Genomic DNA, 56,042 nt, shown 5'->3' with positions numbered 1-56,042 from the left:
TTTTTTTGACCGAGACGGTGAATACGTCCGATTCTTTGCTCAAGACGCATTGGATTCCATGGCAAATCATAATTGATCATATGGCTACAAAACTGTAAGTTAATCCCTTCACCACCAGCTTCAGTTGCAATTAATACTTGTGCGTGGTTTTGGAAAAGCTCCTTCATCCAATCTTTCTTCCCGCGTTTAAACCCGCCGCGGAATGGAACGGAAGAAATACCGTGTTGTTGTAAAAACCATTGTAAGTACATTTGTGACGCTCGATATTCTGTGAAGATAACGACTTTATCGTCAATTTCTTTTATAAGCTCAAGAGCTTTATTTGCTTTTGAGTTGAAAGGAATATGATTAATTTTGTCCATTAGCACATCGATATGTGGATCTTTTATATAATGTTCGTTTTCTTTCTGTCTTTTTTCTACATGCTTTTTCAATGAATAGTAAACAGCCTCACGACTACTACACGCTTCCCGTTTTAAAGTTAACGATGAGAAAGCAGATGTGAAGGCGTCTTGTCCTCGCCAATTCTCGATATCATTATATAGAGCTTGTTCTTGTTCATTAAACTCAACAAAAATTGTACGTACATGTCTCTTCGGCCAATCGATACCGGTATTATGTCGTCTATTTCGCACCATTACTTTATTAATGAGAGCTTTTAAGTCTTCATCTGATTCGGCTGAGCGATTTTTGGAAGCGTAATATTCTTCAAAGTTGGATTGATTGCCTAAATGTCCTGGTTTTAATAAAGAAACAAGGTTAAAAATTTCATCAATCTTATTTTGAACAGGAGTAGCGGTTAGTAATAAGCAAAACTTCTTTTTTAATCGTTGTGCAAATTCATAGTTTTTTGTTTTATTATTTTTCAGTTTATGTGCTTCATCGATAATAATAAGGTCATATTCCAAGTTCAACACGATATCGCGATGTGGTGAACGTTTCGCAGTATCAATTGATGATACGATTACGTCAGCTTGTTCCCATGAGTAGCTTTTCTTTTGTGCTACAGCGGGAATGAAAAACTTTGTATTCAGTTCGTATGCCCATTGTGATACGAGAGAAGCTGGGACAAGTATAAGTACCTTTTTCACAAGCCCGCGGACCATGTATTCTTTCAAAATAAGTCCAGCTTCGATTGTTTTTCCAAGGCCTACTTCATCTGCTAGAATCGCTTTACCGTTCATTTGTTCAATCACATTTTGAGCGACTTCTAATTGATGCGGAAGCGGTGTGAAATGGGATAAATGTTTCGGTGCTTGTAGTCCATCAAAAGTAGGAACAAGTAACGATTTTTCTGTTTCATAAGCTAAGTGATATAAATCCCAGTTTGTCCAAGGACCATCTTCGTCAATTCTATTTAAAAAATTGTTTTGCCATGTCCGATCTACGGAAATATCGACATTCATTACAACTCTCCCACCTTTTATAAACTAAAGTAATTATTTTTAATGTATGATGATTTTCCTTAAAAGAAGGCATAATTATCGTTATTAAAGGCTATATGATAGACAATAATAAAGTATTAAATCTCAAAAGCTGTATTTATTGTGTTTTAGCATAAAAAATTCTAAATTATTTTTTATGCTAGAATATTGATGAAATATAGCGAATGATGTTAGGATAATGGTGTGAAATGTGTGGAATCTTTCGTATTTTATCCAAGAAAGTGATTTTTTATTTACGCTTTCATAAAAAAATATAATGAGATTCCGTATATCCTATCTTTTCAGAATGAAAATGTTTAGAAAAGGGAAGCAACTTTTATTGATTTGTCAAAGCATAAGGGGGAGAGAGCATGATTACATTACAACGTACACCGTTATTTGATGTATACGCGAAGTATGGTGGAAAAACAATCGACTTCGGTGGTTGGGAATTACCAGTTCAATTTTCAAGCATTAAAGAAGAACACGAAGCTGTACGTACAGCTGCAGGTTTGTTCGATGTGTCTCATATGGGAGAAGTTGAAGTAAAAGGTGTAGATAGTTTAGCATTTTTACAACGTGTTGTTACAAATGACGTATCTACCTTAAAGGTAGGGGGCGCACAATATACAGCTATGTGCTACGAAAATGGTGGTACAGTAGATGATTTATTAATCTACAAACGTGGTGAAGAAGACTATTTATTAGTAATCAATGCATCAAATATCGAGAAAGATTACGAATGGTTAGCAAGTCATGTAATTGGCGATGCGACAGTAGTCAATGTTTCTAGTGAAGTTGCACAGCTTGCAATTCAAGGACCAAAAGCAGAAGGCATTTTACAAAAAGTTGTGTCAGAAGATTTGAAAGAAATTAAGTTCTTTAAATTTAAAAACGATATTCTTGTAGATGGAATTCCAGCACTTGTATCTCGTACAGGTTACACAGGTGAAGATGGATTCGAAATTTACTGTAAGAGTGAAGATGCTGCAAAACTTTGGGAGAAACTTCTTGAAGTTGGAGCAGAACAGGGCTTAAAAGCATGTGGTTTAGGTGCTCGTGATACACTTCGATTCGAAGCAACATTACCACTTTATGGACAAGAATTATCAAAAGATATTACACCGATTGAGGCTGGAATTGGCTTTGCGGTAAAAACAAATAAAGAAGCAGACTTCTTTGGAAAAGCAACGTTAAAAGAGCAAAAAGAAAACGGTGCGCCTCGTAAATTAGTCGGCATCGAAGTAATCGAACGTGGAATTCCTCGTACGCATTACCCTGTATTTATTGGTGAAGAAAAAATTGGGGAAGTAACGAGTGGTACACAATCTCCAACGTTAAAGAAAAGCATTGGTTTAGCACTAATTGATGTAAAATACGCAGCAGTTGATACAGAAGTAGAAATTGAAATTCGTAATAAACGCGTCAAAGCAGTAGTTGTTCCAACACCATTTTACAAACGTTCAAAGTAACGGGGAGAGGGGTAGATTTCATGTTGCATCGTTATCTTCCAATGACAGAAGAAGACAAAAAAGAAATGTTACAAACGATCGGCGTTCAAACGATCGATGAATTATTCTCTGATATTCCAGAGAGTGTTCGTTTTAAAGGGGATTTAAAAATTAAAGAAGCAAAATCAGAGCCAGAGCTTTTAAAAGAGCTATCTCAAATGGCTAGTAAAAATGCTAACTTAAAAGAATACGCTTCTTTCTTAGGAGCAGGCGTATACGATCATTATGCTCCAGTAATTGTAGATCATGTTATTTCTCGCTCAGAATTTTATACAGCTTACACACCATACCAACCGGAAATTTCACAAGGGGAATTACAAGCAATCTTTGAATTCCAAACAATGATTTGTGAATTAACAGGAATGGATGTAGCAAACTCTTCTATGTATGACGGGGGGACAGCTTTAGCTGAAGCGGCAATGTTAGCAGCTGGCCATACTCGCAAAAAGAAAATTCTTGTATCTAGCGCGGTTCATCCAGAATCAAGAGCAGTGCTTGAAACGTATGCAAAAGGTCAAAATCTTGAAGTTGTTGAAATTAATCATAAAGATGGTGTAACAGATTTAGACGTATTACAAAGTGAAGTAGATGATACAGTTGCTTGTGTAATCGTTCAATATCCAAACTTCTTCGGACAAGTTGAAAAATTAGCTGATATTGAAAAAATCGTTCATCAACAAAAATCATTATTTATCGTTTCTTCAAATCCATTATCATTAGGCGCATTAACACCACCAGGGAAATTTGGTGCTGATATTGTAATCGGTGATGCACAACCATTCGGTATTCCAACGCAGTTTGGTGGACCGCACTGTGGTTACTTTGCAACAACGAAAGCATTTATGCGTAAAATTCCAGGACGTCTTGTTGGACAAACTGTAGACTCAGATGGTAAACGTGGATTTGTATTAACGTTACAAGCACGTGAACAGCATATTCGTCGTGATAAAGCGACATCTAACATTTGTTCAAACCAAGCGTTAAATGCATTAGCAGCTTCTGTTGCAATGACGGCACTTGGCAAACAAGGTGTGAAAGAAATGGCACGTCAAAACATTTCTAAAGCACAATATGCAAAACGTCAATTTGAAGCGAAAGGCTTCACAGTAACATTTGCTGGACCATTCTTCAATGAGTTTGTTGTAGATTGCAAACGTCCAGTGAAAGAAGTAAACGATGCATTATTACAAAAGAATATTATCGGCGGTTACGATCTAGGCCGTGATTATAAAGAGCATGAAAACCATATGCTTGTAGCAGTAACTGAGCTTCGTACAAAAGAGGAAATTGACACACTTGTAAACGAAATGGGGGCTATCCAATGAAGAACCAAGACCAAGCACTTATCTTTGAAGTGAGTAAAGAAGGACGCATAGGATATAGCTTACCCAAATTAGATGTAGAAGAAGTGAAACTAGAAGATGTGTTTGAGAGCGATTATATTCGAGTAGAAGATGCAGAGCTACCAGAAGTATCTGAACTTGATATTATGCGCCACTATACAGCACTTTCAAACCGTAACCACGGTGTGGATTCTGGATTCTATCCACTTGGATCTTGTACGATGAAATATAATCCGAAAATTAATGAGAGTGTAGCTCGTTTCGCAGGATTTGCAAATATTCATCCGTTGCAAGATGAAAAGACAGTACAAGGTGCAATGGAATTAATGTACGATTTACAAGAGCATTTAATTGAAATTACAGGTATGGATACTGTTACTTTACAACCAGCAGCTGGTGCACACGGAGAATGGACAGGTTTAATGTTAATTCGTGCATACCATGAAGCGAATGGTGACTTTAACCGTACGAAAGTAATTGTGCCTGACTCTGCTCACGGAACGAATCCAGCATCTGCAACTGTAGCTGGTTTTGAAACAATTACAGTAAAATCAAATGAAAATGGTCTTGTTGACCTAGAAGATTTAAAACGTGTTGTAAACGAAGAAACAGCAGCACTTATGTTAACAAATCCTAATACATTAGGTCTATTCGAAGAAAATATTTTAGAAATGGCAGAAATCGTCCATAATGCAGGCGGTAAATTATACTATGATGGTGCAAACTTAAATGCGGTATTAAGCCAAGCACGCCCAGGAGATATGGGATTTGACGTTGTGCATTTAAACCTTCATAAAACATTTACAGGTCCTCACGGCGGTGGTGGCCCAGGTTCTGGTCCAGTAGGTGTGAAAGCTGATTTAATTCCGTACTTACCAAAACCGATTTTAGAGAAAACGGCAAATGGTTATCACTTCAACTACGACCGTCCAGAAGCAATTGGTCGTGTGAAACCATTCTATGGTAACTTCGGAATTAACGTTCGTGCATACACGTATATTCGCTCTATGGGTCCAGATGGCTTGCGTGCAGTAACTGAGTATGCTGTATTAAATGCGAACTATATGATGAGAAGATTAGCGCCATTCTACGATCTTCCATTCGATAGACATTGTAAGCATGAATTTGTATTATCAGGTCGTCGTCAAAAGAAACTTGGTGTACGTACATTAGATATTGCAAAACGTCTGCTTGATTTCGGTTACCATCCACCAACAATTTACTTCCCATTAAATGTGGAAGAATGTATTATGATTGAGCCGACAGAAACAGAATCAAAAGAAACATTAGATGGTTTCATTGATAAGATGATTCAAATCGCTAAAGAAGTAGAAGAAAATCCAGAAGTTGTACAAGAAGCACCACATACGACAGTCATTAAACGTTTAGATGAAACGATGGCTGCACGTAAACCAGTTTTACGTTATGCGAAGCCAGCTCCTGTACAAGTTTGATTAAAATAACAAAGGAAGAACTCGCTGAGGCGGGTTCTTTTTTTGTATGGAGAATTTGTCCCGCATTAACGGACAGTAAACTCTCAACTCAAAACTTAGCTGGTGCAAAGAAGCCAGGTGGGAGATAAACTGTCCGTAAATGCCCGATTGGTTCAACTAATAATCAGTGGGGATGAACAAAAATCCCCACTGATTAAAGTTTCACTTTATGCAGAAATAGTGAAGAAAATGTTAAAAAAATATGTTTTTTGTTTCCTAATGGTGTAAGGTGTAGTTTTATAGGTAGTTTTGTTGAAAAAGTCGGTTTGATAAAAGTATTTATTTTTGTTAGAATTTTATTGAAATTAAGAAGATGTGATGAGGCAAAGATTACTCATTTTTATGTATATGTGAAAAAACGAACAAGACGGGGGTGAAAGTGTGGGATATCGATGTTATAGAATGGTATACCATTTAGAAAATGGAGAAACAATTAAAGATGTAAAAGAATTTTGCTATCGAGACCAAGGAAAAGTGTTAGAAAGAGTAGCAAATCGTGTAATGGATAATAGAGAAGTGACGGTGATTGATAAACAAGGAACAATCATTTCAATAGCATGTGAGGACATTGTAAAGGTGGAACTTGATTACATAACAGAAAGTTAACCTTGAGTCATATCGAATTATTCGATAAAATAAACTGTTGAATGGTGAAGTGAGAAGAGAGGAGTTTATCATGGGTAGTACAAGACACTTTTATATGTTTATCTTAGCGTTTGTTCTTGTTGTGGCATTAACGATTTACTTAATCGTTGACAGCAGCTGGTACAACACAGTTCATCCGGTATTCCTTCTGTTTATGTATATAGGAATTGCAGTAGTAAGTTTCGGAATGAGAGACGAGATGTTAGATCGCTTTGAAAAGTGATACATATACGAAAGACCAACAGGAAAATGTTGGTCTTTTTTTCTTGCCAAAAATAGGATGGTGTGTATATACTGTATATATAAGGTATATACAGTATATACACAAACTGGAGGAAAACATGAATATTATTATTTCGAATTCTTCCCAAGACCCTATTTATGTGCAAATAAGAAAACAATTAAGCCAGCTTATTTTAAATGGCGGTTTAAAGGGTGGAGATCAATTACCGTCTATTCGTAGCTTAGCGAAGGAATTACAAATTAGTGTCATTACAACGAAGCGTGCATACGAGGAGCTTGAAAAAGAAGGATATATAGAAACTGTTGCTGGGAAGGGGACCTATGTTTCACGTAAAAATAATGAACTATTAAAAGAACAAAGGCTTCGCCTATTGGAAAGTAAAGCGGAAGAGATTGTGAATGAAAGTAAAGCGTTGCAGCTTTCACTTGAAGAATTACAGCAGATGATTGCGTTTTTATATAAGGGGGAATGAGAGAGATGTTAGAGTTAAAAAACGTTTGTAAAAGTTATGAAGGTTTCGCAGTGAAAAATATAAGTTTTACGTTACCACGCGGATATATTATGGGGTTTGTCGGACCGAATGGGGCCGGGAAAAGTACGACGATCAAAATGATTATGAATTTAATTAAAAAAGATAACGGAGATATAAAAATTTTTGGCAAGGACAATAAGAAAGCTGAAAAGGAAATAAAACAAAATATCGGCTTTGTATATGATGAAAATCATTATTACGAAGATTTAACGTGTGAACAAATGAAGCGTATTATTGCACCGTTATATAAAAAGTGGGACGAAGAGCAGTATCAATCGTATATGCATAGATTACAAGTTCCAAAGTATAAAAAAATTAAAGAATTATCAAAAGGAATGAAAATGAAATTTGCGATTGCAATCGCACTTTCGCACCACGCAGAGTTTATTATTATGGACGAACCGACAGCAGGGTTAGATCCAGTTGTTCGAAGTGAATTACTTGATATGTTGCAAGAAATTGTAATGGAAGATGAAGTATCCGTATTATTCTCAACGCACATTACAACAGATTTAGAGCGCATTGCAGATTATGTTACGTTCATCAATGATGGAGAAATTATATTTACTGGTGAAAAAGAAGACTTAATGGAGAACTACGTAATCGTAAAAGGCAGTAATGATTTATTAGACCGAGAAGGAAAAGAACTATTTGTTGGATTACGAAAAAGTAAGTTTGGTTTTGAAGGTTTAGCGAAGGATAAACAAGGAATCATCGATTGGTTTGGAAATGAGGTTGTACTAGAAAAGCCTACATTAGATGACATTATCGTTTACACTGCGAAAGGGAGAGGTGCCTATGCGTCAGCTCGTATATAAAGATTTGTTCTTTTTTCGGGTAATGTGGTTAGTGAATTTTGTTATGCCTCTTTTGTTTTTTATGTTAGAGCCAAGTGGTGAATTTTTATTTCCGATGAGTTGTCTATTTATAACCCTCTCCTCCGTTATGACGTTAACCTTTATGGATGAAAGAAATAAAAGTGACATTATTATAAATAGTTTACCAGTAAGTCGGAAGGATATCATTATTGCTAGATATATTTCCTGTGCAATATTTATTGTCGGTGCCATGGTTTCAACTATGATAATTGTATTCCTTTTAAGAGGTATTGCTGTTATTGATGATATTGGTGTATACCATCCTAATTTTTATATTGAAATTCCATGGTATGTAGTGGTAAGTGGAGTGATTTATTCTTTAGTATTTGTGGCGACATTTTTTCCTAGTTATTATGGTACAAAATCAAAGGGCATGAGAAGTATAGTATCAGCGGCAGCAATGGGGATTGGTGTACTTCTTTGGATGTTTATTAGTGATGATCTGAACAAAGCTACACCACCATTTATAAATTGGATTATGAATCCATTACATTTTGGCATATTTATAGTTGGATTAATCACACTAGCTAGTGTCTATATCGTTTCTATGCTTCTTACAATTAAAATTTATGAAACGCGTGATTTATAGAGAGGAGAATTCATATGCAACAGTTGATTTTGAAGGAGTTTTTTTTACAGAAGAAGATGTTTCCTTTCTATTTTTTAATCCCTATTTTATCTATTTTTAAGAATTCCGTCGAACCAATGGGGATTGCAATAGGAGTATTTATAACATGTAGTACGATTATATATATTTCTTTTTATTATGACGAGAAAAGTAAAGCAGAAAAAGTATTAGTGAGTTTGCCTATAACGAGAAAAGAGATAATTATAGCTAAATATATTTCAAGCACATTATTTATTATGGCTGGTTTGAGTGTAACTTTTATAGTCGTAATATTAGGGAATATTTTATTGAACAGAGATATAGTTATGCCTGGATATGCAATATTTTCAGCAATAGTAGCAACTTTGATTTATTGTGCAGTAACGATACCGACTAATTACATTGGGGGATATAAAGTTATTACTGTCTTGAATTTGATTATGCTTTTTCCTTTAATGGGTATGATTGGTCTTATGTGCAATATTTTTGGTGATAAAACAATTATGTTAAAAGTACTTCACTCTCAAGAGGCTACACAAGCAATGGGTGTTCTTAGTATCGGAGTATTAGTGAGTATATTCGTATCCATGTTCCTCTCAATGAAAATGTTTCAGGAGGCAGAGTTATAGAAGGGACATTTTCATATTAGGAGGTGTAATACATGATCAAGCAACTAATTTTAAAAGATTTCATCATTCAATGGAAATTTTTAATTTGGTACATACTGTATCCTGTTTTCTTTTATATGGCCTTAACAGATACGTAAAATTTATTCATCATTATGTCAGTAATTATTACAATTGGGGCAACAGTAAAAACATTTGAAGCAGATAGTAAAAATGAGAGTGAAGTTATAGTAAATAGTTTACCAATATTGAGAAAACAAATTGTGTATGCGAAATATATAGTAGCAATAATTATTCTTTTTATAAGTGTAACGGTCGGTTGTTTCACGATAGGAATGAAGAGCGAGGTTAACTTATTTGAATTTATTGAAACGACAATGGTTGCTAGTATTAGCTTTATTTTAGTGTATTTAAGCTTTGTTCTACCAATATCTTTTTGGTTAGGATATAAAAAAACTATTCTTATTACAATAGTAATATTCATGGCGCCGATTGTTATTTTAGAAACTTTGTTTCAAATCAACTTGGAACAAATTCAATTATATAACAGCATGTTATTCGTTAGTTCAATATGCATGTTCATAATATCTATCTTTGTTTCAGTAAAAATATATAAAAAAAGAGAATTTTAAAAGGTGCCTTAAAAAAAGGCACCTTCTTCAATAACGACAATACGAGAGCAGTAGTTTATAAAAAGAAACGCTATTTGGCACATCTTTCGGAGTATGTAATATAAAGCTGAAAACGATGATGAGAATAAGAAATAGGAAAAATAAAAATAGGATTTGCTTATGTATAGAATTTTGCATATTATCCACTCCTTTTTTTGGGTAGTATGTCCAAAAGAAAGGAATGTATGAAAAAAATTGGAGGGGGAACAATGGGGAAACGAAAATTGTTATTTGAAATAGGAGTATTATTTTTGTCAATAGGTCTTTTGTTATCAAATTTTTATTCAGACATACCATCACCGTTTCCTAATTTGCATAAAGGAATTGGTATAAGTATTGTTATAATTGGTCTGTTTTGTCTTATCACATCTAACTTCTACAGAAAGTCTGAATGAATATAAAAAAGGACAGTTACTCTTTTTCAGAAGTACTGTCCTTTTTAAATAACTTATTCCATAGTTTGGCGATACTCCATATAATGACGATTGCAATGGAGGCGATAATGGACCAAACAATCGATATAATTTCAAGTGTCATGTTAGGAAGGAATGTGAGAATGGATAATACTTTATGAAACAATGATTCTATTATATGAAAACTTATTTGTAATAGAATGACGATACAAAGTGTGATCCATGCTAATATTTTCTTTCCTTGTTCTTTCCACATGACATTCACCTCACGTTAGCTTAATAGTTTTAAGCCAACAGCGCCGCATAAAATGCAGCTTAAGAAAGCAAGACGACGCCAATCCGCTGATTCTCGGAAAATAAGGATGCCTAGAAGTGCGCTTCCGGCAGTTCCAATTCCAGTCCAAATCGCGTAAGCAGTTCCCATCGGTAATGTGTTCATCGCAAGAGATAAGAAGAAGAAGCTTACGCCGAAGTTAGCGATCAAGATAACTTTTGGTGCCCAGCCTTTCTTTTCAGTGGCTACTTTCATAAAGAGTACACCAATAATTTCACAAATACCAGCTAGAATTAAAAATACCCAAGCCATTTTATGCAGCCTCCTTCGCTTCTTTTTCTTCTGTTACTCGTTTTAAACCAATTACTCCGAAGAAGATTAAACCGATTAATAAAACTTTTACGATAGAGAAAGGTTCTCCGAAAACGAAAATCTCAGTAAGAACGATTCCACCAGCTCCAATACCTGTAAAGACTGCGTATACAGTACCGACAGGTAAATCTTTATAAGCTCTAAATAATAAGACGAAACTAATTGTAATTAATAGAGCAACACCAGCCCATTCAAGTGGTGCTTCCGCGTGTTTTAATCCAATCACCCAAAAGATTTCAATAATACCAGCTAAGATTACATAAATCCATGCCATTTGTCATTTCTCCTTCCTACCAGTCGTTAGGTAAAGGGCTTAAAAACGACGCATTGCAAAGGAGCAATCCGTCAGTTTGAAAGGCCTCGCCAAAATACTTGCCAAGAGGCGTTTAAACGAGTCTCAAAGCGATTTAAACCTGCGAATAGTAGTTCAACCATAAGTCCGTCCAGTAAGCATAGGAAAGCTTCTAGAGCGTCTTTCACTTCAATATTATGCAGTTCACTTTGCTCGTTTGCCTGTTTAAATATAGGGAATAAAAGTTTTCCGACGTTTTCAATGTGCGCATTCGCTTTTTCGATAATTTGTTCGCGAAATGCATCAGGCGGAAAATAAGAAGTTCGTAACCAAAACATTGATTCTTCACTTTCACCAAATCGTTTTGCGTAGCCCTTTAGTAATTGTAAGAGCAATTCTTCAGTAGACGAATTTGAAAATTTTTCGATATCGTCAGTGAAGCTTTGTAAATCTTTTTGAAGAGCGGATTCTAAGCATATAAAATATAGCTCTTCTTTTCCTTTAAAGTGTGCGTAAATCGATGGCTTTTTAATCCCAACTTCTTGAGCAATATTTGCTAATGAAGTTCCTTCGTAGCCGTAGCGTGCGAAATGAGAAAGTGCTACAGCTTTAATGCGGTTTGCTGTCATTTTTATCCCCTACCTACCGTTCGTTAGGTTCATTATATGAGATGGAAAATATAAAGTCAATAGGTGAAGAGCTGAAAAAGAGCGTTATAGGTAACGCTCTTTTTAGACAGTCTCTCGCTCAATTAAATGGAATGAAAGCTCTTTTGTACTGCCGACAATTTGCTCGCTTTGAATCTGCTTATGAAATAAAGAAAAAGCATGTGAGCCCATTGCGAGACCGGGATGTTCAATTGTGGAAATTTCTAATGCCTTTGAAATTTCATGATTATCAAATCCAAGGATAGCAAGGTCTTCAGGTACTCGAATACCATGTTTTCGAGCCTCTGTTAATAAACCAGCTGCAACTTGATCGTTCGCTGTGAAAATAGCAGTTGGACGATTTGTCATATTTAAAATACGATGGAGTATTTGTGCTCCGTCCTGCATTGTATAGCATTGGTGGAAAATCCATTCAGGATGCAACGTTTTCCCTTCGTTACGAAGTGTATCGGCGAACGCTTTTTCTCGCTCCATGGAATTTACACTTGTTTTTCTTGCTAAACAAATTCCGATTTTTTCATGGCCTCTACTTAGTAAATAGGCAGTACCGAGACGGAAACCTTCATAATGATCTACGTAGATGGATGAAATGAGGGGATGCTTCATTTTTTCACATGAAATAATAGGGGCAAATTTTGCAAAAGGTTCGATTTGTTCCCAAGAGCTCGTTCGGGAGCAAATAATCATCCCATCAAATTGTTTCATTTTCATCATTTCAAGAACACGAATTTCTTCAATGCTATCGTAATTCGTTTGACATAAATTAATGTGATATCCGGCAGCTAACGCTTCGTTTCCGATTCCTTCAATAATCGTACTGAAGTAGGGGAGGTTAATGAAAGGAAGCATAACGCCAATTGTATATGTTTTCCCTCTTATTAAATGGACAGCATTTATATTTTTTGCGTAGTTTAATTCTTCAACAGCATCTAGAACACGCTTACGCTTTTCTTCTTTTACGTAAGGGTGATTATTCAGGACACGAGAAACAGTTGATATCGATACACCAGCAGTTTTAGCAATTTGTTTTATATTGGCCATATGTATCACCTCTTTCCCTTATTATAAAGGGAAAATAATAAGAAAGAAAAAATCTTGACCTGAAAAGCTTTTCACAAACTATGGTATTAATAAGACTTCTTTTTATTCGCGTAACCTTTTCACTTGGGCGTAAGAATGATAGGGGTCTTTTTTGTTTGCAAAAAGTGTTGTCAAAATGTGTGAGAATAACGTGGAAAGTTTTCAAAGGTGGAGTTTGGTGACAAAGCGAATATGAAGAGAATATCAACGCTTCGTTCGTTAAGAGAGCGGTATGAAAGGGCGGAAACAAATTGAAAAAAAGAATCATTTGTTTCGTGTTTTCTAGTTTCATGCTTAGTTCGTGTTCATTTCAACAAACGATGCAAGAAGAAAAACACTTTGTGGGAACAACAGGAGGAGCTATGGATCGTGTTACGGATCCTATTCCGCTAAAGGAACTTCCAAAATATTTTCCGGTGAAGTTTAAAGTTCCAACGTTTTTACCGTACGACATTACAAGTGATGTGAAGGGGGAAGTAAGAACGCTTGGGAAAAAGAACACTGTCTTAACGATTAAATATAAACAGAAGGAGTCAGGTAGAAATGAGTATATTGAGTTAAATGTCGCGAACTTTCCTTATAGTTTTCCGGATCTTGTGGAAGAGAAGCGATTTCAAGAACAAATGAAACTGAATAATGGAACGTCTGCTTATTTTAAAAATAAAGATGATTATGAACGTGGTGACGAATTTGCTACGCTTATATGGAAAGAGAAAGGAATTGAATATCAACTGCTGTATCGGAATGTAGAAGAGAACGATGAAAAGGTAATCAAGCAGAATTTATTATACATTGCGAATAAGATGAAATGAAAAAACTAGCTGATTTATTCAGCTAGTTTTTTGTATGTTATTATTTCTTTTTAATTTTGCCTGTCCAAGATTTAAATCCACCTTGTAATTGGTAGAAATCTTTGTAGCCTTGTTTTTTTAAGTATTGCGCTGCACGACCTGTACGGAATCCGCTTTGGCAATATAAGTAAACAGGTTGATCTTTACGAAGTTCTTTATGGCGAAGGCGAATTTGTGATAACGGAATGTTACGTGCACCTAAAATATGCCCTGCGTTATATTCGTCTGCTTCACGAATATCGATAAGCTGTGCTTTACGGTAGCCAGCGCGAAATTCTTCTTCTGTAAGAGTTTTAATTAATTTTTTCTGATAGAAGTACATCCATACAGTGTAGCCGATAAATGCTACGATTACGGCTAATAAAATAATCCAAGTTGTTGACACGATTCTATCGCTCCCTTTTTTCTTATCCTACTTTCAATATTATAATGCCCATATGTATTTATGCAACAGATTCATTTGCATATAAGAAGAAATTTCGTATTCTTTCACAAATTTTGTCGAATTTGGTAGACTAGAGAATGTGAAAAATAATTGGTTATATGAGGTGCAGGATGGGAAAAGAAAAATGGTGTTATATTAACTCTGGTCAATGTTCACCGGCATTTAATATGGCGTTAGATGAATGTTTATTAAATTGGCAAAGTGACAAGAAAATGCCACCAACAATTCGTTTTTATGAATGGGAAGTACCAACATTAACAGTTGGATATTTTCAACGTGTTGAAAAAGATATTAATATGGATGTAGTTAACGAAAAGAAATATGGATTCGTTCGTCGTCAAACAGGCGGCAGGGGTGTACTACATGACAAAGAGTTAACGTATAGTGTTATTGTGTCTGAAGATCATCCGAATATGCCGAAAACAGTTACAGAAGCGTATCGTGTTATTTCGCAAGGTTTATTAGATGGTTTTAAGGCATTAGGGTTAGAAGCCTATTATGCAGTTCCAAAAACAGAAGCAGATCGTGAAAATTTAAAAAATCCACGTTCAGGCGTATGTTTTGATGCACCATCTTGGTATGAAATTGTAGTGGAAGGACGAAAAATTGCTGGTAGTGCTCAAACACGTCAAAAAGGTGTTATTTTACAGCATGGATCGATTCCATTAGAAATTGATTTAGATGAACTATATGATCTATTTTTATTCCCAAATGAACGTGTGAAGGAACGTATGAAGAGTATGTTCTCTTCTAAAGCAGTAGCAATTAATGAATTAACAGACCGTACATTTACGATAGAGCAGTTAATTAAAGCGTTTGAAGTTGGCTTTGAAAAAGGATTAGATGTAGAACTTGTTCCATATGAATTAACAGAAGAACAGTTACATGAAGTTCAAACGTTAGCGAAAGAAAAGTATGAAAGTAATGAGTGGAATTATAAAAAATAAGAGATGGCGATAGCCACCTCTTATTTTTTTATAGTAAATTAAGTACTTTTTCTACTTTGATTCCTTTATCTTGTAAAGAACGAAGGCGACTTACAACGTCCATAATTTCTTTGTCAAATGTAACGCTAATACCTTGGCTTTGTAGTTCTTCTTTTAAGCTTTCAATAGAATCATCTATGTCGATGCCAAGCTCGTAATCTTGACAAACTTCAATTGTCTTTTTCACGAGTTTAACATAATTTTCTTGTAGTTTTGAATTTGTTTCAGTCAAAGCAGGCTGCTTCGGTTTTGCAGGAGCAACCGGTGCTGTCTCTTGCTTTGTAACTGGAGTAGGGACTGCTTTTTTCACAGGCGTTGGAGTAACTAGTTCTACAGCTGCTTCTACGCTTACTGGCTTCGGTGTCGGTACTGGCGTAGGCTTAGCCATAGCAGGTGTTTCCACACGCGTAACAGGCTTAGGAGCAGGTGTAATTGCTTTTGGAGCTTCTACAACTACTTCTTTTTTCGGTGCTGCTTCTACCTGTGTTTCTTCTTGCTCGGCAGCTTCTTTATTTTCTTTACTCCACATAACGCGTTCAATTTCTAGAGAAACATTGTTTTTGTTCATCGCTGTTAATGTAACTTTACCAACTTCAGCGTTTCCAGTGAAATCAACAATTTTATAAATAACACTCTTGTTCCAATCCACGTTTCCGCTCAAAAATAATTCTTCGTTACATTTCGGCGTTAAGCCCTCGATTTTAATTTCTGCGTTTACACCGTTTTCACTATATACCATAATTAGCGAAGCATTTACATCTTCGTCTGCTAACATTAGTTCACGTACCATTTTGCCGGTGCGTACTTGCGTTTTCTTCTTAACTGACATCTAATTTCTCCTCTCAAAAATTCAGTAATAATAAAAAAATCGTATAACGAAAAATAATTGCTCACGAAGATTTATGATACCGATAATAAAAGCATCACGTCAACAATTAACTTTAATTATTTTGCATTTTTCTTATTTTCTTTATGAAATTTTTCAATTTGTAAAATTAGACAGAAGAAAAAACAGCCTTTTGAAGGGCTGTTAAAAATTTGATTTTTTGTATAGTAGTTTATATAAAATAAAAAATAAGATTGCGATTAAGGCGTTTTGCCAAAAGGTTAGATGATAAATGAGATAAGGTTGCTTTTGAAAATAAATATTTAAGAATACAGCGGAACAAAATGGAGTAGCAAATGCGAATCCAAATAGAATTTTTCTTTTCCAATTCATTTTCTGATCAAAGGAGTAACGCTTTAATAAATATAAAATAAATAATATACCTAGTATAATTATTGAAACAGACAAAGTAGTTCCAAGGATGCTAAAAGGCGGACTTGATAATGTATTATTTTTTTCAAAGAGAAACATAAAAAATGAAATAATTGCATTTATGCCAAACTGTATAGCAAGGAGTAAACTAATAACAAAACCAATTAAAGAAGTTTTTTCTAATTTTGTTTGGGCGGGTAAAGCAGCTATAAGTTCATCGCAGTAAGATTGTAAATCATTTCCGAAAATGTCATAAGCATTTTTATTTTCAGCTTGTGCTTCGATAAGGTGGTCTAATATTTCTAACAAAAGTTCTTCCACTTGATGTTCGGGTACATTAGATAACCGAAGATATACTAGCATATCACCATAAGCAATTTCGTTTTCGGAAGTTAGAAGCTCACGTTTTTTATTATTCAATTCAATCACGTCTTGTGCATTCATCCCTATCACTCCCCTTGTAATAATAAGTTGTTTACGGTCGTTGAAACCATCCCCCAGCTTTGTTTAAATTCTTCAAGCTGTTCTAATCCTTTATCGGTTACGTGATAATATTTTCGCTTTGGACCGAGTGAGGAAGCTTTTAATGTTCCTTCAATCAACTTTTCTTTTTGCATACGTAACAATAATGGATATATGCTTCCTTCGCTTACAAATGTAAATCCGTGTTTATTTAATTTTGTACTCAGTTCATATCCGTACACTTCTTCTTGTGAAATGATGTATAGGATGCACCCTTCGAGCACGCCTTTTAACATTTGGCTGTGCATGATTTCACCACCTTTTATTCAGGTAACTTGCATTGCAAGGTAGCTGGCATCCAAATTATAACATTCAGTAACTTGCAAAGCAAGTTACTGGGGTGGAAAACTTTAATGTCCCCCATACTAACGAGAGGGCGAAAAGCATATGAGACCATTTATGCCAAAGCTCGTTTACTTTGAACGAAAGGCACTTGAATATCCACTTGGTTTTATAGTTGCGCCAATTTAAATGCATGAAGAATGGGAAGAAGGAACCGTAAACTATTTGAGCGACAAAGATATGACGATACCAAATTTAACGTTTGAATTGATTCAGCATCGTTTTCCAAAACCATCGGAAAATATGTATATAAAAAGGATGATGCAGCAGTATTAAAAGAAACGATAAGAGGTTATATAAATGAGTTTTTTCCTAATGCAGAAATACAATATTTTACTTAAGGGGGGTCTGTATGCAAATACAGATTCTTTTTTGTTTTATATATTTAGGCTCGTTTTCAACTTGTCACGTTATTCTTTCTGGTGTATCATTTTATTGATTGCTTCGTACGGAATAAGCAAAATGAACTTGGATGGAGGAAACCGATGCCTACCCCTAGTATGGAAGATTATATTGAACAAATTTATTTGTTGATTGATGAAAAGGGTTACGCCCGCGTATCTGATATTGCTGAAGCGCTTAGTGTACATCCATCCTCTGTAACAAAAATGGTGCAAAAATTAGACAAAGATGAATATCTAATTTATGAAAAATATAGAGGGCTTGTATTAACAACAAAAGGTAAAAAAATCGGAGAACGTCTCGTATATCGTCATGACTTGCTAGAGCAATTTATGCGTATTATCGGTGTGGATGAAAGTAAAATTTACAATGATGTAGAAGGAATTGAACATCATTTAAGTTGGGAAGCAATTGATCGCATTGGTGATTTAGTGGAATACTTTGAACAAGATGCAGTCCGAGTGGAAACACTTCGTGGTGTTCAAAGAGCAAATGAAGAGAAAAGTAATTAAGGGGAACGTATGGCGTTTCCTTTTTTATTTCAATTCGAAAAGGATGGGAGAATTATGAAAGCAATTATTTTTGATTTTGATGGATTAATTGTGGACACAGAAACGATATGGTTTCACTCTTTCAGAGATGCTGTTCGTGAATACGGCGGGGAACTACCTTTAGAGGAATTTGCGAAATGTATTGGAACAACAGATGAGGTACTTTATACATATTTAAATGATCAATTAAAAGAGAAGTTTAACAAAAGTGCATTAAAAGAAAAAGTGGCAACTTTACATAAAGAGAAAATGAGAATACCAGAAGCTCGTGACGGGGTAAAAGAATATTTAGAAGAAGCGAAAGAAATGGGATTGAAAATCGCACTGGCTTCTAGTTCGTCTAGAGAATGGGTTATTCATTTTTTAGAAGAGCTACAGATTCGAGAATATTTTGAAGTGATTAAAACGAGAGAAGATGTTGAGAAGGTAAAACCAGATCCAGCTCTTTATCGAGTTGCAATAGAAGAATTAGGAATTAAGCCGTCTGAAGCTGTTGTATTTGAAGATTCATTAAATGGATTGAGAGCAGCGGTTGCAGCGGGATTAACGTGCGTTGTTGTACCTAATGATGTGACAAGGAATTTACCATTTGAAAATCATCATCTTCGAATTGAAAGTATGAGAGAGAAAAGTTTAAAAGAAGTACTTCAAAGTATAAAAAAAGACCGTATTTCCTAAAAGGAAGCACGGTCTTTCTTTTTGCTTTTTTTGCCTTCAATGACAGTTAAATGAGACTGTTTTCTTTTTCGTTTCAAAGTGGGAGAATTCCCTTTTTTGCTTTTGTCATTAGAAGTATTTGACTTAAAGAAAGAATTGCCTAGGGGTGCTACATTTTGTTTCCCATGTTTGCGGTTCGATTGTTTTGCCGCACGCTTATATGAGCTTTGTGAATTTGCAGAACCATTGGAATTTGTAAACATCTTGTATAGCAAGTAAAAGATACCGACAACAAGTAACATGTACCCGATATTTCTTAATACACCCATGGGATTTGTAATAACAGATGAAACAAGGCCGAATATTGCCAATCCGATAATAAGCACAAATATAGCGAAAGTAAACGAACGACCGTTCATAAGGGACACCTCCTAAAAACGTATATTAAAATTAGTATATTAACGATGAGGAAAGGAGTTGAACACCATTTTTAAATAATTATTGTTTGTTCTCTAAACGTAATAATTCTTCAAACGATGCAATTGCTACTTCCACTTGATCATCTGTTGGTTCTTTCGTTGTTAATAGTTGTAGCCATAATCCAGGATATCCAAGTACGCGTAATACAGGAATATCTCGTAATCGATTTGTAAATTGCAATACTTCAAAAGAAATACCAAGTACAACTGGAATTAATAAAATTCGGTTTATAACTCGTGCCCAAAGAGGATCTGTAGGGACTAGGAAATAAACGAACATTCCAATAATGACTGTAAATATAATAAAGCTACTGCCGCATCTATAATGGAGACGAGTTTGCTTTTGAACGTTTTCTACAGTCAGAGGAAGGTTATTCTCGTAAGCATTGATTACCTTATGCTCTGCACCGTGATACTGAAATACCCGCTTAATAAGTGGGGTTAAAGAAATAAAGTATATATAGCTCAATAATAGCATGAGCTTAATGACACTTTCGACAATAATTTGCCCAGTATGAGATGGGAAAATCGGTCTCGTTAATTCAGCTAATAGTGCAGGAACTGCTGTGAAAATGACTTTACCGAATATAAAAGATAAAACGCCAACAGCTGCAACTCCTAATACCATCGTTAATTTTGATTGTTCTTCTTTTTTATTTGCAATTTGTTCATCATCTTCTGGGTGGACGTCAAATCGTTCTGAAGCGAAGTTTAAATGTTTTGCTCCATTCGCACTTGCATCCACAATAGCGGCAATCCCTCGTAAAAATGGAATTTTTTTTAGGGTAGATAGTACTTTATTACGAACGCGTGGTAATCGATAAAATTCAATCGATTTATCTTTACGACGAACCGCTGTAACAGTATATTCTCTACCGCCAAACATAACTCCTTCTATGACCGCTTGCCCACCATATATTTGTTTTGACTCTTCTGTCATGTTAACACCAACCTGTATTTGTTTCTCTCTTATGTAGAAAAAGAGGCAATTGTCATACTGGGTTCTGTCGTTTTGAAATAAGACAATCACCGAGTTTCCTTTATTTTATCGGCAAATACAAGTAGATGACAAGGGAAAATGTTATGAGAGTCGGACATTTCTTATTCTTTTTATAGACAAATTTCGCAGGATTTAAACATGCTTCAAAATAGTTTCGGGCATACTATTGAGCGGAGGTGTCGATGTGAGTCAAGAACAATTAGGAACAAGGAATTTTGTGCAGATTGGTTTGTTTGGTGGAATCTTTTGGGGCGGGATATGGTATTTCCTTCATATATTTTCATTCACGGAGGCGGGCCCGAATTATTTCCTTTTACCATTTGCGTTTGGAAGTTGGAAAGAGGGTGTATGGGGCAATGTGTTCGGAATAGTGTGTATGGGACTTCTTTCAATTTTAATTGCCTTTTTGTATAAAGCATTTTTTGCAAAGTTTGAAGGGATTATAGCGGGAATTATTTATGGGCTATTTTGGTGGGCACTACTGTTTTTGGGGATGGGTTTAATGGCTCCTGTTATTAAAAGTGCGCTCCATTTACCAAAAGAGACAATTGTGACGACAATATGTATTTTTATATTGTATGGTGTGTTTATAGCATATTCTGTTTCTTACGCAGTAAATAGCAATAAAGCAGAACAAGAAGGGTAAGAGAAGACGAACTATTCAAATAAGTAACTCCTATGTTAAAATATTGTATAGATATTTAATATTAAGGAGTTTTAAGAATATGAAAAAGTTACTCCTCGTAAACGGTCCTAACCTAAATCGCCTCGGTGTTCGTGAGGTAAATGTATATGGAAAGGGCACGCTAACGACACTTGAAGCAGATATGAAGCAAGAAGCAGAAACAATGGGAGTGGAGTTAGAATGTTTCCAATCGAATCATGAAGGTGCCATTATCGACATTATTCATGAAGCGGAAGATATATATGAAGGGATCATTTTAAATCCGGGAGCATTTACGCATTATAGCTATGCGATTCGTGATGCCATTGCGAGCATTTCGATTCCTGTTATTGAAGTACATATTTCTAACATTCATCAGCGTGAATCGTTCCGTCATGAATCTGTGACAGCAGCTGTTTGTGCAGGTCAAATTGTAGGATTTGGTTTTTATGGCTATAAGTTAGCGTTATTTGCATTAATGGAGAAATTGAGGGAGGCATAAAGTAATGGAGAAAATTGAAAGATTACGAAGTGCATTTGATGAGGCTGGTATTGACGGTATTTTGTTAACAAATGAACATAGTCGTAGATATATGGCTAACTTCACAGGAACAGCAGGCGTTGTTCTTATTTCAAAAGATCGTGCTCAATTTATTACAGATTTCCGTTACGTCGAGCAGGCAAGTAAACAAGCGGTTGGATATGAGGTTGTACAGCACGCAGGATTGATCATTGATGAAGTGGCAAAGCAAGTGAAAGAGCTTGGAATTCAAAAGCTTGGTTTTGAGCAAGATACTCTTACATATAGTTCTTATTCAGTGCATAAGGAAGCGATTGATGCTGAATTTATCCCGACTTCTGGACTTGTAGAAAAGTTACGCTTGATAAAGACTGATTCAGAGATTAAGATATTAAAGGAAGCTGCACAGATTGCAGATGCTGCCTTTGAGCATATTCTATCATTCATTCGCCCGGGAGTATCTGAAATTGAAGTGTCAAATGAACTTGAATTTTTCATGAGAAAACAAGGAGCAACATCTTCTTCGTTTGATATTATCGTTGCTTCAGGTCTTCGTTCGGCATTACCGCACGGCGTGGCATCTGAAAAAGTGATAGAAACAGGAGATTTCGTTACATTAGACTTCGGCGCTTATTACAAAGGATATTGCTCTGATATTACTCGTACGATTGCAGTCGGTGAACCATCTGATAAATTAAAAGAAATTTATAATATCGTTTTAGAAGCACAACTACGTGGTGTGAACGGTATTAAAGCTGGTTTAACAGGTCGCGAGGCTGATGCGCTAACGCGTGACTACATAACGGAAAAAGGATATGGTGAATACTTTGGACACTCTACTGGTCATGGAATAGGTCTTGAAATCCATGAAGCACCAGGTTTAGCATTCCGTTCTCATACAGTACTTGAACCAGGTATGGCTGTAACAGTAGAACCAGGTATTTATATTCCAGGTATTGGCGGCGTACGTATTGAAGATGATATCATTGTGACAAGTGAAGGTAATGAAGTAATTACGAAATCACCAAAAGAACTTATTATTTTGTAATACACAGGAGGATTTTTTTACATGATTTCAGTAAACGATTTTCGTACAGGTTTAACAATTTCAGTGGACAATGCCCTTTGGCAAGTACTTGATTTCCAACACGTAAAGCCAGGTAAAGGTGCTGCATTCGTTCGTTCTAAACTACGTAATCTTCGCACAGGTTCTGTTCAAGAGAAAACATTCCGTGCAGGTGAGAAAGTAGAAAAAGCACACATCGAAAACCGTCGTATGCAATACTTATACGCAAGCGGTGAGGCTCACGTATTTATGGATAACGGAACTTATGAGCAAATCGAACTTGGTGAAAAACAAATCGAGCGCGAGCTTAAATTCCTAAAAGAAAACATGGAAGTAGCAATCATGACTTACCAAGGCGAAGTACTTGGTGTTGAACTTCCAAACACAGTTGAATTACAAGTTACAGAAACAGAGCCTGGTATTAAAGGTGATACTGCTTCTAACGTAACAAAACCAGCTACATTGGAAACTGGTCTTGTTGTACAAGTACCAATCTTCATTAACGAAGGCGAAATGCTTATCATCAACACTGGTGAAGGTAAATACGTTTCTCGTGCATAGTAAAAAAGCACTCGTGATAATTCACGAGTGCTTTTTTATAGGAAATAGGGTAGATAGTAAATAGCTGTTATTATAAAACTGACTAAAACAAGTGAAAGAGTACCCATAATAGATGGAGTCAAAACAATTTGAAATGGTTTTATTTCGCCAGTCTCAACGCCAGTTAATGTTTTACTTATTGCGTGATCTGTAATGTTATTTCTATGGTTACTCATAATAATTAACCACATAATTGCAAATATTGCTAAACTACCAAGGAAAAAGGTCTCTATAAATGACCAACCGACCAATAATGAAAAAAGATAAATAAGAGCTAATTCTACTACAACGGTTAAACTAACTTTCAATGCCTTCATATTTTTCCCCCTCATTCTTTAATTTCAACCAGTTTAAAAAATTTTCACGTGACACGACATGCAGAGAGCAAGGTGACTTTACTTCTTTCTCTAGTGCAGCGTGTTCGTCTGGAAACTTGTTTTCCACATGCAATGAAATATAAGGTAGTTTTTCTTGTGCTTTTAAAGAGCGGATATTATTCGTTTTAGCACCAGCAAATACGTAGGAAAGTTGTAAGTCTAAAAAGGCGATTTTAAAGATTTCTTTTTTAGCAGCCTCGTTATAGCCTTTTCCCCAGTACGGATAGCCGAGCCAACTACCAATGTGAGATTGCTTTTTCTCATTATTAATATGTTTAAGTGTGGTGAGGCCAATTATTTCATTTTCTTCATTCACAATCATTCTCGATAAGGATTTCTTTTGACGCTCTTCTTCTATTGCGAAAAGAAGAAATGTTTTCGTGTCTTCGATATTTTCTACCGTTATCCCCAATGCATTTTTTATATGTGGATCACTTGATAGCTCGAAAATCACATTTGTATAGCATAAATCTAGTGGTAATAAAGTGACGTGCTGCATGGTTTAAACCTCTTTTAAACTAAATATACCATAATATACCGTTAAATAATATGAATATTCAGATTTTAATTCAGACTTTAGAGAAAAATTATGTTTTTACTTCTGAAATAGACAACCTCTGCATATGGTTGTACAAATATATTCTTTTTTAGAATACGAAGTTAGTAACTGTTACGGGAGAAGGTGGAAGAATGAAACAGTGGCTAGCGGCAATGGAAACATCCGTGCTTGTTATGGGGGCACTTCGATTATTTTCAGGTAGTGCGGAGATATTTGCTGCTTTGCTTATGCTTTATGTGAATGATGCGAAGAAAGCGTTGTTTATAAATGGTATGTTGGCGTTTGTTGGACCTACCGTATTAATTTTAACAATGACAATTGGGATAGCGAGTGTAGCAAGTGAAATTTCTTTCTTGAAGCTCTTTTTTCTAGCGCTTGGAATTTGCTGTATTTTTATCGCATTACTGAAATAGTAAGTCGAGTATAGTGGGGAGAAGCCGATGAAAGAGGTATTAGAAGTTTTACCAAAAACGATGAAGTACTTAATTGAAGAATGTAAGCAATACGATGCTTTAGAGGAAATTCGTGTTCGAATTGGAAGGCCGCTAGAGTGTATTGCACACGGAAAGGTGTTTTTTTATGACTATATCACTACTGCAGAGGATGCTATTTACTTATTGAATAAGTTAAGTCAATTCTCAATTTATACGATGGAAGAGGAATTAAAACGTGGGTATGTGACGCTTCGCGGAGGGCATAGAATCGGGTTAGCAGGAAAAGTCATTACAGAAAAAAGCGCAGTGAAAATGATTCGTGATGTCTCTTCCTTTAATATTCGTATTGCTCGTCAAAAAATAGGGATTGCTGAACCGCTTTTGCCATATTTGTATGAAAAAAGGTGGTTAAACACGATGGTAATTGGCCCTCCCCAAACGGGAAAAACGACACTCTTAAGAGATGTAGCACGTTGCATGAGTCAAGGGGTAAGTGCTTCGGAAATTCCTTCCTGTAAAGTGGGGATCGTTGATGAACGGTCAGAAATTGCTGGTTGTGTGAAAGGGATCCCGCAATATGATTTTGGTACCCGAGTCGATGTGTTAGACGCATGTCCAAAGGCAGAAGGAATGATGATGATGATTCGTTCTATGAGTCCTGATATTTTGATCGTAGATGAAATTGGCCGTAAAGAAGATAGTGAAGCAATTATGGAGGCAGTGCATGCAGGTGTCCAGCTTTTTATAAGCGCACACGGATTTTCCTATGAGGATGTTGTGAGACGTCCATCGCTCAAGGCAGTGCTAGAGCTTGGTATATTTGATAGGTTTGTGGAGTTGTCAAAAGCGAGGGGTCCAGGAACGGTTATGCAGGTGAAAGATAAATATGGAAAACCAGTGTTATCAAATAGAAAGGCTGAGGGCGTATGGTGAAAATATTTGGTGCAGTGTTAATCGTTGCGGTCAGCACCTTTTTCGGGTTTTCGTACGCTAAAAGATACAGTGAGAGACCGAGGCAACTTAGGTTATTAAAATCAGCACTTCAATCATTAGAGGCAGAAATTATGTATGGACACACACCTTTATCTGAGGCTGCCGAGCGATTAGTTAAACAAATGCCAAAGCCATTAAATTGGATATTTCAAAGTTTCGCTAAAAAACTAGAAAGTGGAGAACAAACAGTAAGGGAAGCTTGGATAGATAGTTTGAAAGAGAATTGGAAGTTGACGGCTTTTCAACAAACCGAGTATGAAATACTGCAGCAATTTGGTGAAACGCTCGGGCAACATGATCGTGAATCACAACAAAAACATATTCGCTTATGTATTACACATTTGGAGAGAGAAGAAGAGGAAGCGAAAGCTTTACAACTGCAATACGAAAAAATGATTAAGAGCTTAGGGGTACTAGCAGGGCTACTTATTGTAATTTTACTGCTATAGGGGGGAGAAAGGCGATGTCCATTGATGTTGGATTAATATTTCAAATCGCCGGAATCGGCATTGTTTTAGCTTTCATTCATACTGTACTAAAAGAATTGAAGCGTGAGGATATTGCAAATTGGGTTATCCTTGTCGGTTTTGTCGTCATTTTATTTCATGTTGCATTTTTAATTAATACGCTATTCGACAAGATTAAAAGTGTCTTTCTCTTCCAGTAAAGGAGGCGGTTCGAATCGAAATTATACAAATTGTCGGATTAGGCCTCGTTGCTACGTTTTTAGCTGCTGTTTTGAACCAGCATAAATCTAGTATTACATCTTTATTTATTGTGTTCGTAGGTAGCGTGATGTTTCTTATTTTAATCGATCAAATTCATTCTATTTTACAAATGATTGAGAGAGTAGCGAGTGAAGCGAAAGTTAGCAACGTCTACGTGGAAACGTTACTAAAAATTATTGGAATTGCTTATATTGCCGAGTTTGGAGCTCAAATTACAAAAGATGCTGGTCAAGGTGCCATCGCTTCGAAAATTGAACTTGCTGGGAAAATCTTAATTCTCGTTATGGCAATTCCTATTTTGACGGTTGTAATTGAAACTATTCTCGGATTTTTACCGACGGGATAAGGGGGAGTGAATGTTGAGGAGGTTTGGAGCTAAGCTGCTATTTGCTTGCTTCCTTTTCTTTTCTTTACCGGTTGTTGTACAAGCTTCTCCTGTAGAAACAAACGTCGTTGATCAACAATTGGATAAGCTCGGAATTGAAGATGTGAAGCAATTTTGGGACGGGCTTGTTACAAAATATGGTGGCTATTTGCCAGAGAGTCAAAAAGGGAGTTTTATGGAGTTTGTAAAGGGAGAAAAAGAATTCTCTCTAAAAGAGTGGATGATAGGGTTATTAAAATATTTATTTCATGAGCTTGCAGCTAATGGAAAACTGCTTGGCACACTCATTATGCTCACAATCTTTAGTGCATTGTTGCAATCACTGCAATCCGCTTTTTCAAAAAGTAGTGTAAGTAAAATTGCTGATGCTGTTGTATATATGGTACTTATTATTTTTGCTTTAAATAGTTTTTATGTCGTTATGACATATGCAAGAGAAACGATACAAACAATGGTAGATTTCATATTAGCGCTATTGCCAATTTTATTGGCGCTTATAGCGACTGGTGGCGGGGTTGTATCTGTATCTTTCTTTCATCCGATTATCATTTTCTTAATGAATACAAGCGGGCTTCTTATGAATTATATCGTTCTACCGCTTTTATTACTGGCAACGATATTAAGTATTGTAAGTACAATGAGTGATCAATATAAAGTTACAAAATTGTCCAAGCTTCTGCAAAACGTTAGCGTTGGGATTATCGGTATCTTCTTAACGATTTTTTTAGGGGTATTATCTGTACAAGGAACAGCGACAGCCGTTGCTGATGGCATAGCTGTGAAAACTGCTAAATTTGTAACAGGAAACTTCATTCCAGTAGTTGGAAGAATGTTTACGGAAGCGGCAGATACTGTTATTAGCGCATCAGGATTATTGAAAAACACAGTCGGAATTATTGGGCTCGTCATTTTATGCTTAATTGTTGCTTTTCCTGCGATTCAAATTTTCTGTATTGCATTTATTTATAAATTCGCAGCAGCAGTATTACAACCGGTTGGCGGCGGAGCAATTATTCAATGTTTAGACATTATTGGAAGAAGCATCATTTACGTATTTGCTTGCTTAGCTATCGTATCATTTATGTTCTTTTTAAGTATTACAATTATTATTGCTGCGGGGAATATTACACTTATGATGCGGTAGGAGGTGAAGAGTATGCAATTTGTTACAGAGTGGATCAGAAATATTATCGTTTTTTTGCTCTTAGCGACAATGCTTCATCTTATTCTTCCGAATTCGAATTTGCAAAAATACGTTAAATTCGTTGTAAGTCTTTTGTTAGTCGTATTAATTTTAACACCCCTTTTTAAACTATTGCAGACAGATGTAAATGAAGTAATTGCAAATTTTAATGAAGAAAAGTACGTAGCAGAAGGATCTGTAAAAAATTCAATAGATTCGAAGAAAAAAGAAATACAAGCTCTAACACGTGCATATAGTTTAGAAGAGATGGCTACCAAAATGAAAAAAGAAGTAGGAAAAGAGTTTGAGAAAAAGTATGGTATGACTGTCTCTGAAATACAAATAGTCGCAGCAGAAAATATAGAAGAAGTAAAGTCAGCGAAAGATATTCAATCTGTTGTTGTGACGTTGAAAGAAAAAGAACGTAGTAAAAATGATGCAATCGAAACAGTAAAGCCAATTGAAATTAACACGAAAGAGCCTCCAAAAAAAGTGGAAGAAACGAATGGAGAAATGAAAGATTTCTTTTCAAGCAGGTGGCAACTAGAGGGTAAACAAATCCAAGTTCAAATGGAAGGGAGGACAGGTAGAGTAAATGGACAATAAAGATAAAAATTCGAAGTTCTCATTTTTTCGAAACTTATTGAATGGGGATCAAAAAGAAAGCAACGAGAAGGGTAAAAAGGTAACACCTAAGTTTTTACTTGTCCTACTCATACTTGGAATTTTGCTTATGTTTTCTAGTAGTCTCTTTTCAAGTAAAAAAGAAGAAGTACCTGTATTTAAAGAACAAAAAACTCAAAACCAAGAAAAAGACGTACCAACTTTCGGACAAAAAAGTAATGATAGTATGTCAAATGTAGAAAAATATGAAAAAGCGTATGAACAAGAATTAAAAACTGCTTTAGAAGAAATAGCAGGAGTAAAAGACGTAACGATTAAAGTGAATTTAGATTCATCTGAAGAAAAAATTTTAGAAAAAAATACAGTGAAACGCTCACAAACAACAGGTGAAACAGATAAAACAGGCGGTAAGAGAGAAGTAGAGGACGAGTCTCTTGATGAAAAGACTGTCATTATACGTGAAGGGGATAAAGAAACTCCTGTTGTTTTACGAACAGAGAAGCCGAAAGTACGTGGTGTTCTTGTAGTAGCAAAGGGAGTGGATAATATACAAGTTAAAGCAATGGTAAAAGAAGCTGTGATAAGGCTGCTAGATGTACCGGCCCATCGCGTTTCAGTTTCACCGAAAAATTGATAGGGAGGAAATAAAGTGTTAAAAAAACAAACAGTTTGGTTATTAACGATGTTAAGTTTAGTTGTTGTACTATCTGTGTATTACGTGACAACTCCTGACAAAATGAATACAGCATCGCCAGCAACAGGTGAAAAGATTGGACAAGAAAAACAAGGTACTGATAAAGCAGTAACAAACGAAGCGCCTAAAGAAACTCCGAAAAAAGAAAATACAAGCAAAGAAACAACAAATAAAGAAACAGACAAAAAAGAAAATGCAAAAAAAGAAACAAGTAAAAAAGAGGGCAATGTATCAGTTCAATCAAGTGATGAGAATTTCACAGCTTTACGTATGCAAATGGAAGATCAGCGTAGTGAACAAAAAGCAAAATTACAAGAAGTGATGAGTTCAACAAAAGCTTCAGCAACAGAAAAGAATAAAGCGAAAGAAAATTTTGATGCCATTACGACAATGGAAACGAAGCAAGAATTACTTGAGACAGTAATTAAATCTCAAGGAGGATATCCAGATGCTCTTGTAAGAGCTGATGGTACTGATATTAGAGTAACGGTTAAAGCGGCAAAACATTCACAGAAAGAAGCAAATAAAATTATTCAACTTGTAAGAAGTGAAGGCGGATCAAAAGATGTAGGTGTGAAATTTGATCCACCAGCGAAATAAGTGAAACCTTAATCCGTAGGGATTTCCCTACGGATTATTATCTTTTACTAAGCAAAGGGTATGCAAATAGTAAAATAGAGTATGTAAGTAAACGTGTGTATAGAAAAAAGCTATCATTTTCGATAGCTTTTTTCTATTTCGTCTTTGTAATTATTTTTACTATGTTCAACTCGGAATGGAGAAACACGTTGTGAGTAAAAGATTAATGGTTCATGGTACTGATGATTACTTTTTCCGGATTTGACGTGGATGCAAAGAACGCATGCCCAAACGATTACGGCAGGTAAAAAGAGAATGAGCCATATCATATTTCCACACCTCGACACAATATATTTTCTACACTTTGAACATACTATTCTTATATGAAGGAATGATGAATGGCGTGTAAACAAAAAAATAATATTTGGTAAAAATATGTTGTTGACTATAGATGTGTGAAGAGTGTAGAGGGGATGGCATGTTTGCTGTGTAACGTTTTGAAAAAGTAGTGAATGTTTTTTAAGAAGTGGTCTTGCCAATTTCGTGTGAAACTTGGTATTATTACTAGGTATTAAATTTTTGTTGGAATAATATTTTTACAGGAGTTTCGATTTATTATAAAGAAATATAAATTGGAATGTTTAAAAAATTTATCGTAAGATGGAAATAGTAAATATTTCTATTAGTTAATGAAATATATTTTCTAATAGAATACATCGTATTTTTACAGTCAATCTAGTTTTCGTGACGAGAATCTGTAAAAACGGGACAAACAAGAGTATGGGAGTGGATTTTACATGTTTAAAATTCAAGAAGTTCGCGAATTAATTAAATTAATTGATAGCTCTAATATTGATGAATTTGAATACAAAAAAGACGGTACAACAATCAAAATGAAAAAGCGTGGTAATGAAGTTGTTGCTGTGCAAGCACCTGCAGCAAAACAAGCTATGCAACCAGTAGCGCCTGTTGAAGTTGAAACGAAAGTAGCAGCAGCACAAGCAGAAGCGCCAAAACAAGAAGAGAAGAAGGTTGTTCAAAATGAAAACCTACATAAAATCACATCACCGATGGTAGGTACATTCTATTCTTCTTCTTCGCCTGATACACCTCCATATGTAAGTGTTGGGGATAGAGTATCGAAAGATTCTATCGTATGTATTGTCGAGGCTATGAAGTTATTTAACGAAATTGATGCTGATGTAGAGGGCGAAATTGTTGAAATTCTTGTTAATAACGGACAGCTTGTTGAGTATGGACAACCGCTATTTCTTGTAAAAGCGTAATAAGGGAGTCTTTGTGATGATAAAAAAAGTATTAATAGCCAATCGTGGGGAAATTGCTGTACGAATTATTCGTGCTTGTAAAGAAATGGATATTGAAACAGTTGCAATTTATTCAGAAGCAGATAAAGAGTCACTTCACGTACAGATTGCAGACGAGGCGTATTGTGTAGGACCAACGATTTCGAAAGAAAGCTATTTAAATTTGACAAACATTATTAGCGTTGCGAAGTTAACAGGCTGCGATGCTATTCATCCGGGATACGGATTTTTAGCAGAGAATGCAGATTTCGCAGAGTTATGCCGTGAATGTAACTTGATTTTTATCGGTCCAAGTCCAGAAGCTATTTCAAAGATGGGCACAAAAGACGTTGCTCGTGATACAATGAAAGAAGCAGGGGTTCCGATTGTACCAGGTTCACAAGGGATTATTAAAAATACCGAAGAAGCGATCGAGCTTGCTAATCAAATTGGATATCCAGTTATTATTAAAGCGACTGCAGGTGGCGGTGGAAAAGGTATTCGTGTTGCACGCCATGAAGAAGAGCTTATAAAAGGAATTCAAATTACACAGCAAGAAGCTAGTACCGCTTTTGGGAACCCTGGTGTATACTTAGAAAAGTACGTTGAAGATTTCCGCCATGTTGAGATTCAAATAATGGCAGATACACACGGAAATGCCATTCATTTAGGAGAGCGTGATTGTACAATTCAGCGCCGTTTGCAAAAACTATTAGAAGAAAGTCCATCACCTGCACTTGATGAAGATATTCGCAAGCAGATGGGTGAAGCGGCAGTTAAAGCGGCGGTAGCGGTTGATTATACAGGTGCTGGTACGGTTGAGTTTATTTATGAATATAAAACGAAAACCTTTTATTTCATGGAGATGAATACGAGAATTCAGGTTGAGCATCCGGTTACTGAAATGGTAACGGGAATGGACTTAATTAAAGAGCAAATTCTTGTTGCTTCAGGAGAAAAGTTATCGTTACAGCAAGAAGAAGTACAATTTAATGGTTGGGCAATTGAATGTCGAATTAATGCGGAAAACCCTGCCAAAAAATTTATGCCATCTCCAGGTAAAGTAGAAATGTACTTACCACCAGGAGGATTTGGTATTCGCGTCGATTCAGCTGTATATCCGGGATATTCAATCCCACCTTTCTATGATTCGATGGTTGCTAAATTAATTGTTCACGGAAAAACACGTGAAGAGGCAATTGCAAAAATGAAGCGCGCACTTAGTGAATTTGTCATTGAAGGCGTACATACAACAATCCCGTTCCATTTGCAATTGCTAGATCATCCTGATTTTGTAAAAGGTGAGTTTAATACGAAATTTTTGGAAGAGCATGAACTTGTGACGCAGTGATACATTAAAGGAGGTTTTTTTCATGGCTGAACATATGTTAGATATGGGTCAAGATACAACTCTTGGTAAAGTAGAAATTGCACCAGAAGTAATTGAAGTAATTGCAGGTATTGCAGCTGCTGAAGTAGAAGGTGTAGCGGCAATGCGCGGTAATTTTGCTACAGATGTTGTTGAGAAGTTAGGTAAGAAAAATCATGGTAAAGGTGTAAAGGTTGAATTAGCAAACGAAGATATTATCGTTGACCTCTATGTTGTAATGTATTTTGGTGTAGCAATTCCAGTTGTTGCACAAAAGATTCAAGACAATATTCGCCAAGCACTCTTTACAATGACAGGACTTGAGCCAAAAGAAGTGAATGTTCACATCGTTGGCGTAACATTCGAAACACAAAAAACAGAAATCGAACCAGTGTAAGAATGAAAAGGTGCCTAGTAACATAGGCATCTTTTTTATCGTTTCATTTCTTCACAAATTACAACCCTCTAATTATTATACTATTTCAAAAAATAAGAAATAAACAAGAAAATGTGTCGTTTTTCCAAAAAACGTACATTGTGATAAGATATGGAACTTGAAGTTAATCTTTTTATTATTTTTCAGCCTTGTAACCCGTGTGTGAAACGATAAATTGTGTTATTATCATTGTATTATAAGGTTGGAAAATCAATGAAAACTGTAAGAGTAAGTGAATTGACGGCTTATAAATTATAATAATATAACAAAGTATAAGGAAAGACTTGAAGCATAAAGGAGAGTTACAATGAAACGTAGGACGGCTAGAGAAAGAGCAATGCAAGCATTATACCAAATGGATATTACAGGTGAATTAGAACCGAAAGTAGCAGTGGAAAACACGCTGGATGAAGGCGAAGAAACAAATGAGTTTCTAGAGTCACTTGTAGTAGGTTTTGTAGAAAATAAAGAAGCAATCGATGAAGCGATTCGTCAAAACTTAAAAAAGTGGAAGCTTGAGCGTATTAGTATTGTTGATCGCAGTATTTTACGTGTAGCTGTGTATGAAATGAAGTACATGGAAGAAATTCCACACAACGTAACAATTAACGAAGCAATTGAAATTGCAAAAACATTTGGGGATGAGGAATCTCGTCGTTTTATTAACGGCGTTTTATCTAATATAAAAGATACACTGTAAATTCTTTAAGGGGGAATCTTAAAATGGTAGCAGTAATCATCAAAGGAAATGAAGTTGCGGAGAAAAAACGAGCACAATTAACAGAAGAAGTTGTGAAGTTGAAAGAGCAAGGTATTGTACCAGGATTAGCAGTTATTTTAGTTGGAGAAGATCCAGCATCTCGTTCTTATGTGAAAGGAAAAGAAAAAGGCTGTGAACAAGTAGGGATTTACTCAGAGCTAATTGAACTTCCTGAAACAATTACTGAGGAACGTTTGCTTGCTGAAATCGATCGCTTAAATGGAGATGACCGTATTAATGGCATATTAGTGCAATTACCTTTACCAAAACATATTGAAGAAAAAGCTATCATTGAAAGAATTTCACCAGAAAAGGATGTAGACGGATTTCACCCAATCAGCGTGGGACGTATGATGACGGGACAAGATACATTCCTTCCATGTACACCGCATGGTATTGTAGAATTAGTAAAAGAAACAAATCTTGATATTTCTGGAAAACATGTAGTAGTAATTGGAAGAAGTAATATTGTCGGTAAACCAGTGGGACAATTGTTTTTAAATGAAAATGCCACTGTAACATATTGTCATTCTAAGACGCAAAATATGAAAGAGTTATCGAAGTTAGCTGATATTTTAATCGTAGCTGTTGGACGACCTAAAATGATAACAGCGGATTATATTAAAGAAGGAGCGGTTGTAATTGACGTTGGTGTTAACCGTTTAGAAACAGGAAAACTTTGTGGTGATGTTGACTTTGACAACGTGTTAGATGTTGCGGGTTACATTACACCTGTGCCAAAGGGTGTTGGTCCAATGACAATCACAATGCTTCTTCATAATACTGTTGAATCTGCCAAACGTGCAGGTGTCGTTTGTAAATAATTTGAGTCGGCTATGAGGAGAGAGAAATGGAGAAGCAATATTTAACCGTTACAGCGTTAACACGCTATATAAAAACAAAAATAGAATATGATCCGCATTTGCAGTCTGTTTGGTTAAAAGGTGAAATTTCCAACTTTAAAAATCATAGCCGTGGCCACATGTATTTTACATTGAAAGATGAAAATGCAAGAATCGCAGCGGTTATGTTTGCGGGCCATAATCGTAATATTAAATTCAAACCTGAAAATGGGATGAAGGTACTCGTGAAAGGGAAAATCTCTGTTTACGAGGCGAGTGGTTCTTATCAAATTTATATTCAAGACATGCAGCCTGACGGAGTCGGGAATTTACATTTAGCGTACGAACAGTTAAAAGTTCGTTTAGAAGAAGAAGGACTTTTTTCTCAAGTTTATAAAAAAGCGATTCCTCCTTACGCTAAAACAATAGGTGTGATTACGTCGCCAACAGGAGCAGCGATTCGTGATATTATAACAACGATTAAACGTCGTTATCCAATTGGGAATGTTATTGTATTTCCGGTACTTGTACAAGGGGAGTCAGCGGCTCCCTCGATTGTACAAGCGATTCGTACAGCGAATGAAATGGGAGAGATAGATGTACTAATCGTTGGTCGTGGTGGAGGTTCTATTGAGGAATTATGGGCTTTCAATGAGGAAATGGTTGCAAGAGCAATCTTTAAGAGTGAAATTCCTATTATTTCGGCAGTAGGCCATGAAACGGATTTTACAATCGCAGATTTTGTTGCAGATTTACGCGCGCCAACACCGACTGCAGCAGCTGAGCTGGCAGCACCTAACATTATAGAGTTACAAGAAAAGGTATTACAAAGAACTCTGAGATTGCAAAGAGCAATGAGAGAGTTAGTACATAAAAAAGAAGAAAAACTACAAGTGTTGCAAAAATCGTATGCGTTCCGTTATCCAAGACAAGTATATGAGCAAAAGGAAGAGCAATTAGATAGAGCGTTAGAACAGCTTGTTTTAGCGAAAGAGCGCTATATTGATAAAAAGGTGAATCAGTTAAAGCAACTTTCATTTTATTTAGAGAAGCACCACCCATCTCAAAAAATTATGCAAACGAAGGTAGCTGTTGAAACGTTGCAAAAGCAATTACAACGTGAAATGCAAACGTTACTTCAAACGAAAGAATTTGCCTTTGTAAGAGCTGCTCAAAAACTTGAAGCGTTAAGTCCGCTTAAAGTAATGATGAGAGGGTACGGGCTTGTATATGATGAAGAGAAGCAAGTGTTAAAAAGTGTGAAAGATGTAAGCCTTGGAGATGCTGTTTCAGTTCAATTACAAGATGGAATACTAGATTGTAGCGTATCAGGCATAGAGGAGCGTGAATTGAATAATGGAAAATAAATTAAGCTTTGAAGAGGCAATTTCGCAACTTGAGCATCTTGTTTCTAAGCTAGAACAAGGTGACGTACCTTTAGAAGAAGCGATTTCTTATTTTAAAGAAGGTATGGAATTATCTAAGCTTTGTGATGAGAAGCTGAAGAATGTACAAGAACAAATGGCAGTTATTCTTGGGGAAGATGGAGAGCTTGAACCGTTTACTGCTTTAGGAGATGAAGCATAGTGACGATTGCTTTTGATACTTTTTTGAAAGAAAGTAAAACTTTCGTAGAAGAAAAACTTGTAAGCTATGCAAATGAATTACAATGTCCAAATGTACTTCGTGAAGCGATGGCATATTCTTTGGAAGCGGGTGGAAAACGTCTCCGCCCGTTACTTTTGTTTGCAACATTACAAGCGTTTGGGAAAGAAAGAAATCTTGGAGTAGGTGCAGCTTGTGCTCTTGAAATGATTCATACATATTCATTAGTTCATGATGATTTACCTTGTATGGATGATGATGATTTAAGAAGAGGAAAGCCCACAAATCACAAAGTATTTGGTGAAGCGATGGCAGTTTTAGCAGGAGATGGCTTATTGACGTATGCTTTTCAAGTTATTATGGCATATGAGCAAAAAGAAATTTCTGCCGAAAAAAAAGTAAGACTTGTACTTGAACTTGCAAAAGCAGCAGGACCAGAAGGAATGGTTGGCGGACAAGTGGCAGATATGGAAGCTGAAGGGAAACGCCTTACGATTGATGAATTGGAGTACATCCATAAACATAAGACCGGAAAACTGCTTGAATTTGCTGTACTTGCGGGTGCGATACTTTCTGATGCGACAGAAGAGCAAGAAGAAAAGTTGCTTACGTTTGCCAAATATATCGGTCTAGCTTTCCAAATTCGAGATGATATTTTAGATGTCGAAGGAACTGAAGAAGAGATTGGAAAACCGATTGGTAGCGATCTTTCTAATGAAAAGAGCACATATACAACGTTGTTTACTGTAGATAGAGCAAAAGATATTTTAGAAGAAACAATTGCAGAAGCAAAAGGTGCGATTAGTTCCTTGCAATTACAAGATGAATATTTACTATCTATTTGTGATTTGATTGCAAAACGTAATAACTAATATAACAGCGTTTTCATTTGTTGAGTCATTCATCATTTTATGATATAAATGTAGGAAAAGGTTTTTCTTTTCTTGTTATTGGCAAAAATATATGTAGATTACATTGCCGTTATCACTTCGTGTTAGCGGCTATTTTTTTCATCGCCTAAAGAAATATGGTTTATAATAGGATTAGGGCGCAATAGACTGGTTAATAGCGGGACAAGACGAAAAATAGAAAAGAGAATTTCTTGTTTTGTGTAAATGTTTTTTATAATATTTGACATGTTGACAGATTATGAAATGAAAGTGAGTGATCCATGTGGATCTAACGCAAATTCAAAACCCTAGTTTTTTGAAAGATATGTCTATCAGTGAACTAGAGGGATTGAGTGAGGATATTCGTAAGTTTTTAATTGAAGAGCTCTCTCAAACAGGTGGACATATTGCACCTAATTTAGGTGTAGTAGAACTCACAATTGCTCTGCACAAATTATTTGATAGCCCGCAAGATAAATTTTTATGGGATGTAGGACATCAATCCTATGTACATAAAATTTTAACTGGACGTGCGAAAGAGTTTGGTACATTAAGGCAATATCAAGGTCTATGTGGTTTCCCGAAACGTTGCGAGAGTGAGCACGATGTATGGGAAACTGGTCATAGCTCGACTTCGTTATCGGCTGCAATGGGAATGGCTCTGGCACGTGATTTAAAGAAAACGAAAGAATATGTTATACCAATTATTGGAGATGGTGCTTTAACAGGCGGAATGGCTTTAGAGGCATTGAACCATATTGGACATGAAAAAACAGACATGATTGTTATTTTGAATGATAATGAAATGTCAATTGCACCAAACGTTGGTGCGCTTCATAATGTGCTCGGTCGTTTACGTACCGCAGGAAAATATCACTGGGTAAAAGATGAATTAGAGTATATATTAAAGAAAATCCCAGCAGTTGGCGGGAAAGTGGCTGCGACAGCAGAGAAAATAAAAGATAGTCTTAAATATTTACTAGTATCTGGTGTCTTTTTCGAAGAGTTAGGCTTTACATATTTAGGTCCAGTCGATGGGCATGATTATGAAAAGTTATTCGAAACGTTGCAATATGCAAAGAAAACAAAAGGCCCAGTGCTTGTTCACGTTATTACGAAAAAAGGAAAAGGTTATAAACCGGCTGAGAGTGACGTTATTGGAACTTGGCATGGAACAGGACCTTATAAAATTGAATCAGGTGACTTCGTTAAGCCGAAAGAAGTTGCACCAGCATGGAGTGCTGTCGTTAGTGAAACAGTACTTAAGCTAGCGAGAGCGGATGAGCGTATCGTAGCAATTACACCTGCAATGCCTGTTGGATCAAAACTTGAGAAATTCCAAAAAGAATTCCCAGATCGTATGATTGATGTAGGTATTGCAGAACAGCATGCTACAACAATGGCAGCAGGTATGGCAACGCAAGGAATGAAGCCATTCTTAGCAATTTATTCAACATTTTTACAAAGAGCATATGACCAAGTTGTTCATGATATATGCCGCCAAAATTTAAATGTTTTCATCGGAATAGATCGCTCGGGATTAGTAGGAGCAGATGGTGAAACGCATCAAGGCGTATTTGATATCTCATTCTTACGTCACTTGCCGAATATGGTGCTTATGATGCCGAAAGATGAAAATGAAGGGCAACATTTAGTTTATACGGCGATGCAATATGAAGATGGACCAATCGCATTGCGTTATGCTCGCGGTAATGGACTTGGCGTTCATATGGATAAAGAATTAAAGGCGATTCCAATTGGTACGTGGGAGACGTTAAAAGAGGGTACACAAGCAGCTATTTTAACGTTTGGTACGACAATACCAATGGCAATGGAAGCAGCTGAGCGTCTTGAAAAAGCTGGGGTTTCAGTGAAAGTAGTGAATGCTCGCTTTATTAAACCAATGGATGAAGCATATTTACATGATCTTCTAGGAAAGAATATACCGATTTTAACGATTGAAGAAGCTTGTTTAATCGGTGGTTTTGGAACAGGAGTAGTTGAATTTGCATCTGAAAATGGTTACCATAGTGCATTAGTTGAACGAATGGGTATTCCAGACCGCTTCATAGAGCACGGAAGTGTAACAAAATTATTAGAAGAAATTGGTTTAACGACAGATGCTGTTATAGACCGTATTCATACAATGATTCCATCAAAACAAAAAAGGGCGTAACAAATGAGCGTAAAAAAAGAAAGAGTAGATGTACTATTAGTAGAGCGAGGACTTATAGAAACGCGTGAGAAAGCAAAGCGCGCCATTATGGCCGGACTCGTATATGCAAATGAGATGAGACTTGATAAGCCAGGAGAGAAAATCTCGCAAGATACTGAGATTACGGTGAAGGGACAAGTTATGCCGTATGTAAGTCGTGGTGGTTATAAACTTGAAAAGGCATTAGAGACATTTCATCTTGATTTACAAGATAAAGTTATGATAGATATTGGTTCATCAACTGGTGGCTTTACAGATTGCGCGCTTCAAAATGGAGCGAAATTATCTTATGCATTAGATGTAGGATACAATCAACTAGCGTGGAAATTACGTCAAGATGAGCGTGTTGTTGTAATGGAACGAACAAACTTCCGTTACGTGACACCAGCAGACTTAGAACGTGGTTTACCTCAATTTGCAAGTATTGATGTTTCATTTATATCATTAAAGCTTATACTGCCAGTTTTAAAAACAATGCTTATGCCTAACGGAGATGTAGCAGCGTTAATTAAACCGCAGTTTGAAGCTGGAAGAGAGCAAGTTGGGAAAAAAGGTATCGTTCGCGATAGAAAAGTACATGAAGCTGTTGTAGAAATGATTGTCGAGTTTGCTTTAAAAGAAGGCTATGATGTGGAAGGTTTAACATTCTCACCAATTACGGGTGGGGATGGTAATATTGAATTTTTAATTCATCTGAAATGGCATGGTGAACGTGAGAATGGCGAAAATCATTCTCCGATTTCTATAGAGCAAGTTGTTACAGAAGCGCATGACGTTCTAAAACAAAAAGGGAAAGGGGAATAACATATGTTGTTCCTCTTTTTGCTGTAATTGTATAATGATTGTAAAAACAATTGTGTACAAGAAACGAATTATAAGTTAACATAAATAAGTGAAGTATACCAATGTTTAAACTATGGTAAGAGATAGTGTGAGGTGCAAATGTATGAACAAAGGTCAGCGCCATATTAAAATCAGGGAAATTATTGCAAACAAAGAAATTGAAACACAAGATGAATTAGTTGATATTTTACGTAATGAGGGATTTAATGTAACGCAAGCAACAGTATCGCGCGATATTAAAGAACTGCACTTAGTGAAGGTGCCATTACATGATGGGCGCTATAAATATAGCTTGCCAGCAGATCAACGATTTAACCCGTTACAAAAATTAAAACGAAATCTAGTGGATTCATTTGTAAAATTAGACACGGCAGGACATATGCTTGTGCTAAAAACATTGCCTGGTAACGCTCATTCACTTGGAGCACTTATTGATCATTTAGAGTGGGATGAGATCATCGGAACCATCTGTGGTGATGATACTTGCTTAATTATTTGCCGTACACCTGACGATACAGGTGTTGTCTCTGATCGTTTCTTAAATATGCTGTAACAAAAAATCTTGTTTGCTTTCCATCGTAAAGTGGAAAGTGAACAAGATATTTTTATTGGTTAAAAATATGAATTTTCAATTGTAATATAATATTTTGTTTGCATAAAGTTAAAAAATAGATGGATTGACCCGTAAAACAAATGTTTGGTACAATGAAGCGGGTTAGAAGAGTATATACATACAAATATATAGCATGATTATTTGAATGAAGAACTGAGAAAATCCTTTAGTAAGGGATTATTTTATAACGAGGTGAATGGGGCATTGTTATCGGAATTATCGATTAGAAACTTTGCTATTATTGAAGCATTAAATATTTCTTTTCAAAAAGGTTTAACGGTTTTAAGCGGTGAAACAGGGGCCGGAAAATCGATTATTATTGATGCAATTAGTTTACTTGTAGGTGGCCGTGGGTCAGCAGAATTTGTTCGATATGGAACAGAAAAGGCTGAGATTGAAGGGCTATTTTATGTTGAAGATGAGAAGCATCCATGTATTGAAAAGGCAGAAGAGTTAGATATAGAAATAGAAGATGGTATGATTATTTTAAAGCGTGATATTGCTGCGAACGGGAAGAGTGTATGTCGTGTAAATGGGAAGCTTGTTACACTTAGCATATTAAAAGAAATTGGGAAAACACTTGTTGATATTCATGGACAGCACGAAACGCAAGATTTAATGAATGAAGAACGACATCTGTTTATGCTTGATCACTTTGATGGGGATCGAATCGTTAAACAATTAGACATATATCAAAACGTATACGCTGACTATGAAAAATTAAAAAAACAATTGAAATCGTTAAGTGAAAATGAGCAACAAATGGCACATCGCTTAGATTTAATTCAATTTCAGCACGAGGAAATTCGCAAGGCGGATTTAAAGATGGATGAAGAAAATGAATTAACTGAGGAACGATTGCAAATTTCTAATTTTGAAAAGATTTATAAAGCGTTAGGTGATGCATATCGTTCTTTAAGTGCCGACGGACAAGGATTAGATAATGTAAGAAGTGCAATGGGGCAAATGGAAAGTATTACACATTTAGATGAAGTGTATCAAGAGAATCATGATTCAATTGCAAATAGCTATTACTTATTAGAAGAGGTTGCCTATCAACTGAGGGAAAAGCTCGATATGATGGAATATGATCCAAATCGTTTAGATGAAATCGAAACACGTTTGAATGAAATTCGTATGCTAAAGAGAAAATATGGAAATAATGTAGAAGAGATTTTAGCGTATGCTGATAAAATTGAACAGGAAATTTTTACGATTGAAAATAAAGACGTTCATATTGAAACGACGAAGAAACAGTTGAAGGAATTAGAAAGTGTTATTATGAAAGAAGCAACGTTGTTAAGTAATATGCGTCATGAGCTTGCAGAACACCTTACAAATGCAATTCATCAGGAATTAAAAGAATTATATATGGAAAAAACGAAATTTGAAGTGAGAATTATGAAGAGAGAAGGAAATGCAGAAGAGCCCCTTGTGGAAGGTGCGCCGGTAAGACTTACGGCGGATGGTTACGATCATGTGGAATTTTATATTTCAACGAACCCAGGAGAGCCGCTAAAACCACTTTCAAAGGTTGCTTCTGGCGGAGAGTTATCTCGTATCATTTTAGCTTTAAAAAGCATTTTTTCTAAGCATCAAGGGGTTGCATCTGTTATTTTTGATGAAGTGGATACGGGTGTAAGTGGCCGGGTCGCACAGGCTATTGCGGAAAAAATTTATCGAGTATCAGTAAACTCGCAAGTACTTTGTATTACGCACTTACCTCAAGTAGCTTCAATGGCGGATTCACATTTATTTATTCGAAAACAAGTAGCGAATGATCGGACAATTACATCAGTTACTGTTTTAACTATGGAGGATAAAGTAACAGAAATAGCTCGAATGATTTCTGGTGTGGAAATCACAGATTTAACGACAGAGCATGCGAAAGAATTACTTACGCAAGCGCATCATTTTAAACAGACAGCAGAGGCTATCCAGTAATGGATAGCTTTTTTTCTCAAATGACGATTTCTTAATTCTTCCGGTTATAAATAAAGCACTGCAAGGAGAGATTAAAAAGTGAAGCCAAGAGGCTGAATGTGGGGTAGGAGCGAGGAGAGTGAACAAGTTGAAATTAGAAAAATTTCGAAAAATAATAGGTCTTTGTCTCCTTGTTTCTTTAGTTTTTATTGGATGTTTTAAACCGCTTCGAACGTTTATTTCATCACCGAAACAACTTGTTGTTTTTGAAGGGCAACAATCAGAAATATCATCATTACCAGTTTTCAAAGCTTCATCCACAAATCGTCATGTATTTACAGTGAGTTCGAATGAACAAAAACAAGGACTTATGGTAAATTCTCATCAAAATGGTGAAGCTGATATGGTATTTCAGCTTGCTGGTTTTCCAGTGAAAAAAGTAAATGTGAAAGTGTTAAAAGATTTTAAAGTGATTCCAGGTGGACAATCAATTGGTGTGAAATTAAATACAAAAGGTGTACTTGTTGTAGGCCATCATTTAATTCAAACTGAAAAAGGTAAAATATCTCCTGGTGAAACAGCAGGTGTACAAATTGGAGATATGATTACTGAAATTAATGGTAAAACAATTGAAAGAATGAGTGATGTAGCACCGTTTATTCATAATAGTGGAGAAACAGGTGAACCGCTTAATCTTGTATTGTTAAGAGATGGAAAATATATTCGTACGAAGCTAACTCCACAAAAAGACAACGGTGAATCGTCTTATCGAATTGGCTTGTATATCCGTGATTCGGCAGCTGGAATTGGAACGATGACATTTGTTCATCCAGATTCTATGAAATATGGGGCACTTGGTCATGTTATTTCTGATAATGATACGAAAAAGCCGATTCAAGTCGAAGATGGACAAATTATGCGCTCGACAGTTACATCAATTGAAAGAGGTAGTCATGGGAATCCAGGGGAGAAATTAGCAAGATTCTCACCAGACCGTGAAGTGATTGGCAATATTACAATTAATAGTCCATATGGTATTTTTGGAAAATTAAATACGAATATGAAAAACGGTATAATGGATAAAGCAATGCCTATCGCATTATCTCATCAAGTAAAAGAAGGACCGGCAAAAATATTAACAGTTATTGATCAAGATAAAGTAGAAGCGTTTGATATTGAAGTTGTTAGTACAGTGCAGCAAAAATTCCCAGCCACAAAGGGTATGGTAATAAAAGTAACAGATAAACGCCTATTAGCGAAAACGGGCGGTATCGTACAAGGAATGAGCGGAAGTCCAATTGTACAAAATGGAAAAGTAATTGGTGCTGTTACACATGTATTTGTAAATGATCCAACATCAGGATATGGTGTTCATATTGAATGGATGTTACATCAAGCTGGAATTAATATTTATGATCAAGAGAAAAAAGCGAGCTAATATATATTATTAGCTCGCTTTTTCTGTTGAAAAATTCGTTGAAATTTTGTAAAAGCTCCGCAAGAGGTGTTTTTTGTTGTAAAATAAAAGGAAAGGGTTGAACGTTTCGTTGTATTTCTATGATGGAATGTGTTGCGAAAGGGAATAAATGAACGATAAACATATTTTTTTGTGATTTTATCGGAAAGTAAGAAACTTTAAAAGGGAATTTTCACACAATTGTCGAACAATTCATGTAGCCTAGAAGGATACACATGTCGGAGAATCGATTCGGTAAGGGAGGAAAAGCTGTGGAGAAAATTAAAGTATGTCTTGTGGATGATAATAAAGAACTAGTATCAATGTTAGAGAGCTATGTAGCCGCTCAAGATGATATGGAAGTAATCGGTACTGCTTATAATGGTCAAGAGTGTTTAAACTTATTAACAGATAAGCAACCTGATGTACTCGTTTTAGACATTATTATGCCACACTTAGATGGTTTAGCTGTATTGGAGAAAATGCGACATATTGAAAGGTTAAAACAGCCTAGCGTAATTATGTTGACAGCATTTGGCCAAGAAGATGTGACGAAAAAAGCAGTTGACTTAGGTGCCTCATATTTCATATTAAAACCATTTGATATGGAGAATTTAACGAGTCATATTCGTCAAGTGAGTGGTAAAGCAAACACTATGATTAAGCGTCCACTACCATCATTCCGATCAGCCACAACAGTAGATGGAAAACCGAAAAACTTAGATGCGAGTATTACGAGTATCATTCATGAAATTGGTGTACCCGCTCATATTAAAGGATATATGTATTTACGAGAAGCAATCTCCATGGTATACAATGATATCGAATTATTAGGATCGATTACGAAAGTATTGTATCCAGATATCGCAAAGAAATATAATACAACAGCAAGCCGTGTGGAGCGCGCAATTCGTCACGCAATTGAAGTAGCTTGGAGCCGTGGGAATATTGATTCTATTTCGTCCTTATTCGGTTATACAGTATCCATGTCAAAAGCAAAACCTACGAATTCTGAGTTTATCGCAATGGTTGCGGATAAGCTGAGACTTGAACATAAAGCTAGTTGAGAGTAAAAGTAGTAAGGGATTTAAGCTTTAGTAAAGCTTAATAATTCTTGAAATTGATACTCGATATCAAATTTAAAACCAATGAACTTTTTATTTAAAGACCAATGAATGTTATAATTCGTTGGTCTTTTTATTTTGTTGAGAAAAAGAGATTATTTGATAGTATGGAAAATAAAACCTATTTTTAGTAATATTACATGTAAGTGAGTTTTTTATAAGGCAATAAAATAGATATAGATAGGGAGAAGGGGAATGGAAAATAAAATTTCAACTTGGCTAGGAATAGTAGCAGCTATGGGAGTTCTTGCTATTGCAGTTACATTTGGAATGTTAGAACTTGCAGATAATCCCGTAGATAAAGAAGTGAGTGCTCAAATAGATAAAAAAGAAGACCAAACAATAGTAGGTAGAGAGGTAGATGGGGTCTTTGTTGATGTGTATGTTACTGAAAATTCTACTGAAAGCGAAGTCATTACAGCGATGCATCGCATGACTCATCAAAAAGTGGTGGCAGAACGAAAATCGGGCTCTATCCCAATGATTCAAAGTAATACTAAAAAATTAAAAGAAATTATAAATAAGAGTAGCTTTGCGAAGAAAAATGAACTTTTAGCAATTGCTGATAGATGGGCGAAAAAAGATTTTAGTAAAATTGTAGAAGATCACAATTATTTCTCAGATGCTCAAGAAGATAGCGTTTGTAAAGCAACTAGAGCAATGGATGCGTTAGAAGAGCAACATTATATTTTAACTACATTCGGGGAGGGAAAAGCGAAAGAACTATACGAATCAGGGGATGCTCCGCACGTTCAATAAAAAACAATATAAAGGGCTTCTAGTTTTTTTATGATCGTGTTTTTAGGACGCAATGGGGACTTATAAATAAATGGTATGCTTTCTTTATGACGTGTAACAAAAAAGAAAAGATGTGATTCATTATTAAATGATGAAGGAACGGCTAAATCACATCGTAGTACATCTGTTAAAGGATTTTAGTAGGAAAGGCATCCGTGATATAATAGAAAATAATAAAAAGTCCTGCAAAACAGGACTGTATTATTCTTCGTCTTTATTTTGTTTTTCTAATTCAACTAGTTTTTGAATTAAAATGTGCTGCGGCATATGCATGAGTTGTTCAAGTGGAACACCTAGTGCTTTTGATAAGCGGACTGCAGTATCTGGAGAGATTTGTAATGGTCTCATAGAAGTACCTCCTTTTTCGTATAGTATAGCATAAGATTGGGGGAGTGAGGATGACTCTTATATTTGCACATCGTGGTGCGGCTGGAACGTACCCAGAAAATACAATGATTTCATTTGAAGCAGCTGAGTCTTTTAGAGCGGATGGAATTGAACTTGATGTTCAATTAACGAAAGATGGAAAAGTTGTCGTCATTCACGATGAAACGGTGGATCGGACAACAAATGGAAAAGGTGCGGTTCGGAATTATGTATATGAGGACTTATGCAAGTTAGATGCAAGTTATAAATTTGGTGATAAAGTAGGTTTTTGTAAAATACCACTTTTAGAAGAGGTATTAGAATGGCTTGAACAAACGAGTTTGCTACTTAATATTGAACTTAAAAATAATAAAATTCCATACAGAGGTTTAGAGGAAGAAGTTATAACGCTTGTACGGAAATTTAGTCTAGAGGATCGTGTTATATTTTCTTCGTTTAATCACTACAGTATGAAACGGTGCCATATGATGGCTCCTGATATTCAAACAGCAATTTTATATCGCGAAGGTTTGCATAGTCCGTGGGCATACGCGAAAAAAATGGGGGCTACAGCAGTACATCCGAATTATCGTTATCTTCAAGATGCTATTGCCGAACTAACGATGGAAAGTGGTGTAGAAGTTCGCCCTTATACAATTAATGAAGAAACGCTTATGCGTAAATATTTTGATATGAATATATCGGCGATTATTACTGATTACCCTGAAACGGCAAGAACGTTATTGCCAATAAAAAAATGAGACCGCGTGTAACGGTCTCATTTTTTTATTTATAAATAGTGGGGCATTCCTATCTTCTAAAGCGAGCTTGTACTTTATTTCGTTTGCGATCTCGGTGCAAGACGAAGCCACCAAAGATATAAAACCCGAGCGCGAAGCAGAGAGCGCCGATTAAAAATTGTAACCACAGTATGGAAATTGGTGGAAATAGAATCCCGAATACAGTATCTCTCATTAACTTTATACCAAACACAGCTAATGAAATAGGGATGATTGCTAATAGTAGAGCAACGTAACGCTGCATACATAACGCTCCTTTTCAGATTATTTCGTATATTTTAATGATGTTATACGGAAAGGGGGTTTGTCAAGAGGGTGCTGAACGAGTAAGATAAGGGTGTGAAAAAATTTGCAGAGTTACTTCGAGAGGAAGTGTAATATATGAAACAAAAAGTATTAATTGTTGGTGCAGGTGAAGGCGGGAGCGCGCTGCTGAATCTGTTACAAAGTTCGAATATATTTCAAATTATAGGGATTATTGATATAAATCCGTTGGCAAAAGGACTACAAATTGCTAAGGAATACGGGATTGCAATTGGAGAAAGTGTAACTCCATTTCTTTCTATGCATATCGATGTAATATTTGATATGACAGGTGAAGATGATGTACATAAAGTTTTATTAGAAAAAAAGAAAAAAGACACTCTTCTTATACCAGGTGATATCGCAAAAATTGTTACAGGATTAGCGCATGAGAAGGAAGAGCTAATTGGGCGGTTAGAGGAACAGACGCAACAAGGAGAATTAATTTTAAATTCTACACATGACGGCATGATTGTAATTGATCGAGAGGGACAAGTTCGTCTTTTTAATAAAAGTGCAGAGCGTATTATCGGATATAAAAAAGAAGAGGCGATAGGAAAGTATATTTTAGAAGTCATTCCAACTAGTAAATTACTTCGCATTATACGTACGAAACAAATAGAAGTAAATTATGAACTGACATTAGAGAATGGAAAGAAAATTATTACAACGCGTATTCCAATATTAAAAGAAGGAGGAGAGGTACAAGGGGCATTTGCAATTTTTAAAGATATAACAGAAGTTGTAGATCTTGCGGAAGAAGTTACAGACTTAAAAGAAATTCAAACACTATTAGAGGCGATTATTAACTCATCTGAAGAAGCGATTTCGGTTGTGGATGAAAAAGGAAGAGGTTTAGTCATTAACCCAGCATATACGAAATTAACGGGTTTAACAGAAGAAGATATTATTGGGAAGCCTGCTACAACTGATATTGTAGAAGGCGAAAGTATGCATATGAAAGTACTTCGAACGCGTCGTGCGGTGCGCGGAATACATATGAAGATTGGACAAAAAAAGCGAGATGTAATTGTAAACGTAGCACCAGTTATTGTGGATGGAATATTGAAAGGAAGCGTCGGTGTTATCCGTGACGTGTCGGAAATTCAAAAATTAACAAATGAATTGAATAGAGCAAGGCAAATTATTCGTACATTAGAAGCGAAATATTCATTTGATGATATTGTCGGAAATTCAGATGAAACAACGGCAGCTATCGAACAGGCGAAGCTAGGAGCGAATACACCAGCAACAGTACTGTTACGCGGGGAATCTGGGACTGGTAAAGAATTGTTTGCACATGCAATCCATAATGGAAGTAATCGAAAATACAATAAGTTCGTCCGTGTAAACTGTGCGGCCATTTCGGAGACGTTGTTAGAAAGTGAATTATTTGGTTATGAGGAAGGGGCGTTTTCTGGAGCGAAAAGAGGCGGGAAACGTGGGTTCTTTGAGGAAGCGAATAACGGTAGTATTTTTTTAGATGAAATAGGGGAGTTGTCTGCAAATACACAAGCGAAACTCCTTCGTGTATTGCAGGAAAAAGAAATTGTAAAAGTTGGTGGAACGAAAGCGATACCTATTAATGTTCGCGTAATTGCAGCGACACATGTGAATTTAGAAAAGGCTATTCTAGAAGGGAAGTTTAGGGAGGATTTATATTATCGATTAAATAAAATTCCAATTCAAATTCCATCTCTTCGTCAACGTAAAGGAGATATACCGACAATTGCGGACAGATTGATTCAAAAAATTAATCAAGATTACGGTCGTAATGTAGAAGGGCTCACTGATTCAGCCGTTTTATATTTACAATCATACGAATGGCCAGGAAATGTGAGGGAACTTGAAAATATTTTGGGGAGAGCTATTATCTTTATGAATTATAACGAGACCTATATTGATGTACACCATTTACCGCCATTACATAACGAGGAGCAGGTGGAGTCAAAGCAATCTCATTTATTACCTGAATTAGAAGAAAAGCCACTTGAACATTTAGTGACAGAGTTTGAAGGGAATATTATTTATGAATATTTGGAGAGATTTGATGGGAATAAAACACAAACTGCGAAAGCGTTAGGAATTTCCGTTCGAAATTTATATTACAAGCTAGAAAAGTATGACCATGCAAAAAATAGCATGCAATAAATTGCGTACCGTGCAATTTATTGCATGGTATACAAAAAGTGACAAAATAAGACAGAATCTTTCGTTATTTTCCAAAGTATTGATTTTACTGCATTTTGAATGCGTTTTCATTATTGGTAAGACCACTTTTAAAAGTTGGCACGGTATTTGCTTTATAAATAGACGAGGGACGACGGAAAGGGTTGATTACAAAATATGAAGTTAGAATACTTAATTGATCAAGCAGCAGGAAAGCCTAAAAAAACTGTGGCTGTAGCAGTAGCTGAAGATCATGAAGTAATTGAAGCTGTAGCGAAAGCAATTAAATTACAGCTAGCTCAATTTCGTCTATATGGAAATCAAGAAAAAATAATGGGGATGCTACAAGAACATGGTTTACAAACTTCAGAACATGTTGAAGTGATTGCAGCAATGTCTAGTGCTGAAGCTGCAGAACTTTCTGTTAAAGCTGTGAGAAATGGTGAAGCAGATGTGCTTATGAAGGGGAACATCCCAACAGCGAATATTTTGAAGGCTGTGTTAAACAAAGAGTGGGGCCTACGTAAAGGTAGCGTACTTTCACATGTAGCAGCATTTGAAGTTCAAAATTACGACCGTCTTATTTTCGTTACAGATGCAGCGATGAACATCGCACCTGACGTAACACAAAAAGCTGCTATTATACAAAATACTGTAGAAGTTGCCCAGGCAATAGGAATCGACTTGCCCAAAGTGGCACCAATCGCAGCAGTAGAAGTTGTGAATCCAGCGATGCAGGCGACAATTGATGCAGCGATGTTAACACAAATGAATCGCCGTGGACAAATTAAAGATTGTATCGTTGATGGACCACTTGCTTTAGATAATGCAGTATCACAAATTGCAGCAGAGCATAAAGGCATAGTAAGTGATGTAGCAGGTAAGGCAGATATTTTACTCGTCCCAACGATTGAAGCTGGAAATGTGCTATATAAATCACTCGTATACTTTGCGGATGCAAAAGTAGGAGCAATGATTGCTGGCGCAACAGCACCGATTGTTTTAACATCTCGTGCTGATTCAGCAGAAACAAAAGTATATTCATTAGCATTGGCAGTTGCGACTGCTTCAAAATAAACCAAAAAGGGTAAAACATTAGGGGGAAACGACAATGACATTAGAAATCTTCGAATACTTAGAAAAATATGATTATGAGCAAGTAGTATTTTGTCAAGATAAAGAATCTGGTTTAAAAGCAATTATTGCAATTCATGATACAACACTTGGACCGGCTCTTGGTGGAACAAGAATGTGGACATATGATTCTGAAGAAGCGGCGATTGAAGATGCATTGCGTCTTGCAAAAGGGATGACATACAAAAACGCAGCAGCTGGTTTAAACTTAGGTGGTGCGAAAACAGTAATTATCGGTGATCCTCGTAAAGATAAGAGCGAAGCAATGTTCCGTGCACTAGGACGTTATATCCAAGGACTAAACGGACGTTACATTACAGCTGAAGATGTTGGTACAACAGTAGATGATATGGATATTATTCATGAAGAAACTGACTTTGTAACAGGTATCTCACCATCATTCGGTTCTTCTGGTAACCCATCTCCAGTAACTGCATACGGTGTTTACCGTGGTATGAAAGCAGCTGCAAAAGAAGCTTTCGGTACTGACAATTTAGAAGGAAAAGTAATTGCTGTTCAAGGCGTTGGTAACGTAGCATATCACCTATGCAAACATTTACACGCTGAAGGAGCAAAATTAATCGTTACAGATATTAATAAAGAAGCTGTACAACGTGCTGTAGAAGAATTCGGTGCATCAGCAGTTGAACCAAATGAAATTTACGGTGTTGAATGCGATATTTACGCACCATGTGCATTAGGCGCAACAGTTAATGATGAAACTATTCCACAACTTAAAGCAAAAGTAATCGCAGGTTCTGCAAATAACCAATTAAAAGAAAATCGTCACGGTGACATCATTCATGAAATGGGTATTGTATACGCACCAGATTATGTAATTAATGCAGGTGGCGTAATTAACGTAGCAGACGAATTATATGGATACAATAGAGAACGTGCACTAAAACGTGTTGAGTCTATTTATGACACAATTGCAAAAGTAATCGAAATTTCAAAACGCGATGGCATAGCAACTTATGTAGCGGCAGATCGTCTAGCTGAAGAGCGCATTGCAAGCTTGAAAAATTCTCGTAGCACTTACTTACGCAACGGTCACGATATTATTAGCCGTCGCTAATCATTCATATATAACTTTTACAAAAGGCGTGGTTACCTCTTATGAGGTTTCCACTTCCTTTTGAATTTATTAGTGGAGGTAGCAACATTGTCTGTAAATCGAATTCTTGTTATTAACCCAGGTAGTACATCCACAAAAATTGGTGTTTTTGATAATGAAAGACCCGTTTTAGAAGAAACGATTCGTCATGACGTAGAACAGATTGGGAAATACAAGCGAATTATCGACCAATATGAGTTTCGAAAAGAAACGATTTTAGAAGTTCTACATTCTCATGGTATTAACATTTCAAAATTAAACGCTGTTTGTGGACGTGGTGGATTACTTCGTCCAATCGAAGGCGGTACGTATACAGTAAACGATGCGATGTTAGAAGATTTAAAAAATGGGTTTAGCGGTCATCACGCTTCAAACCTTGGAGGCATTTTAGCATATGAAATTGCTTCTGGATTAAACATTCCTGCATTTATTGTGGATCCTGTCGTTGTAGATGAGATGGAGCCAGTTGCTCGTATAAGTGGTATTGCTGGTATGGAACGTAAAAGTATCTTCCATGCATTAAATCAAAAAGCAGTTGCTCGTAAAGTAGCCGAACAGTTAAACCACAAATATGAGGATTTAAATTTATTAGTTACACATATGGGCGGTGGTATTACAGTTGGTGCTCATAAAAAAGGAAGAGTAATCGATGTGAATAACGGTTTAAACGGAGAAGGACCATTTAGTCCAGAGCGTGCTGGTACAGTACCAGTAGGGCAACTAGTAGAAATGTGTTTCTCTGGTGAGTATTACCGAGATGAAATGATTAAAAAGCTTGTCGGACAAGGTGGACTTGTAAGTTTAATCGGTACAAATGATGCGATTAAAGTAGAGAAAATGGTTGAAAAAGGTGATCCTGAAGCAACTCTTATTTATAAAGCAATGGCATATCAAGTTGCAAAAGAGATTGGCGGAGCTAGCGCTGTACTTCACGGGAAAATCGATGCAATCGTATTAACTGGTGGACTGGCATACAGTAAAATTCTTGTCGATGAAATAAAAGAGCGAGTGGACTGGATTGCAGATGTTATCGTACATCCAGGCGAAGATGAGTTAGAAGCGTTAGCAGAAGGAGCACTTCGTGTATTACGTGAAGAAGAAGCTCCAAAAGAATACGTTGTACGTGAAAAAGAAACGGTAGCTAGGGGTTGAGATAATGGCAAAAGAATATGATTTAGTCATCGTTGGCGGCGGTACTGGTGGATATGTTGCTGCAATTCGTGCATCACAACTAGGGTTAAAAACTGCACTAGTCGAAAAAGAAAATCTTGGTGGTACTTGTTTACACAAAGGATGTATCCCTAGTAAAGCTCTTTTACGTAGTGCGGAAGTATATGCAACTGCTAAAAAAAGCGAAGAGTTCGGAGTTATTGCAAGCAATGTAGAACTAAACTTTGCGAAAGTACAAGAGCGTAAAGAGAAGATTGTAACGCAGCTTCATAAAGGCGTTCAACACTTAATGAAACAAGGTAAAATTGATGTGTTTGAAGGTATTGGCCGTATTCTTGGCCCATCTATTTTCTCTCCGATGCCAGGGACAATTTCAGTTGAACTTGCAAGTGGAGAAGAGAATGAAATGTTAATTCCAAAAAATGTACTTATTGCAACAGGTTCTCGTCCAAATTCATTACCAGGTTTAGAATTAGACGGAGAGTACGTAATGTCTTCAGATCATGCCCTAAAAATGGAAACGCTTCCTAGTTCGATTATTATCGTTGGTGGCGGTGTAATCGGTATTGAGTGGGCATCTATGCTTGCTGACTTCGGTGTAGAAGTTACAGTATTAGAGTATGCAAAAACAATATTACCACTAGAAGATCAAGACGTTTCAAAAGAAATGCAACGTCTATTCAAGAAAAAAGGTATTAAAGTGGTAACTGGTGCAAAAGTATTACCAGAAACATTGGTAAAAGATAATGGAGTAACAATCCAAGCTGAACACAACGGTGAAAATAAAGAATTTAAAGCAGAAAAAATGCTTGTATCTGTAGGAAGACAAGCGAATACGCAAAATATTGGCTTAGAGAACACAGATATCGTTGTGGAAAAAGGATACATTCAAACAAATGAGTTTTATCAAACGAAAGAATCGCATATTTACGCAATTGGAGATGTAATCGGTGGCCTGCAACTTGCTCACGTTGCTTCTCATGAAGGAATTGCTGCAGTAGAACATATTGCAGGGAAAGAAGTTACACCAATTGATTACTCTATGGTATCAAAATGCGTATATAGCAGTCCAGAAGTTGCTTCTGTCGGTTTAACAGAACAAGAAGCGAAAGAAAAAGGCTATAAGTTAAAAGTAGGTAAGTTCTCATTCCGCGCAATCGGAAAAGCACTTGTATACGGAGAATCAGATGGTTTCGTAAAACTTGTAGTTGATGAAGAGACAAATGACATTCTTGGTGTTCATATGATTGGACCACATGTAACAGATATGATTTCTGAAGCGGGTCTTGCAAGAGTACTTGATGCAACACCTTGGGAAGTAGCACATACAATTCATCCGCATCCATCATTATCTGAGGCGATTGGTGAAGCAGCACTTGCTGTAGATGGAAGAGCGTTACACGCATAAAAATGTGGATTTAGGAGGTTATGAAAAATGGCAGAAGTAAAAGAAAAGCGCCATGAAGAGCTTGGCTTAAGTGATGAGCAAGTATTAGAAATGTTCCGTACGATGTTACTTGCACGTAAAATTGACGAACGTATGTGGTTATTAAACCGCGCTGGTAAAATTCCATTCGTAATTTCTTGTCAAGGACAAGAGGCTGCACAAGTTGGAGCGGCGTTCGCTCTTGATAGAGAGAAAGATTATGCATTACCATACTACCGTGATATGGGTGTTGTACTAGCATTTGGTATGACAGCTAAAGAGCTTATGTTGTCTGCTTTTGCGAAAGCTGGAGATCCAAACTCTGGTGGTCGTCAAATGCCTGGTCACTTCGGTCAAAAGAAAAATCGTATTGTTACAGGTTCATCTCCAGTAACAACACAAGTACCACATGCAGTTGGTATTGCACTAGCTGGAAAAATGGAGAAGAAAGATTTAGTAACGTTCGTTACATTTGGAGAAGGTTCTTCAAACCAAGGTGACTTCCATGAAGGGGCAAACTTTGCTGGTGTACACAAACTACCTGTTATTTTTATGTGTGAAAATAACAAATATGCAATCTCTATTCCAGTTGAAAAACAATTAGCATGTAAAAACGTATCAGATCGTGCGATTGGTTACGGTATGCCTGGATATACAATAGACGGAAACGATCCACTTGCAGTATATAAAGCTGTAAAAGAAGCAGCAGATCGCGGTCGTCGTGGTGAAGGACCAACTTTAATTGAAACAGTATCATATCGTTTAACAGCACATTCTAGTGACGATGATGATCGTGTTTATCGTGATAAAGAAGAAGTAGAAGAAGCAAAGAAAAAAGATTCAATTATAACATTCGCAGCTTATTTAAAAGAAGCTGGTGTGTTAACTGAGGAATCCGAAAAACAAATGTTAGACGAAATTATGCATATCGTAAATGAAGCAACAGAATATGCAGAAAATGCTCCGTATGCAGCACCTGAAGATGCATTGAAGCACGTATACGCAGAATAGGGGGGAACGTTTCATGGCTGTAATGTCTTATATTGATGCTATTACATTAGCAATGCGCGAAGAAATGGAACGCGATGAGAAAGTATTCGTTTTAGGAGAAGATGTTGGTAAAAAAGGTGGCGTGTTTAAAGCGACACACGGTTTGTATGATCAATTTGGTGAAGATCGTGCGCTTGATGCACCGCTTGCAGAATCTGCAATTGCTGGGGTAGCAATTGGTGCAGCAATGTATGGTATGCGTCCAATCGCTGAAATGCAGTTTGCTGATTTCATCATGCCAGCAGTAAACCAAATTGTTTCTGAGGCAGCAAAAATTCGTTATCGTTCTAATAATGATTGGACTTGTCCAGTTACAATTCGTGCACCATTTGGCGGGGGTGTTCACGGTGCATTGTA

At 36.3% G+C, this 56,042-nt stretch carries 68 protein-coding genes and 1 pseudogene (2 of these 69 running past the window's edge); 52 read left to right on the top strand and 17 right to left on the bottom strand.

Going from position 1 to position 56,042, the window contains the following annotated elements; all coding sequences use genetic code 11:
* Window positions 1-1,406: the 5' portion of a DEAD/DEAH box helicase gene (locus MHB52_RS21940; RefSeq protein WP_001100037.1), read on the bottom strand. Its footprint begins 277 nt before the window's first position; the window shows 1,406 of its 1,683 coding nt (coding positions 1-1,406); it begins with the start codon at window positions 1,404-1,406; the stop codon falls past the left edge of the window.
* Window positions 1,407-1,795: 389 nt separating this feature from the next.
* Here MHB52_RS21940 and gcvT point away from each other — a divergent pair, with 389 nt between their 5' ends.
* From gcvT to MHB52_RS21885, 11 genes are all read left to right on the top strand, one after another.
* The gene (gene gcvT / locus MHB52_RS21935) at window positions 1,796-2,896 is read left to right on the top strand and encodes a glycine cleavage system aminomethyltransferase GcvT (protein ID WP_061663453.1); all 1,101 of its coding nucleotides are present in this window, start codon (window positions 1,796-1,798) and stop codon (window positions 2,894-2,896) included.
* A 20-nt stretch (window positions 2,897-2,916) separates the two neighbouring features.
* On the top strand, window positions 2,917-4,260 hold the full coding sequence (gene gcvPA, locus MHB52_RS21930; RefSeq protein ID WP_000903240.1) for an aminomethyl-transferring glycine dehydrogenase subunit 1: 1,344 nt from the start codon (window positions 2,917-2,919) through the stop codon (window positions 4,258-4,260).
* The gene (gcvPB, locus tag MHB52_RS21925) at window positions 4,257-5,732 is read left to right on the top strand and encodes an aminomethyl-transferring glycine dehydrogenase subunit 2 (RefSeq protein WP_016118623.1); all 1,476 of its coding nucleotides are present in this window, start codon (window positions 4,257-4,259) and stop codon (window positions 5,730-5,732) included. Before gcvPA ends, gcvPB begins: the two co-directional genes overlap by 4 nt.
* A 441-nt stretch (window positions 5,733-6,173) precedes the next feature.
* Window positions 6,174-6,377 (top strand): DUF3929 family protein, encoded by a 204-nt coding sequence (locus MHB52_RS21920; RefSeq protein WP_050569659.1) that lies wholly within the window; start codon window positions 6,174-6,176, stop codon window positions 6,375-6,377.
* A 70-nt stretch (window positions 6,378-6,447) separates the two neighbouring features.
* The gene (locus tag MHB52_RS21915; RefSeq protein ID WP_061663454.1) at window positions 6,448-6,639 is read left to right on the top strand and encodes a hypothetical protein; all 192 of its coding nucleotides are present in this window, start codon (window positions 6,448-6,450) and stop codon (window positions 6,637-6,639) included.
* 118 nt (window positions 6,640-6,757) lie between these two features.
* The gene (locus MHB52_RS21910; protein WP_001021353.1) at window positions 6,758-7,132 is read left to right on the top strand and encodes a GntR family transcriptional regulator; all 375 of its coding nucleotides are present in this window, start codon (window positions 6,758-6,760) and stop codon (window positions 7,130-7,132) included.
* 5 nt (window positions 7,133-7,137) lie between these two features.
* Complete coding sequence (locus MHB52_RS21905; RefSeq protein ID WP_000891308.1) at window positions 7,138-8,010, top strand: ABC transporter ATP-binding protein; 873 nt, start codon at window positions 7,138-7,140, stop codon at window positions 8,008-8,010.
* Window positions 7,991-8,659, top strand: a complete 669-nt coding sequence (locus MHB52_RS21900) for an ABC-2 transporter permease (protein WP_001249565.1) — start codon at window positions 7,991-7,993, stop codon at window positions 8,657-8,659. The genes MHB52_RS21905 and MHB52_RS21900 overlap by 20 nt, the downstream gene beginning before the upstream one ends.
* 14 nt (window positions 8,660-8,673) lie before the next feature.
* Window positions 8,674-9,306: an ABC-2 transporter permease gene (locus tag MHB52_RS21895; RefSeq protein ID WP_001186566.1), complete on the top strand. Its 633-nt coding sequence runs from the start codon at window positions 8,674-8,676 to the stop codon at window positions 9,304-9,306.
* Window positions 9,307-9,458: 152 nt separating this feature from the next.
* The gene (locus tag MHB52_RS21890) at window positions 9,459-9,935 is read left to right on the top strand and encodes an ABC-2 transporter permease (protein ID WP_061663455.1); all 477 of its coding nucleotides are present in this window, start codon (window positions 9,459-9,461) and stop codon (window positions 9,933-9,935) included.
* 248 nt (window positions 9,936-10,183) lie between these two features.
* Entirely contained in the window at window positions 10,184-10,369 is a 186-nt protein-coding gene (locus MHB52_RS21885; RefSeq protein WP_000518066.1) for a hypothetical protein, read from the top strand.
* A 16-nt stretch (window positions 10,370-10,385) separates the two neighbouring features.
* On the opposite strand, the gene MHB52_RS21880 is transcribed toward MHB52_RS21885, so the two are convergent.
* The 5 genes from MHB52_RS21880 to MHB52_RS21860 form a co-directional block, all read right to left on the bottom strand.
* Entirely contained in the window at window positions 10,386-10,643 is a 258-nt protein-coding gene (locus MHB52_RS21880) for a DUF3975 family protein (protein WP_000265427.1), read from the bottom strand.
* 15 nt (window positions 10,644-10,658) lie between these two features.
* Window positions 10,659-10,973, bottom strand: a complete 315-nt coding sequence (locus tag MHB52_RS21875) for a DMT family transporter (protein WP_000312623.1) — start codon at window positions 10,971-10,973, stop codon at window positions 10,659-10,661.
* Between the two features lies 1 nt (window position 10,974).
* The gene (locus MHB52_RS21870) at window positions 10,975-11,307 is read right to left on the bottom strand and encodes a DMT family transporter (RefSeq protein WP_000312349.1); all 333 of its coding nucleotides are present in this window, start codon (window positions 11,305-11,307) and stop codon (window positions 10,975-10,977) included.
* A 71-nt stretch (window positions 11,308-11,378) separates the two neighbouring features.
* On the bottom strand, window positions 11,379-11,960 hold the full coding sequence (locus MHB52_RS21865) for a TetR/AcrR family transcriptional regulator (protein WP_002181118.1): 582 nt from the start codon (window positions 11,958-11,960) through the stop codon (window positions 11,379-11,381).
* A 96-nt stretch (window positions 11,961-12,056) separates the two neighbouring features.
* Complete coding sequence (locus MHB52_RS21860; protein WP_061663456.1) at window positions 12,057-13,034, bottom strand: LacI family DNA-binding transcriptional regulator; 978 nt, start codon at window positions 13,032-13,034, stop codon at window positions 12,057-12,059.
* A gap of 314 nt (window positions 13,035-13,348) precedes the next feature.
* On the opposite strand from MHB52_RS21860, the gene MHB52_RS21855 reads away from it, so the two are divergent.
* Window positions 13,349-13,885 (top strand): hypothetical protein, encoded by a 537-nt coding sequence (locus tag MHB52_RS21855; protein WP_025966335.1) that lies wholly within the window; start codon window positions 13,349-13,351, stop codon window positions 13,883-13,885.
* Between the two features lie 40 nt (window positions 13,886-13,925).
* Here MHB52_RS21855 and MHB52_RS21850 read toward each other — a convergent pair whose 3' ends face one another.
* Window positions 13,926-14,309 carry a rhodanese-like domain-containing protein gene (locus tag MHB52_RS21850; protein ID WP_044795917.1) on the bottom strand — a complete coding sequence of 128 codons (384 nt, stop codon included), beginning with the start codon at window positions 14,307-14,309 and terminating at the stop codon, window positions 13,926-13,928.
* A gap of 170 nt (window positions 14,310-14,479) precedes the next feature.
* On the opposite strand from MHB52_RS21850, the gene MHB52_RS21845 reads away from it, so the two are divergent.
* Complete coding sequence (locus tag MHB52_RS21845) at window positions 14,480-15,316, top strand: lipoate--protein ligase family protein (RefSeq protein WP_000514067.1); 837 nt, start codon at window positions 14,480-14,482, stop codon at window positions 15,314-15,316.
* Between the two features lie 28 nt (window positions 15,317-15,344).
* Here the strand turns inward: MHB52_RS21845 and MHB52_RS21840 are convergent, their stop codons facing one another.
* From MHB52_RS21840 to MHB52_RS21830, 3 genes are all read right to left on the bottom strand, one after another.
* Window positions 15,345-16,184, bottom strand: coding sequence for a hypothetical protein (locus MHB52_RS21840; protein WP_044795918.1), 840 nt, complete (start codon window positions 16,182-16,184; stop codon window positions 15,345-15,347).
* 201 nt (window positions 16,185-16,385) lie between these two features.
* A complete protein-coding gene (locus MHB52_RS21835) occupies window positions 16,386-17,057 on the bottom strand; it encodes a DUF1129 family protein (protein WP_061663457.1) in 672 nt (223 codons plus the stop codon).
* 5 nt (window positions 17,058-17,062) lie between these two features.
* Window positions 17,063-17,383 carry a PadR family transcriptional regulator gene (locus MHB52_RS21830; protein ID WP_061663458.1) on the bottom strand — a complete coding sequence of 107 codons (321 nt, stop codon included), beginning with the start codon at window positions 17,381-17,383 and terminating at the stop codon, window positions 17,063-17,065.
* A 190-nt stretch (window positions 17,384-17,573) separates the two neighbouring features.
* Here MHB52_RS21830 and MHB52_RS21825 point away from each other — a divergent pair.
* The 3 genes and pseudogenes from MHB52_RS21825 to MHB52_RS21815 all read left to right on the top strand — a co-directional run.
* Window positions 17,574-17,818 (top strand): annotated as a pseudogene (locus tag MHB52_RS21825) (spore photoproduct lyase family protein); the annotation flags it as partial.
* A gap of 144 nt (window positions 17,819-17,962) precedes the next feature.
* A complete protein-coding gene (gene mntR, locus MHB52_RS21820; RefSeq protein WP_001143083.1) occupies window positions 17,963-18,391 on the top strand; it encodes a transcriptional regulator MntR in 429 nt (142 codons plus the stop codon).
* A gap of 54 nt (window positions 18,392-18,445) precedes the next feature.
* Window positions 18,446-19,108, top strand: a complete 663-nt coding sequence (locus MHB52_RS21815; protein WP_025966333.1) for an HAD family hydrolase — start codon at window positions 18,446-18,448, stop codon at window positions 19,106-19,108.
* Here MHB52_RS21815 and MHB52_RS21810 read toward each other — a convergent pair.
* Together MHB52_RS21810 and MHB52_RS21805 are read right to left on the bottom strand one after the other, a co-directional pair.
* The gene (locus MHB52_RS21810; RefSeq protein WP_001014459.1) at window positions 19,105-19,506 is read right to left on the bottom strand and encodes an SA1362 family protein; all 402 of its coding nucleotides are present in this window, start codon (window positions 19,504-19,506) and stop codon (window positions 19,105-19,107) included. The genes MHB52_RS21815 and MHB52_RS21810 overlap by 4 nt on opposite strands.
* A gap of 79 nt (window positions 19,507-19,585) precedes the next feature.
* Complete coding sequence (locus tag MHB52_RS21805; protein WP_000134186.1) at window positions 19,586-20,506, bottom strand: DUF1385 domain-containing protein; 921 nt, start codon at window positions 20,504-20,506, stop codon at window positions 19,586-19,588.
* A 244-nt stretch (window positions 20,507-20,750) separates the two neighbouring features.
* Here MHB52_RS21805 and MHB52_RS21800 point away from each other — a divergent pair, with 244 nt between their 5' ends.
* The 4 genes from MHB52_RS21800 to efp all read left to right on the top strand — a co-directional run bounded on the left by MHB52_RS21800 (window position 20,751) and on the right by efp (window position 23,377).
* Window positions 20,751-21,212, top strand: a complete 462-nt coding sequence (locus MHB52_RS21800) for a YqhR family membrane protein (RefSeq protein WP_000076880.1) — start codon at window positions 20,751-20,753, stop codon at window positions 21,210-21,212.
* Between the two features lie 79 nt (window positions 21,213-21,291).
* Entirely contained in the window at window positions 21,292-21,732 is a 441-nt protein-coding gene (aroQ, locus tag MHB52_RS21795; RefSeq protein ID WP_000735147.1) for a type II 3-dehydroquinate dehydratase, read from the top strand.
* Between the two features lie 4 nt (window positions 21,733-21,736).
* Entirely contained in the window at window positions 21,737-22,798 is a 1,062-nt protein-coding gene (gene pepQ, locus MHB52_RS21790) for a Xaa-Pro dipeptidase (protein ID WP_000411041.1), read from the top strand.
* Between the two features lie 21 nt (window positions 22,799-22,819).
* Entirely contained in the window at window positions 22,820-23,377 is a 558-nt protein-coding gene (efp, locus tag MHB52_RS21785; protein ID WP_000626516.1) for an elongation factor P, read from the top strand.
* Between the two features lie 35 nt (window positions 23,378-23,412).
* Here efp and MHB52_RS21780 read toward each other — a convergent pair whose 3' ends face one another.
* Both MHB52_RS21780 and MHB52_RS21775 read right to left on the bottom strand, forming a co-directional pair.
* Complete coding sequence (locus MHB52_RS21780; RefSeq protein WP_000645695.1) at window positions 23,413-23,733, bottom strand: hypothetical protein; 321 nt, start codon at window positions 23,731-23,733, stop codon at window positions 23,413-23,415.
* Complete coding sequence (locus MHB52_RS21775; RefSeq protein WP_016118619.1) at window positions 23,714-24,292, bottom strand: GNAT family N-acetyltransferase; 579 nt, start codon at window positions 24,290-24,292, stop codon at window positions 23,714-23,716. Before MHB52_RS21775 ends, MHB52_RS21780 begins: the two co-directional genes overlap by 20 nt.
* A 191-nt stretch (window positions 24,293-24,483) precedes the next feature.
* Here MHB52_RS21775 and MHB52_RS21770 point away from each other — a divergent pair, with 191 nt between their 5' ends.
* From MHB52_RS21770 to MHB52_RS21730, 9 genes are read left to right on the top strand one after another with little or no spacing between them, the layout of a single operon-like run.
* Entirely contained in the window at window positions 24,484-24,765 is a 282-nt protein-coding gene (locus MHB52_RS21770) for a YqhV family protein (RefSeq protein ID WP_000816050.1), read from the top strand.
* Window positions 24,766-24,792: 27 nt separating this feature from the next.
* Window positions 24,793-25,719 (top strand): stage III sporulation protein AA, encoded by a 927-nt coding sequence (gene spoIIIAA / locus MHB52_RS21765; RefSeq protein WP_000665905.1) that lies wholly within the window; start codon window positions 24,793-24,795, stop codon window positions 25,717-25,719.
* Window positions 25,713-26,228, top strand: a complete 516-nt coding sequence (gene spoIIIAB / locus MHB52_RS21760) for a stage III sporulation protein SpoIIIAB (RefSeq protein ID WP_000238702.1) — start codon at window positions 25,713-25,715, stop codon at window positions 26,226-26,228. The genes spoIIIAA and spoIIIAB overlap by 7 nt, the downstream gene beginning before the upstream one ends.
* A 14-nt stretch (window positions 26,229-26,242) precedes the next feature.
* Window positions 26,243-26,446, top strand: a complete 204-nt coding sequence (spoIIIAC, locus tag MHB52_RS21755; protein WP_000020914.1) for a stage III sporulation protein AC — start codon at window positions 26,243-26,245, stop codon at window positions 26,444-26,446.
* A 23-nt stretch (window positions 26,447-26,469) separates the two neighbouring features.
* On the top strand, window positions 26,470-26,853 hold the full coding sequence (gene spoIIIAD / locus MHB52_RS21750; protein ID WP_077393170.1) for a stage III sporulation protein AD: 384 nt from the start codon (window positions 26,470-26,472) through the stop codon (window positions 26,851-26,853).
* A gap of 10 nt (window positions 26,854-26,863) precedes the next feature.
* Window positions 26,864-28,036, top strand: coding sequence for a stage III sporulation protein AE (gene spoIIIAE, locus MHB52_RS21745; RefSeq protein WP_000946110.1), 1,173 nt, complete (start codon window positions 26,864-26,866; stop codon window positions 28,034-28,036).
* A 12-nt stretch (window positions 28,037-28,048) separates the two neighbouring features.
* A complete protein-coding gene (gene spoIIIAF, locus MHB52_RS21740) occupies window positions 28,049-28,681 on the top strand; it encodes a stage III sporulation protein AF (RefSeq protein WP_016111659.1) in 633 nt (210 codons plus the stop codon).
* Window positions 28,671-29,333, top strand: coding sequence for a stage III sporulation protein AG (gene spoIIIAG / locus MHB52_RS21735; RefSeq protein WP_000368890.1), 663 nt, complete (start codon window positions 28,671-28,673; stop codon window positions 29,331-29,333). Before spoIIIAF ends, spoIIIAG begins: the two co-directional genes overlap by 11 nt.
* 15 nt (window positions 29,334-29,348) lie before the next feature.
* Window positions 29,349-29,993 (top strand): SpoIIIAH-like family protein, encoded by a 645-nt coding sequence (locus MHB52_RS21730; RefSeq protein WP_000914710.1) that lies wholly within the window; start codon window positions 29,349-29,351, stop codon window positions 29,991-29,993.
* Between the two features lie 113 nt (window positions 29,994-30,106).
* Here MHB52_RS21730 and MHB52_RS21725 read toward each other — a convergent pair whose 3' ends face one another.
* Complete coding sequence (locus MHB52_RS21725) at window positions 30,107-30,301, bottom strand: hypothetical protein (RefSeq protein WP_002000935.1); 195 nt, start codon at window positions 30,299-30,301, stop codon at window positions 30,107-30,109.
* Between the two features lie 468 nt (window positions 30,302-30,769).
* Between MHB52_RS21725 and accB the strand changes: the two genes are divergently transcribed.
* The 15 genes from accB (at window position 30,770) to MHB52_RS21650 (ending at window position 46,111) form a co-directional block, all read left to right on the top strand.
* Complete coding sequence (gene accB, locus MHB52_RS21720; RefSeq protein ID WP_000472861.1) at window positions 30,770-31,258, top strand: acetyl-CoA carboxylase biotin carboxyl carrier protein; 489 nt, start codon at window positions 30,770-30,772, stop codon at window positions 31,256-31,258.
* A 16-nt stretch (window positions 31,259-31,274) separates the two neighbouring features.
* Window positions 31,275-32,627, top strand: a complete 1,353-nt coding sequence (gene accC / locus MHB52_RS21715; protein WP_000592870.1) for an acetyl-CoA carboxylase biotin carboxylase subunit — start codon at window positions 31,275-31,277, stop codon at window positions 32,625-32,627.
* 22 nt (window positions 32,628-32,649) lie between these two features.
* The gene (locus MHB52_RS21710) at window positions 32,650-33,042 is read left to right on the top strand and encodes an Asp23/Gls24 family envelope stress response protein (protein WP_000807630.1); all 393 of its coding nucleotides are present in this window, start codon (window positions 32,650-32,652) and stop codon (window positions 33,040-33,042) included.
* A gap of 346 nt (window positions 33,043-33,388) precedes the next feature.
* A complete protein-coding gene (gene nusB, locus MHB52_RS21705; protein WP_000830247.1) occupies window positions 33,389-33,781 on the top strand; it encodes a N utilization substance protein NusB in 393 nt (130 codons plus the stop codon).
* Window positions 33,782-33,804: 23 nt separating this feature from the next.
* Window positions 33,805-34,665: a bifunctional methylenetetrahydrofolate dehydrogenase/methenyltetrahydrofolate cyclohydrolase FolD gene (gene folD, locus MHB52_RS21700; protein ID WP_000226732.1), complete on the top strand. Its 861-nt coding sequence runs from the start codon at window positions 33,805-33,807 to the stop codon at window positions 34,663-34,665.
* 26 nt (window positions 34,666-34,691) lie between these two features.
* Complete coding sequence (xseA, locus tag MHB52_RS21695; protein ID WP_000415249.1) at window positions 34,692-36,050, top strand: exodeoxyribonuclease VII large subunit; 1,359 nt, start codon at window positions 34,692-34,694, stop codon at window positions 36,048-36,050.
* Window positions 36,040-36,270 carry an exodeoxyribonuclease VII small subunit gene (gene xseB / locus MHB52_RS21690; RefSeq protein ID WP_000428423.1) on the top strand — a complete coding sequence of 77 codons (231 nt, stop codon included), beginning with the start codon at window positions 36,040-36,042 and terminating at the stop codon, window positions 36,268-36,270. The genes xseA and xseB overlap by 11 nt, the downstream gene beginning before the upstream one ends.
* Window positions 36,270-37,160 (top strand): (2E,6E)-farnesyl diphosphate synthase, encoded by an 891-nt coding sequence (gene ispA / locus MHB52_RS21685; protein WP_000150374.1) that lies wholly within the window; start codon window positions 36,270-36,272, stop codon window positions 37,158-37,160. The genes xseB and ispA overlap by 1 nt, the downstream gene beginning before the upstream one ends.
* Before the next feature lie 301 nt (window positions 37,161-37,461).
* Complete coding sequence (gene dxs / locus MHB52_RS21680) at window positions 37,462-39,354, top strand: 1-deoxy-D-xylulose-5-phosphate synthase (protein ID WP_000366453.1); 1,893 nt, start codon at window positions 37,462-37,464, stop codon at window positions 39,352-39,354.
* A gap of 3 nt (window positions 39,355-39,357) precedes the next feature.
* Window positions 39,358-40,197 carry a TlyA family RNA methyltransferase gene (locus tag MHB52_RS21675; protein ID WP_000111874.1) on the top strand — a complete coding sequence of 280 codons (840 nt, stop codon included), beginning with the start codon at window positions 39,358-39,360 and terminating at the stop codon, window positions 40,195-40,197.
* 142 nt (window positions 40,198-40,339) lie between these two features.
* A complete protein-coding gene (gene argR, locus MHB52_RS21670) occupies window positions 40,340-40,789 on the top strand; it encodes an arginine repressor ArgR (protein WP_001032580.1) in 450 nt (149 codons plus the stop codon).
* A gap of 264 nt (window positions 40,790-41,053) precedes the next feature.
* On the top strand, window positions 41,054-42,793 hold the full coding sequence (gene recN, locus MHB52_RS21665; RefSeq protein WP_000947765.1) for a DNA repair protein RecN: 1,740 nt from the start codon (window positions 41,054-41,056) through the stop codon (window positions 42,791-42,793).
* A 118-nt stretch (window positions 42,794-42,911) separates the two neighbouring features.
* Window positions 42,912-44,210 carry a SpoIVB peptidase gene (gene spoIVB, locus MHB52_RS21660; protein WP_002000940.1) on the top strand — a complete coding sequence of 433 codons (1,299 nt, stop codon included), beginning with the start codon at window positions 42,912-42,914 and terminating at the stop codon, window positions 44,208-44,210.
* Between the two features lie 290 nt (window positions 44,211-44,500).
* Window positions 44,501-45,295 carry a sporulation transcription factor Spo0A gene (spo0A, locus tag MHB52_RS21655; RefSeq protein ID WP_021727703.1) on the top strand — a complete coding sequence of 265 codons (795 nt, stop codon included), beginning with the start codon at window positions 44,501-44,503 and terminating at the stop codon, window positions 45,293-45,295.
* Window positions 45,296-45,547: 252 nt separating this feature from the next.
* A complete protein-coding gene (locus MHB52_RS21650; RefSeq protein WP_061663459.1) occupies window positions 45,548-46,111 on the top strand; it encodes a PRK06770 family protein in 564 nt (187 codons plus the stop codon).
* A 240-nt stretch (window positions 46,112-46,351) separates the two neighbouring features.
* Here the strand turns inward: MHB52_RS21650 and MHB52_RS21645 are convergent, their stop codons facing one another.
* Window positions 46,352-46,498, bottom strand: a complete 147-nt coding sequence (locus MHB52_RS21645) for a YycC family protein (RefSeq protein ID WP_001247671.1) — start codon at window positions 46,496-46,498, stop codon at window positions 46,352-46,354.
* A 50-nt stretch (window positions 46,499-46,548) separates the two neighbouring features.
* Between MHB52_RS21645 and MHB52_RS21640 the strand changes: the two genes are divergently transcribed.
* Complete coding sequence (locus MHB52_RS21640) at window positions 46,549-47,277, top strand: glycerophosphodiester phosphodiesterase (RefSeq protein ID WP_000172580.1); 729 nt, start codon at window positions 46,549-46,551, stop codon at window positions 47,275-47,277.
* A 49-nt stretch (window positions 47,278-47,326) separates the two neighbouring features.
* On the opposite strand, the gene MHB52_RS21635 is transcribed toward MHB52_RS21640, so the two are convergent.
* On the bottom strand, window positions 47,327-47,560 hold the full coding sequence (locus MHB52_RS21635; RefSeq protein ID WP_061663460.1) for a DUF2627 domain-containing protein: 234 nt from the start codon (window positions 47,558-47,560) through the stop codon (window positions 47,327-47,329).
* 137 nt (window positions 47,561-47,697) lie between these two features.
* Between MHB52_RS21635 and MHB52_RS21630 the strand changes: the two genes are divergently transcribed.
* The 7 genes from MHB52_RS21630 to bfmBAB all read left to right on the top strand — a co-directional run.
* Complete coding sequence (locus tag MHB52_RS21630; RefSeq protein ID WP_016118618.1) at window positions 47,698-49,770, top strand: sigma-54 interaction domain-containing protein; 2,073 nt, start codon at window positions 47,698-47,700, stop codon at window positions 49,768-49,770.
* A gap of 195 nt (window positions 49,771-49,965) precedes the next feature.
* Window positions 49,966-50,865, top strand: a complete 900-nt coding sequence (yqiS, locus tag MHB52_RS21625) for a phosphate butyryltransferase (RefSeq protein ID WP_016118617.1) — start codon at window positions 49,966-49,968, stop codon at window positions 50,863-50,865.
* Between the two features lie 34 nt (window positions 50,866-50,899).
* Window positions 50,900-52,000 carry a leucine dehydrogenase gene (locus tag MHB52_RS21620; RefSeq protein WP_000171357.1) on the top strand — a complete coding sequence of 367 codons (1,101 nt, stop codon included), beginning with the start codon at window positions 50,900-50,902 and terminating at the stop codon, window positions 51,998-52,000.
* A gap of 87 nt (window positions 52,001-52,087) precedes the next feature.
* Window positions 52,088-53,191 carry a butyrate kinase gene (gene buk, locus MHB52_RS21615; protein ID WP_000115780.1) on the top strand — a complete coding sequence of 368 codons (1,104 nt, stop codon included), beginning with the start codon at window positions 52,088-52,090 and terminating at the stop codon, window positions 53,189-53,191.
* Window positions 53,192-53,195: 4 nt separating this feature from the next.
* Window positions 53,196-54,617 carry a dihydrolipoyl dehydrogenase gene (lpdA, locus tag MHB52_RS21610; RefSeq protein WP_001051289.1) on the top strand — a complete coding sequence of 474 codons (1,422 nt, stop codon included), beginning with the start codon at window positions 53,196-53,198 and terminating at the stop codon, window positions 54,615-54,617.
* 27 nt (window positions 54,618-54,644) lie between these two features.
* Window positions 54,645-55,646 (top strand): 3-methyl-2-oxobutanoate dehydrogenase subunit alpha, encoded by a 1,002-nt coding sequence (gene bfmBAA, locus MHB52_RS21605; RefSeq protein ID WP_000852551.1) that lies wholly within the window; start codon window positions 54,645-54,647, stop codon window positions 55,644-55,646.
* A gap of 13 nt (window positions 55,647-55,659) precedes the next feature.
* A protein-coding gene (gene bfmBAB / locus MHB52_RS21600; protein ID WP_000290071.1) for a 3-methyl-2-oxobutanoate dehydrogenase subunit beta crosses the window boundary here: on the top strand, window positions 55,660-56,042 show its 5' end (the start). It continues 601 nt past the right edge of the window; the window shows 383 of its 984 coding nt (coding positions 1-383); its start codon is at window positions 55,660-55,662; its stop codon lies off the right edge, out of view.

The sequence above is a fragment of the Bacillus sp. FSL K6-0073 genome (assembly GCF_038006085.1).
GTDB classification, from domain to species: Bacteria; Bacillota; Bacilli; order Bacillales; family Bacillaceae_G; genus Bacillus_A; species Bacillus_A cereus.
The sequence above is the reverse complement of the archived record's forward strand: the minus strand, read 5'-3'. Positions and strand labels throughout refer to the sequence as shown.

Coding starts and splice junctions, on each gene's coding strand:
- MHB52_RS21830 (WP_061663458.1), bottom strand. CDS start 17,383: ATGCACAGCCAAATGTTAAAAGGCGTGCTCGAAGGGTGCATCCTATAC.
- MHB52_RS21895 (WP_001186566.1), top strand. CDS start 8,674: ATGCAACAGTTGATTTTGAAGGAGTTTTTTTTACAGAAGAAGATGTTT.
- MHB52_RS21805 (WP_000134186.1), bottom strand. CDS start 20,506: ATGACAGAAGAGTCAAAACAAATATATGGTGGGCAAGCGGTCATAGAA.
- MHB52_RS21780 (WP_000645695.1), bottom strand. CDS start 23,733: ATGAAGGCATTGAAAGTTAGTTTAACCGTTGTAGTAGAATTAGCTCTT.
- MHB52_RS21840 (WP_044795918.1), bottom strand. CDS start 16,184: ATGTCAGTTAAGAAGAAAACGCAAGTACGCACCGGCAAAATGGTACGT.
- accC (WP_000592870.1), top strand. CDS start 31,275: ATGATAAAAAAAGTATTAATAGCCAATCGTGGGGAAATTGCTGTACGA.
- MHB52_RS21775 (WP_016118619.1), bottom strand. CDS start 24,292: ATGCAGCACGTCACTTTATTACCACTAGATTTATGCTATACAAATGTG.
- folD (WP_000226732.1), top strand. CDS start 33,805: ATGGTAGCAGTAATCATCAAAGGAAATGAAGTTGCGGAGAAAAAACGA.
- MHB52_RS21725 (WP_002000935.1), bottom strand. CDS start 30,301: ATGATATGGCTCATTCTCTTTTTACCTGCCGTAATCGTTTGGGCATGC.
- MHB52_RS21885 (WP_000518066.1), top strand. CDS start 10,184: ATGGGGAAACGAAAATTGTTATTTGAAATAGGAGTATTATTTTTGTCA.
- gcvPB (WP_016118623.1), top strand. CDS start 4,257: ATGAAGAACCAAGACCAAGCACTTATCTTTGAAGTGAGTAAAGAAGGA.
- MHB52_RS21920 (WP_050569659.1), top strand. CDS start 6,174: ATGGTATACCATTTAGAAAATGGAGAAACAATTAAAGATGTAAAAGAA.
- gcvPA (WP_000903240.1), top strand. CDS start 2,917: ATGTTGCATCGTTATCTTCCAATGACAGAAGAAGACAAAAAAGAAATG.
- MHB52_RS21900 (WP_001249565.1), top strand. CDS start 7,991: ATGCGTCAGCTCGTATATAAAGATTTGTTCTTTTTTCGGGTAATGTGG.
- xseA (WP_000415249.1), top strand. CDS start 34,692: ATGGAGAAGCAATATTTAACCGTTACAGCGTTAACACGCTATATAAAA.
- MHB52_RS21630 (WP_016118618.1), top strand. CDS start 47,698: ATGAAACAAAAAGTATTAATTGTTGGTGCAGGTGAAGGCGGGAGCGCG.
- efp (WP_000626516.1), top strand. CDS start 22,820: ATGATTTCAGTAAACGATTTTCGTACAGGTTTAACAATTTCAGTGGAC.
- MHB52_RS21910 (WP_001021353.1), top strand. CDS start 6,758: ATGAATATTATTATTTCGAATTCTTCCCAAGACCCTATTTATGTGCAA.
- bfmBAA (WP_000852551.1), top strand. CDS start 54,645: ATGGCAGAAGTAAAAGAAAAGCGCCATGAAGAGCTTGGCTTAAGTGAT.
- MHB52_RS21650 (WP_061663459.1), top strand. CDS start 45,548: ATGGAAAATAAAATTTCAACTTGGCTAGGAATAGTAGCAGCTATGGGA.
- MHB52_RS21880 (WP_000265427.1), bottom strand. CDS start 10,643: ATGTGGAAAGAACAAGGAAAGAAAATATTAGCATGGATCACACTTTGT.
- MHB52_RS21905 (WP_000891308.1), top strand. CDS start 7,138: ATGTTAGAGTTAAAAAACGTTTGTAAAAGTTATGAAGGTTTCGCAGTG.
- spoIIIAB (WP_000238702.1), top strand. CDS start 25,713: ATGGTGAAAATATTTGGTGCAGTGTTAATCGTTGCGGTCAGCACCTTT.
- MHB52_RS21645 (WP_001247671.1), bottom strand. CDS start 46,498: ATGAGACCATTACAAATCTCTCCAGATACTGCAGTCCGCTTATCAAAA.
- spoIIIAG (WP_000368890.1), top strand. CDS start 28,671: ATGGACAATAAAGATAAAAATTCGAAGTTCTCATTTTTTCGAAACTTA.
- MHB52_RS21640 (WP_000172580.1), top strand. CDS start 46,549: ATGACTCTTATATTTGCACATCGTGGTGCGGCTGGAACGTACCCAGAA.
- MHB52_RS21890 (WP_061663455.1), top strand. CDS start 9,459: ATGTCAGTAATTATTACAATTGGGGCAACAGTAAAAACATTTGAAGCA.
- mntR (WP_001143083.1), top strand. CDS start 17,963: ATGCCTACCCCTAGTATGGAAGATTATATTGAACAAATTTATTTGTTG.
- yqiS (WP_016118617.1), top strand. CDS start 49,966: ATGAAGTTAGAATACTTAATTGATCAAGCAGCAGGAAAGCCTAAAAAA.
- MHB52_RS21635 (WP_061663460.1), bottom strand. CDS start 47,560: ATGCAGCGTTACGTTGCTCTACTATTAGCAATCATCCCTATTTCATTA.
- MHB52_RS21620 (WP_000171357.1), top strand. CDS start 50,900: ATGACATTAGAAATCTTCGAATACTTAGAAAAATATGATTATGAGCAA.
- MHB52_RS21915 (WP_061663454.1), top strand. CDS start 6,448: ATGGGTAGTACAAGACACTTTTATATGTTTATCTTAGCGTTTGTTCTT.
- spoIIIAC (WP_000020914.1), top strand. CDS start 26,243: ATGTCCATTGATGTTGGATTAATATTTCAAATCGCCGGAATCGGCATT.
- spoIIIAA (WP_000665905.1), top strand. CDS start 24,793: ATGAAAGAGGTATTAGAAGTTTTACCAAAAACGATGAAGTACTTAATT.
- MHB52_RS21710 (WP_000807630.1), top strand. CDS start 32,650: ATGGCTGAACATATGTTAGATATGGGTCAAGATACAACTCTTGGTAAA.
- aroQ (WP_000735147.1), top strand. CDS start 21,292: ATGAAAAAGTTACTCCTCGTAAACGGTCCTAACCTAAATCGCCTCGGT.
- MHB52_RS21860 (WP_061663456.1), bottom strand. CDS start 13,034: ATGGCCAATATAAAACAAATTGCTAAAACTGCTGGTGTATCGATATCA.
- MHB52_RS21810 (WP_001014459.1), bottom strand. CDS start 19,506: ATGAACGGTCGTTCGTTTACTTTCGCTATATTTGTGCTTATTATCGGA.
- MHB52_RS21770 (WP_000816050.1), top strand. CDS start 24,484: ATGAAACAGTGGCTAGCGGCAATGGAAACATCCGTGCTTGTTATGGGG.
- lpdA (WP_001051289.1), top strand. CDS start 53,196: ATGGCAAAAGAATATGATTTAGTCATCGTTGGCGGCGGTACTGGTGGA.
- pepQ (WP_000411041.1), top strand. CDS start 21,737: ATGGAGAAAATTGAAAGATTACGAAGTGCATTTGATGAGGCTGGTATT.
- nusB (WP_000830247.1), top strand. CDS start 33,389: ATGAAACGTAGGACGGCTAGAGAAAGAGCAATGCAAGCATTATACCAA.
- argR (WP_001032580.1), top strand. CDS start 40,340: ATGAACAAAGGTCAGCGCCATATTAAAATCAGGGAAATTATTGCAAAC.
- MHB52_RS21675 (WP_000111874.1), top strand. CDS start 39,358: ATGAGCGTAAAAAAAGAAAGAGTAGATGTACTATTAGTAGAGCGAGGA.
- xseB (WP_000428423.1), top strand. CDS start 36,040: ATGGAAAATAAATTAAGCTTTGAAGAGGCAATTTCGCAACTTGAGCAT.
- MHB52_RS21875 (WP_000312623.1), bottom strand. CDS start 10,973: ATGGCTTGGGTATTTTTAATTCTAGCTGGTATTTGTGAAATTATTGGT.
- MHB52_RS21845 (WP_000514067.1), top strand. CDS start 14,480: ATGGGAAAAGAAAAATGGTGTTATATTAACTCTGGTCAATGTTCACCG.
- MHB52_RS21870 (WP_000312349.1), bottom strand. CDS start 11,307: ATGGCATGGATTTATGTAATCTTAGCTGGTATTATTGAAATCTTTTGG.
- MHB52_RS21835 (WP_061663457.1), bottom strand. CDS start 17,057: ATGAATGCACAAGACGTGATTGAATTGAATAATAAAAAACGTGAGCTT.
- spoIIIAF (WP_016111659.1), top strand. CDS start 28,049: ATGCAATTTGTTACAGAGTGGATCAGAAATATTATCGTTTTTTTGCTC.
- MHB52_RS21815 (WP_025966333.1), top strand. CDS start 18,446: ATGAAAGCAATTATTTTTGATTTTGATGGATTAATTGTGGACACAGAA.
- accB (WP_000472861.1), top strand. CDS start 30,770: ATGTTTAAAATTCAAGAAGTTCGCGAATTAATTAAATTAATTGATAGC.
- gcvT (WP_061663453.1), top strand. CDS start 1,796: ATGATTACATTACAACGTACACCGTTATTTGATGTATACGCGAAGTAT.
- spoIIIAE (WP_000946110.1), top strand. CDS start 26,864: ATGTTGAGGAGGTTTGGAGCTAAGCTGCTATTTGCTTGCTTCCTTTTC.